Genomic DNA, 55,389 nt, shown 5'->3' with positions numbered 1-55,389 from the left:
ATTTCCGCGCCTAACTTCCGTTAAACCCTTCTTTTTTTCATGATCACCTCTTCCGAAGTAACCGTCCCTCCCTTGCGGAGTGGTGCAAAGATAGGGAGATTACTAACAAACTTCCAAGCCTTTTGTTCTTATTTATTTCTTTTTTAACCTAACTCGCTGTGAACTTGGCGGATTCTTTTTGTAAAACAGCATCCCGGGAGGCCAAGGGATGCAAAAATGGACGGTTATACGGGAAAATGCAGGGAAAGACCACAGAAAGGTCGCGAGAACGTGAACGAAGGAACGTGGATGGAGGAACCGGGGAATGCCGCACGGTAGTGGATACCCTGGGCGCAGACGTTATGGAAAAGGTGGACTCATGGGAAAAAAGTGTCCCGGAGCGAAAAGAGGGAGGCTAAACATAACAGCCGCATCCCCAAGACGCCCTACCACCACGCCGCAGCAGGGACAGAAAGCCGGTATGCCCACAGCAGCGAACTTCCCGCAAAGATAGACGACCACAAACAGAAAAAAAGCCGATGAGCCGCAGCAGGCAGACCGGATCACGGACAGGTATAAAAACCGCAGCCGAAAAAAAGCGCAGACCATCCAGAAAGACAACCCAAAAAGAAGGGGCACCAAAGTAAGGACAAATCTACTGTTTAGTTAGGTTTAGCTTAGGTTTAGTTTAGGTATTAGTTAGGTATTGTTTAGGTTTTAGCTAACGAATACCTAACTATACCCTAACCTAATCGTAGACTATTGCTACTTTAATACTGGACTTATCATTAAAAAATACCAGGATTGGTATCCCTAAAGCCAAAAGCATCCCCCTTCAGGGTTGTGTTCGCACCTTCCTACTATCTCCCTCAGCTTTTCTATACCATTTAACTATCGTTTGGATAGGAAAATTCAGAACATTGGCGAACAAGGCATGGCCAGAGCGCGATTCAGATACCACAGGTTGCCCAACAGCAGCAAAAGAACTTCAACCCTTTTCGGGAATGGGACAAAATACACTAAACACGCGGGCTCACTATTGGAATCGTTGTTTTTCGGAAAAGCAATAAAAAAAATACAAATTAAGCCGTACATTAGTAGAGGATACATGATCATTAACAGGAATATTTAACACCTGCATTAGTTTTGAACGAACTTTTCAAAATATATCAAGTCGATGCGAAAGAAGCACTACGCATCCAAGAGTCGAAAAATGAAATGCATCAACATGATTTCGAAGAATTGATTATTGGCGTCAAGGGACAAGTAGAGCATTTCATCGATTTTAAAACGCAAACATACAGTGCTCCCTTTGTCAGTTTTGTAACGCAAGGTAAAAATCATCGAGTGAAACCGCTTCTCCAAGACAATGACATCGATTTTTGGGTTATCCGATTTAAAAGCGAATTCATCCCCGAAACCACCTTCCAACTCTATGCGCATTTTCATGAAAATGCAACATTGACTTTTTTCCAACCAACCTGTTTTTCAAGATTAGTTATCCTGTGCCAAATGATCCAACAGGAAACACAACAGTCCTTAGTAGATTATGCGGTTATTAAGCAATTGTTAAGTACAATCTTTATTATGATCGAGTCGGAGCGAAAAAAACAATTTCCGGATACCCAACAACAATTAAAAAACCAAAGTACGACGTTCACCAGCTTTCTATCTATATTAGAAGAGAATTATCGACGACCTGAGGGGATTAACTATTACGCGGAAAAACTTTTTATGTCTGCACGCAATTTAAACCTGATCTGCCAAAGTATATTACAACAAAGTGTGTCGGAAATCATTGAAACAAGAAAACTGATAGAGGCTAAAAATCTATTGTTAACAACAAATAAGACGATTTCGGAAATAGGCTTCGAATTAGGCTATCAGGAAAAATCTTATTTCACCAACGTTTTTAAAAAGAAAGCCGGAATGACGCCATCTGAATTTAGAAATGAAATACAGAAGTTGATTTCCGAATAATACAACAGATTGACTAAAAAACAATACCCCCTCCCACCCGACTCTACTTAATTTTGTAATAACAATTAACGCTATTAGGAATATTCAAATGCGTAGAAAGGATTTTATAAAAATTATGGCAACATTACCCTTATCAGGCATAGCTAGTCCCGCAAGTTCATTACGTAAATTGTCGACTGAACTTACTGCGACAGATAAATTTCCAGCTCTTTTTTTAGGACATGGAAGCCCCATGAACGCCATTGAAGACAATGAGTTTGTTCAAGGATTCAGAAAAATAGGACAAACATTCGAAAAGCCGAAAGCAATCCTGGTTATCTCGGCGCATTGGGAGACACGTGGAACATTTGTTACCGCCATGGAGCATCCGGCTACCATTCATGACTTTGGAGGTTTCCCCCAAGCTCTGTTTGACGTACAATATCCTGCACCCGGAAGCCCATCTTTAGCCCAAGAAACACAGCGTATCGTCACGAAAACCGAAATTCATCTTGACGATAAATGGGGATTGGATCACGGCTCCTGGTCTGTTGTCAAACATTTATACCCCAATGCTGATGTACCCATTATTCAGATGAGTATTGACTACACCCAACCAGCTTCCTATCATTATGAAATTGCACAGCAGCTGGCTGAGCTACGAAAAAAAGGTGTATTGATTATCGGAAGCGGCAACATGGTCCACAATCTCCGAATGGTAGCCTGGGATAAACTCAACACAACCGGATACGCCTACGAATGGGCCTCCATTGCAAATGATAAAATGAAAAAGTTTATTCAAGATGGCAACCATCGGGCTTTAATTGATTTCAGGCAACAGGGAAAAGAGTTTGACCTGGCAATCCCAACACCGGAACACTATCTTCCTTTAATTTATACACTGGCTTTACAGGAAAAAAATGAAGACTTATTTTTGTTCAATGACAATTCGGTAGCAGGCTCACTCACCATGACTTCATTAAAGATCGGTTAGCTGAAAAAAACAATATAATGAAATAAGATTTCACCCCAGACTATTTAACGACTATTTGTCAACGGTCTGGGGTGGATTTCTTATGGACGTTTTGATGACAGCAGAGAGATAAGTACATTTGTTTTATAGAACGCATACTATCTTAGTTTAAATCATGGCATCAAAACCTGTTATCGAAATTGAATACTGTCCAAAATGCAATTGGATGTTGCGCGCAGCTTATATGTCTCAGGAGATATTGAGCTCATTCACGGAAGATATCCATGGCGTCCTCCTTATTCCAAGTGAAATTGCCGGCCGTTATACCATACGCATAGACAACAACGAAATCTTTGATCGAAAAAGAGCAGGCCGATTTCCCGAAATAAAGGAATTAAAGCAACTGATCCGGGATATTGTCGCCCCTGAAAAATCATTGGGACATTCGGATAAAACTTCTTAAAAATTCGTTCAATTTAGCATAAATCGGATTTTATAAACTTCTTCTTCTTAGCAACTTTGTATAAACTAAATGGACAATCATGACTATTCAACAAGAAGTAGATTTTCAACGTATCGCCAAGGCAATACATTTCTTACAAGAAAATTTCAGAACTCAACCCACACTGGGACAGATCGCTTCTCATGTCTACATGAGTGAAGCTCATTTCCAACGGATGTTTACCTCCTGGGCAGGCACAAGCCCGAAGAAGTTCTTGCAATATATCAGTTTAAATCACGCCAAATCATTATTGAAGGAAAACAATATTGCAGAAACCACTTTTCAGCTGGGCCTTTCGAGTAGCAGCAGATTACACGAACTGTTTATCAATATCGAAGGGATGACACCTGCTGAGTACAAGAATGAAGGTGCTAACCTACTCATTTCATACTATTATTATGAAACACTTTTTGGCCCCATCATCATAGCCTCTACTTCAAAAGGCATCTGTCATATTGCTTATGAGGAAGATAAAGAATCTGCGTTCGAAATCCTTCAAAAGCGCTTCCCAAACGCAAAATATACACTGCAGCAGGATGTAATGCATGAAAATGCACTAAAAGCATTAAATCCACAGAATAATGATATCAGTCAAGTGAAATTGCATCTCAAAGGAACAGAATTTCAGTTGAAGGTATGGGAAGCACTGTTAAAAATTCCCATGGGTAATTTAAGCACTTATGGTTCGATTGCTTCTCAAATCGGAAATCCCAAGGCTTCACGTGCTGTAGGCACAGCTATTGGCAGTAACCCTATTGCCTATCTAATTCCTTGTCACCGGGTCATCCAAAACAGTGGCATATTTGGTGGGTATCGTTGGGATCCGATAAGAAAGACAGCGATCATAGGCTGGGAGAGCCTCCACACGGCAATATAGGGCAACAAAACAGTAAGGATAACATGGAACTTTTCGACAATCTTTTTGATGGAAACAAAAATATACTTCCCTATGATGGGACAGTCAATTACTATGGCAAAATACTAGATCCGCAACAAGCGGATCACTATTTTAACCTGTTGATGAATTCCATCGAATGGGTAAACGATCGTGCGATTATTTTTGGAAACGAAATTATCACTAAACGCAAAGTTGCCTGGTATGGGGATCAGGCTTTTGAATATAGCTATTCCAATACCACCAAAAGAGCTCTCCCTTGGACAAAAGAGCTACTGGAACTAAAAACACTTGCTGAATTAAAAACACAGGAAACTTATAATTCTTGTTTATTGAATCTATATCACAATGGTGATGAAGGTATGGCCTGGCACAGTGACGGAGAAAAAGACCTAAAGAAAAATGGCGCCATTGCTTCTTTAAGTTTTGGAGCCGAAAGAAAGTTTGCATTCAAGCACAAAACGACAAAAGAAAAAGTAGATCTTATTTTGGGAAATGGTAGTCTTCTGGTTATGAAGGATCTTACACAGACGTATTGGTTGCACCGTCTTCCCCCTACAAAAAAGGCATTTATGCCTCGTGTGAATCTGACCTTCAGAACTATTGACAATTTTCAATAGCACAGACAATTGATTCGTAAAGCTGATTATTTTCAAATTACCCATCCATATGGGAAAGGATATTCAGCACTGATATCAGCAGCTGCAAAGACATCAACTTTAAGATGGGAGCCGACCTAAGCGCACAATAATTTCATTGTCAGACAATGTGAGGCTATAAATTTAATAGGAATTGTGTCAATCTCCTTTATAAGAAGGAGATTGACACAGATAACGTTGTTATCTTAAAGCTGCCCAATCATTGTCTTTGGCTGTATAGTCCATAAAGACACCCCCATCCAACGTAATTTTCTTCACTTTCTTTGAAGATGACCAGCTGACTGTTGCCTGTTTTTCATTCTGTTGCCAAATTATAGGTGTTTGATGTTTTGTTTCCAAAGTGCCGTCTGTATAGGTAATCAAGACATCAAATGGAACCGCAAATCCCCCTACGTTTGTGATCGACAAAGTGTTTTTGTTACCAGATTGCTTAAAGCTATCCACCTTTAAATCGATGTAATTATTGGTAAAATACCAGTTTTTCCAAAACCAATTTAAATTCTGACCAGCTCCGGCATTGATACTATAAAAGAAATCCCATGGCGTAGGGTGTTTACCATGCCAAAGATCCATATAATGATGTAGCGCTTTTTTGAAAACCGCATCACCTAAATAATCCCTTAACGCGATATACGATAAGGCAGCTTTGATATAGGCATTATTTCCGTAGCCCAAACCATTTAACTGTGAAGTCATGGTAATCAATGGTTGATCCTCTTCTGTAGACGGGTCAAAGATATATCGTTTCACGCGTGACTCTTTAAAAAGCTCCTTATTCTTTTCGGCTCCGATCTCCGCATTACCAATCCAAAATTCAAGTGCTGTAGCCCAGCCTTCATCCATATAACCATATCGGGTCTCATTGATCCCCATGTAAAAAGGGAAATAGGTATGTGCGATCTCATGATCTGCTGTTTGTCGGGCATCAACAAAATTGTCGGGCACACTTGAATCATTGATCATCATCGGGTATTCCATATCTGCAAATCCCTGTACTGCTGTCATTGTCGGATAAGGGTAGGTCACACCAGGCCAATTTTTGGAAAACCAGTCGATACAGTATTGCTGCCAGCCAATATACTGTTCAAAATCGGGAGTGCCAGCAACATAACTGGATTGTACACTGACGCGTTTGGTCCCCAGATCCACACTACCAGCATCCCATATATAATTGTCGCTCACACTGAAACAAAAGTCAGGAACATAAGTTGCTTTAAATTTCCACTTATTCCATTCTTGCTGTGCGGTTACCCTGCCCTCCTTCATTTCAGATACTGTAGCAACATGGATAGGCTCATCACTCTGTTTCGATTGCTCAAAGCGTTCTAAAATAGGCTTCTGCAATACTTCCGCCGCATTCTGAAGCTCTCCTGTGGCCCATACGACAAAATTCTTAGGAACAGCAATTTCAAACTGATAATCATTGAAACCATTATAGAACTCCTGTCTACCGTTATGCTCCAAAACATCCCAGCCATTATAATCATCATAGACAGATACACGTGGATAGGAATAAGCACAATAGAAAGTAGATGCATTGAGCATGCCATCGCGGTCGCTCTCAACCGATAATGGATATTCCCAGATAATCTCTAAGGTTGCCACTGTTCCGGGAAGAATTTTCTGCCCAAAATCACTGAGTTTGACTGTTCCCCAATCTCCACTATTGACCTCATAAACCTGTCCGTTGAGTTTAAAGAATTTTATCTTTAACCCCGATGTCAGATAGTCGTCCGAAGCATAATTAGCACGTGCAGCATTGGGTTTGTGTACATTGTTCACAAATCGAATCGCCAATTGCTTTAATGTATCGGGGCTATTATTGGTATATAAAATTGTTTCATTCCCATGGACGGTCTTCGCGGTAGGATCCAACTGTACCTTGACATCATATTTCCCAAAGTTTTGCCAGTAATTTTTACCAGGCACACCGGTTGTGGTCCGCGTACCTTTTTCAATGGCTTGTTTAATATTCCTGGGCATATAGAGTTCCTGTGCTTGCGCAAAACCCGTTAGCAACAGCAAGGCCAAGCTGCAGCGATATATATTTTGTCGTATCATATGTCTGAATTAAATAATCAAAACTAAGATAAATTTCCCCTTACTTCCAAGTTTAATTGTGTGATTCTGTCCCATTGCTGAAAATTGCTTACCACACACATTTTCGCGTTTTAGTACGCAACGATTCAAGCGGATAATTTGCGGCCCAACAAGAATTGGCTAGCCCCAATACCTGTTCAAAATAAAATTGTGTTCATTCCTTTAAAAAACATTTTAATATTTTTGACGTTTAGATCTAAGATAAACCCGAAGGTATGCAGCAATTTTTACGTCATCGTTATTTATTCACGCTCTGTTTTTTACTACCTTGTTTTCTGCTGACATCCAATAGGCTTGTGGCTCAATCTGAAACTGAAATAGATTCGGCTTCCTTCTATAAAAAACAGCGTGATTCTATTCTGGCGAGCCAATATGATATATCGGATTTGATCGGCCGGATTATCCATCCCAAACGTAAAAAGGAAAAATCCAGCAAACGTTCTCCGATTACCCTGATGCCAAACATTGCGTATAATCCGACAATTGGTGGACAGATCGGTGTCAAAGCTGTTGCTGGAAAAGTACTGGGTGATCCAAAAACAACAACCATGTCAATCGCCGCAACGTCAGCCTCCATTACGACCAAAAACATTATGGTTTTCTATATTAGCCACAATGTATTTACCCCAAACAATAAGCTGAATTTTCAGGGGGCTTTTGCGTTGGTTAAAATGGTTGCCCTAGACGCAGGTTTGGGTATGACCCCGCAGGGCAAATGGAACAATGAGGAGGAGGAAATACTTGCCAATCCCGAGCATAAAAAATATGGTGCCAAATATAATGCCTTTACTTTTAATGAAAAGGTGTATAAAAAGGTTGCTGATGACTTATTTTTAGGAGCCGGAGTGGCATTCGATCTACGACGGAAAATAACGAGCAGTGGACCAAATGGCAATATTACCCCCAATACAATATATACCGAAAAGCATGGTTTTGCTCCTGATAGCTACAACTCCAATGGCCTCCTATTGAATATACAATATACGACCCGGGATAATCCCAACAGACCTTATAAAGGAATCTATTCGGACATCGGCCTACGATGGAATACAAGCTTACTGGGCAGTAGCAAAAATGCCGTCCAGCTCACAACCGACTTTCGGAAATACTTTAGTTTATCGCAGTCAGATCCAGCACATGTGCTTGCTTTTTGGTATTGGGGCTCTTACAAACTTGGAGGCGTTCTCCCCTACTTCGACCTCCCTGGTACAGGAAGAGATGCTGCTGTGAGGACTGGTCGCGGTTATACAATTGGCTATTTCAAGGGACCTTCTTTTGCCTATGCGGAAACAGAATACCGTTTCCCAATTTTAAAAAATCGCTTTTTGAGTGGCGCTGCATTTTTCAACCTCCAAAGTGCAAGTGATGAATTGGGCACAAAACTTTTTGAAAGGTGGCAACCGGGCGGTGGTGCAGGGTTACGGGTACTGTTTAACAAAGCCACCCGAACAAACCTCTGCTTGGACTATGCCATAGGAAAATATGGATCCCGTGGATTCTTCCTCGGATTGAATGAAGCATTTTAATTTAATGGAAAGCGGCAAGACTTCTTTTCTATAAATTCATTAAATTAGCCGATATTGTGACTTCGTCCAGAATCCAAGGGATGAAGTCCCCTATTGAAGATAAATACGCATGAATTTACAGACAATTTTTCTATACCTTTTGCTTTTTGGATTTGCCTCCTGTCAGCAAACATCACAATCTAACCCTCAGGCTATTCCGGCAAAAGACAGTATGGTCAATAACCAAAGTCAGCAGGTGAATGAAAGTCCCCAAGCAGTGAAACCTTTGCTCGATACGTCCACCTATGCTAATCCGCGATTCAATAAGATAGCTAATCAGCAACGCAAACAGCTGGTCAAATTGGCTGATGAGGGGCTCTTTGAAAAATTACATCTAAAACTGCAAGCAGACCTTGCCGAAGAGCAAAAGAACTATTTCGAGACTCATGCAAATCTCAATATATTGGCGCGTACAAAAGGGGATATTTTTGAGAATAAGGGGAACGATCTGGCATATATTGTCTATGATAAAGAAAAATATCAAATTGAAATCCTTCTTTTCGATCAGAAAAACAAACGCTTTAAAACATTGTATCGGGACGTACAAGTATCCAATTTGCTGCGTCAATCCGATTGTTACTATGCCAATGGAACAGTAGATTATAATATTGGCGCAGAATTGATTTATCAAGAGGATTATATCCGTTCAAGTCAATCAAATTATTTGATTGATGAAAATACATTCTTGATTGACAATATTTCAACAAATAATATCTTTGATCTAAAACGGGGCTGCTTAAGCAGGGATTTCCCTACCAATGCTATGGCTAATACCCTGTGCATACCGACGAGCTCGGTATATGCCAATTATCAATGCTTGAAATACAATAAGACTAAAGCAGTTTTTGAAATTTACTTTAGCCAAGAATTTGCGGACTAGGCCAACCTAACCATTAAAAATGAAAAGAAATTACCTACTTGCCGCAATTTGTCTATGTGGTAAATTATATGCCCAAACGACTGACAGCATCAGCAATAGACTTGAACAGGTCGAAATTAAAGCTTATTTTAATAAACAACCCTTACTACGACTTACATCATCAGCGGCAGTATTAAGTCAGCAGCGTATTCAATCTCAGCAATCACTGGCGCTCGTCACTGTCATGAATACGGTACCTGGACTACGCATGGAAGAACGCTCTCCCGGAAGCTATCGTCTGGCATTAAGGGGCAGCATGCTCCGTTCTCCGTTCGGCGTCCGTAACGTAAAGATCTATCTGGATGATTTTCCACTCACAGATGCTGGAGGAAACACCTACCTAAATCTGATTGATCCTTACACAATAGACCAGATCAATATATTGAAAGGACCCGATGGCTCTATTTATGGTGCCAACTCTGGTGGTGTAATTTCACTCTATAGTAAGGGTTTTAATAACTTGACCAAACCCGAAGTCAACTTACAGTTAACGGGCGGTTCCTATGGCTTGTTTCAGCAGCAGCTCAATGCGGTGCTTCCAATCAATCAGACACAACAATTGGCGATCAATCAAAGCTGGACACGCAGTGACGGTTATCGACAACATTCATCCTTGAACAAGAAAACCATCCAGTTGAACTACAATTGGCAATATGCAAAACATTCTGAGCTCAAATTCACTGGATTCTATACCGATCTGGGGTATCAAACTCCCGGAGGTCTTACTGCTGCACAAATGGATAGCGATCGCCGGCAATCCCGTCCCAAAGGGGGGCCGAATCCAAGTGCTGCGGAACAAAAAGCGGCAATCTACGATAAAACTTTTTTTGGTGGTGTGAGTAACCAAACGAGTATCAGTTCTAAATTAACCCTCTTTGCCAATGTATTCGGTTCGTCTAACCAGATCAAAAACCCCTTTATCACCAATTATGAAAAAAGGGATGAAAAAAACTTGGGAACACGGCTCTATTTATCCTATGTTGATCAGCTTAGCAAAAACTTAAAGTATGAACTACAATTAGGTTTAGAGGCTCAAAAAGGTTGGTACGATATAGACAATTATGATAATAATCAAGGGCAGGCTGGCAATCCACAAGCCAAAGATAAGCTGGAAAATAGTCAACAGTCATTCTTTGCACGCACTCAGCTAGCTTGGTTGGAACGTCTTCAAGTCGAACTGTCCATTGGACTCAATGAAAATAAAATTGCTTACCAACAGCGTTATCCAGTTGCACAAGAGGACAAAGCACATATCAATTTTGGCAATACCTGGATGCCGCGAGCCGCTGTCTCCTATATGGCGACACCGACGCTAGCAATCCGGGCCTCTATTTCAAAAGGGTTTTCAGCTCCAACAATTGCGGAAGTGCGCTCATCTGACAATATGATCAATAAGGACCTAAGGCCTGAGACTGGTACCAACCATGAATTCGGTGTTCGATGGCACTTATGGAACCGTCGTGTTATATTAGATGCAGCAGCATATACGTATCAAATGGATGATGCCATTATTCGGCAAGTACGTGAAACCGGAGCAGAATATTTTCAGAACACCGGAAAAATAGATCAGAAAGGAATTGAAGCATCTATACTCGCCTATTTGATAACACCAAGGTCAGTCGGGCTTATCCGTAGCATACAGATCGGAAGCAATTTCTCGTTAAATAACTATTCTTTCAAAAACTATCAGGTTGGGGATAAAGTTTACAGTGGCAACAAATTAACCGCTGTCCCAAAAACAGTGTGGGTAAACACTTTAAATGTTCTTTTCCCCTATCAACTTCATTTGGATCTACTTTCCAATTTAACCGCTGCCATACCATTGGATGACGCTAATACCGTTTATGCAAAACGTTACCATCTTTTACAAGGCAAAATATCCTGGAGCAAAGCTGTAGGTAATGGACATAAAGTCAGTATTTTTGCTGGTGCCGACAATCTGTTGAACCAAAAATATAGCCTTGGCAATGACATCAATGCTTTCGGTGGTCGGTATTTCAATCCAGCCCCATTGCGAAATTATTATGGCGGCATGAATTTTAATTTTTAATATAACTTCGTATGGATTTCCATCAACATACATTGACAACAATAGATTTCGGTACAGTAAGCCGTTACTCCTATTTTCCCTGGATGGATACCACCTTGGCAAATATCCAAATCAATGTCCTAGAGATGGAATTCAATCAAGCTACCTTTCAGGTGGTCGAAAGCTATACGAATTTCCAGGTGATGGTTATTTACAAATCACCAGTAACTTCGCTTTTCTGCAATTGTGCTCAAACAGGCTTTTGTACTCACCAAAAGGCGGCCTTAACTAAACTATTTGGCCAAGAAAACTGGTTATCTTTTTTCGACCTCAACCGTTATCGAAATCTACTAAAAAAGGCCGCTATTCAGTATGGTTTAGAAAATGAGCCAGCGCTGGAAACCTATTTTTCGGCACAGGTTAAAGATGCTGATCTACAATTCGTCTTAAAAGACAAACACCTGACCTCCATAGATGATTTTGATCTACTGGAACCTCATACAAGTTCCCCCAAACCTTCAAGCGAACAGCAGCATAGTTTTATCGTACTAACGCGCAATCGCTATTATAAGCAATTACAGGTATTATTATGCCAAGCGCCACAGTCGAAATCGGGGGCACCGAAAAATCCCATCTCGGTTATGGAAAGTCAAACACGTATCTGGCAAACTGATTCCATCGAAGAAACCCAGTTTTTTGCAGCGATCAACCAGCTTGCCCAACCTTTACAACAAGCGGATGTCGCTGTTGAACGCGGTTTGCGTGCTATCGCAAAAAATCCGCTGACCCTGGATTTCTACCTCCACGATCACGAAAAAGCAGAAAATATAACGGCTACTTCGTTATCTCCAATTCAGATCAGTTTGAACAAGGGAGAGATTAAATTGTTAGTCGAGCAAGATGACGCATTCTATAATATAAAAGGGGAATTATCCATTCACGGGATCGCTTACGATCTACAGGATCTGCGTATTCTTTTTGACCACTTTATCCTGATAAAAAAGCACCTCTACCTTGTCGAAAATAAACTTCATCTCAAGCTGATTCGCCTTTTTGGAAACAAAGGCAATCAACTGCGCATACACCGCAACAAATTTAAAGAGTTTAATGAGCTATTTCTAGAACCACTTGCCAATTCAGTCGCGTTAAATTTCAAGGATATCCCCAAAGCGAGCAAACCACAATTGAAGGAAAATCTCTACTATCAGGATATGCAAGCACTCCTTTTCCTAGAAGAATCGGAAGACTTTGTCAACATCATACCTGTCATGCGTTATGGCGATGTTGAAGTTCCTATTTTGAGTAAAAGGAACATTTTTGGAACTGACGCAAAAGGAGCCCAATTTTTGGTGGAACGAAAAAAAGAGGTAGAAACCAAAGTGATCTCACTGCTACTCAAGCAGCATCCCTATTTTCAGGAACAATTGGATGATGATAGTTTTCAGCATCTCTATTTGCACCGCAAGTATTTCCTAGATAAAGATTGGTTTTTGAATGCCTTCGATGAGTGGCATAATCAGGGTATACAGATTATTGGGTTCAATACTTTGAGAGGAAATAAGCTGAGCCGTTTTAAAGGCAAAATACAAATTGAGGTATTAAGTGGACAAAATTGGTTTAATGCCAATATGCAAGTCAAATTTGGTCCTAAAAGTGTTTCGCTGAAGAAGCTTGAAAAAGCTGTTCGTAATCGTTCTCAATTTATCAATCTGGATGATGGCACGCTTGGTATTTTACCTGAGGAGTGGCTGGAAAAATTTGAGTCTTATTTTAATGCCGCTGAAATCATCGAGGATGAACTTATTCAGATTCCCAAATATAAGTTTAGCGAAATCGACCTTCTATTTGACAAAAAAGAGCTGGATCAGGAAGTATCAGCTGAGGTTAGCTATTTAAAAAATCAGCTTTCCTCATTAGCAACATGCCCACCAGTAGAATTACCCGATATTTTTGTTGGAGATTTACGTATCTATCAGCAGCAGGGGCTGCAATGGCTTAACTTTTTGGACCAGTTAAATTTCGGAGCCTGCCTAGCTGATGATATGGGGTTGGGGAAAACTGTCCAAATCCTTGCCTTTCTGGCGACTCAAAAAGCAAAGGGTATATCCGCTCCGACACTGTTGGTTCTTCCGACCACACTGATTTTTAATTGGAAGCATGAAATTCAGCAATTCCTCCCATCTTTTAACATATTGATCCTCGAAGGACCGAACCGAAGCGATATAACCGAGCAGTTTGAAGAGCTGGATATCGTGCTTATTTCTTACCATAATCTACTGACGGACATCAATAGATTAAAAAAGTTGACATTCAACTATGTCATACTCGATGAATCTCATCATATAAAAAATCCCGATTCGCAACGGTACAAAGCTGTAAATCTATTGCGATCGAGAAACCGTATTATTCTTACAGGAACACCTATTGAGAATAACACAATGGATTTATTTGCACAGCTCTCTTTCACTGTTCCGGGCTTATTGGGGAATAAAAAATATTTTAAAGACGTCTATACAACCCCAATTGATGCTTTTCACGATCGCAAAAGAAAAAAGATACTGAAGGAAAAAATCAAGCCATTTATCCTGCGGAGAACAAAACAGGATGTATTGGATGATCTTCCTGTAAAAAATGAATTGGTACTCTATTGTGAAATGAAAACTGCGCAGCGTCGGATTTACGATCTCTATGAAAAGGAGTTCCGTGAATTTATCTCCGCTAAAGATGGGGACGAAATCAAAAAAAGTCCCATGCATGTCCTTAAAGGTCTGACCAAATTGCGTCAGATCTGCAATTCCAGTAAATTGCTCCAAAGTGAAGACCTGACATCTGCAGAAGATTCGGCCAAGATCGAAATGCTGGTGGAACAAATCCAACATAAAAAAGATCAACATAAAATCATCGTCTTCTCGCAATTTGTCAGCATGTTGCGGCTGATTAAAGAAGCATTGGATAAGAATGGAATACCCTCGCTTACATTGACTGGTCAGTCCAGAAACCGAGGACAGCTGGTCAGCGATTTCCAATCAGATCAAAATATCCGTGTTTTTCTCATTAGCCTTAAAGCTGGCGGGACGGGTCTTAATCTCACAGCAGCAGACGTGGTCTATCTGGTCGATCCATGGTGGAATCCAGCCGTTGAACAACAGGCGATCGACCGTATCTATCGTATTGGCCAACGAAAGAATGTCACTGCCGTTCGTCTGATCAGTCCAAATACGGTTGAGGATAAAATTCAGACGCTACAACAGCATAAAAAAGAAATCAGCAGCACCATTCTTGAAGATGGTGGAAGTTTAAACGCTTTCTATCTCGATAAGGAATATCTATTTAAAATATTACGGTAGAAATTATTTATTATACATAAAAAGGGGCATCGATGGATGCCCCTTTTTATGTATAATAAACTATTAAATACTATTTTTTATCAGAAATATAAGTTTTATTACCATTTCCATTGATGTAATATTTACCTCCTTTTGGACCTAGATAAACCGTATGACCGTTATATTTTTCGCTGGTTGCCTTATCGGCTGTTGCTACTGCGTCTTTTTTAACTGCAGACACCTGTTTTTGAGCTTTAGTAACGTCCTTCTTTACAGCTTTCTCTTTGGTTTCTACTTGAGCAGTTTTTATCTCAGCAGCTTTAGTAGCTTCCTTCTTTACGGCTTTCTCTTTGGTTTCTACCTGAGCAGCTTTGGTTTCAGTAGTTTTTTTTGCTTGTGTAGATTTCTCTTTGGCTACTGCATCTTTCTTTTCCAACGCTTTCGCGGGGGCAGCTTTCGTTTCGGTCCCGGAGGCCTTAGTCTTTACCTCTTTTACTTTTTGTTCTGTTTTTTTGGCTTCTTTCTCCATTTTCTTAGGAGCAGTTTGCGCATAGGATTGTCCCAATCCAAATGTTGCAATCAAAGCTAATGCAGCTGTGATTTTTTTGAAACGATTTATTGATTTCATAACCCAATTGTTATTTAAATAATTATAGGTAAAAGTACAATACAAATACCAAAATTTCTTTACAAATATTTTTTTAACAAAGTTTTAACTTCACCACACAATCATTTGATGATCTGCTTTCTGTATTTCGAATCAATTATATATTTTACCCCTTTTGCATCTACAAAAACTTGCTTTCCATCATAGCGCTCATCAAGCTGCTTATCCAATGCAACGCGATATAATGTACTTGAACGGGAAGAAGAGTATTTTATATCCCCTTTATTGCGCTTGTTGCTATTCTCCACAACGGGGGTTGAAACCTCATCTGTCTGAGCATATACCCTTTCAATAGTGTGTTTCTTCGCTACTGAATTTTTAGTTTTGTCATTGACATCCAAGTCTAATGCAACCACATTAGCCTGTATATTTAAAGGAAAAAAAGGATCTATCCATCGATTCGCAAAATGAAAATTTCTCTCCCAATTACTGAAGGAAGTAAGCTGTTGACCATTTACCCTACCTGCCAACACTAAAATTGGCACTAGAAATAAACACCGCCTAAAGAATATTAATTCAACTCCAAACATATCTTTTTAACTTATCCCTCAATCACATCCAAATAAAATGCCATGTCCCTATTTCAACTAGATCTTTAACATTTTTTTAACTATCACAGCAATATACATTTGCTATTTAACTTTGTATCATAAAAAGGATTTACCACATCTCCTAAAATATTGATAGATAATATCATGGTACCAATGGCACGCTGTCCGACCAACCCAACTCCTTCAACGGGAAAGAAAAAATGCAACAAAAGCGCACTAGCGTGGCTTAGCTGATATAGATTTCAGTAATATATCTAAACACGATACGTTGAGAAATTGCGTACTTTTCAAACAATAAGCGGAGGTCATCATATAAGTTTTTATTTTCATCCCCTTCTTTAGGAAAATAAGAAGATGATCTCACTCTTCCCAGAAACGATTTTAGGTCGAACACCTGTTGATTAGGCAAAGATACTTTCGTCATTGGTCTATCAGTAAAAAAACGTCGAAGGTCGTCATCGGTTATATTTTTATGACTGACAGATTGGTAATTAGGGATATGATTACGTAAAAACTGTTCATATTCCTGTTGGAAAGCATCCGCTGGATCACGTTGATTCCAGACCAAGACGATATGACCCGTTTTTGTAAGAATGCGATTGAATTCGTTGTAACTAGCTGTCCGATCGAACCAATGAAAAGACTGTCCGGCAAAAATTAAATCCACACACCCCGATTCTATGGATGTATCTTCAGCGGTGGCATTTAATGCAATTAAATTCCGGTAGGTTTTAAAATGGTGCACCAAAGATTCCCGCATCTCCCTGTTGGGCTCAACAGCAAAGACATCATTCCCATTTTCTAAAAACAGCTGTGTCGATAAACCTGTGCCACTACCGATATCCGCAACCAGCCATTTCTTATTCAAACCTATCTTCTCTTTAAGAATCTGAATAATTTCCTTCGGATAATTGGGTCTAAATTTTTCATAATCCACAACCCTGTCTGTAAATCGCTCAATACTATTTTTGCTCATGTTAGATTGTCCTATAGCTAATCTATTATATCTTCATCTCTGAAGCTATAATATCCATTGTCTGTAAAGATCAGGTGATCATTTACCCTAATATCCATAATTTTTGATGCTTCGACAATTTTTTGCGTCAGAATTCTGTCAGCATTACTGGGCTGCAAAGTCCCAGAGGGATGATTGTGAATCAATACGATCGAATGTGCTTTTATTGCGAGGGCATTTCTTAGGATGATTCGAACATCTACCGGTGTAAAATCATTCCCACCACGACCAATGAGCTGTTGATCCAATAATTTGCATCCAGTATTCAGATATAATGTCCAAAACTCCTCATGTGGTAAATCCTGTAGAATGGGTTTCATAAAATCATACACGCGCTTGCTGCTATTTAAGATCTTCTTCTCTTCTATAGGGGACTCCTTCTTACGTCTCCCCAGCTCCAACGCTGCAATAATCGAGATTGCTTTGGCCTCACCAATACCTTTATATTGACTCAATTCATAGACTTCCATCTTCGAGACTGCGTCCAAGCTATTGTTCGCATCGGCCAATATACGTCGGCATAATTCCACTGCACTTTCGTCCATTGAGCCAGACCCGATCAATATTGCCAATAACTCTGCATCGGAAAGGGCCCTCCGTCCTAAATTTAATAATTTTTCGCGGGGTCGATCCGCCTCAGACCATTCCCTGATAACTAATTTGTGCAGATTTGACATTTTTTAAACTTTAATTGGCTAGCTCACATAAATATATAAAATATTTCGCATTATTTTTCAGGTCATTGATCCGTAGATAGATCAATTAAAAAAAATTGGAGATTACGAATTACTTCACATTTCACTCTGAAACATTATCTTTGTATTTCATAAAAATTTTTGAACATGAGTAAAGCGATTATTAAAACAGAAAAAGGCGACATGACTGTGGATTTCTACACAGCTGATGCTCCAAATACAGTAGCAAATTTTATTAAACTTGCTAAATCAGGTTATTATGATGGTTTGGCTTTTCACCGTGTTATCCCTGATTTTGTTATTCAAGGTGGTTGTCCAAATTCACGTGAAGGCGCTGCAGGCATCCCTGGAACAGGTGGTCCTGGTTATAAAATCGATTGTGAATTAACTGGAGAGAATCAATATCATGACAGAGGCGTATTGTCAATGGCGCATGCTGGTCGCAATACAGGTGGTTCTCAATTTTTCATTTGCCACAGCCGCAATAATACAGCTCACTTAGACCGTAATCATACTTGTTTCGGAAAAGTAATTGAGAATGTTGATTTGGTAGATGATATTAGACAAGGAGACCGTATTTTATCAATTGAAGTAATCGAAGATTAATTCTTGGAGATTTAAAAAAAATTAAAATGAATTTAAGAGCATTAGTATCTGTAACTGGTAAACCAGGATTGTTCAAGTTGGTTGGACAAAATAAAGGTGGTTTTATTTTAGAAACCCTTGATCAAGCGAAAATTAAGTCGATAGTAAGTTTATCTTCGACAAAAATGGCTACATTGGAAGATATCACCATTTATGGTGAAGAAGAAGAAATCCGTCTTTTAGATATCTTCGAAACCATTAAAGAAAAAGGTCTTACATTACCGGACGCAAAATCGGATGGTGCGATATTGAGAGATTTCTTCCGTGAGGTCGCTCCTGGCCATGATGAATCTCGCGTATATACATCAGACATCAAGAAGGTTATTACTTGGTACAATATTATCAAGGAATTCCCTTTATTTGAAGAAGAAGCACCAGCTCCTTTGGTATAACGGGATAGCGAATAAATAGAAAAGGAGTTGATATGATCAACTCCTTTTCTATTTATTCATGCTTTGTTGTTATGCCTCGTTTCATAAAAAAGCCCCAGATTTTTCTCCGAGGCTCTAATTATCAAAAATTATCTTTTACGGGCTATTTATTCCCAAATTAAGACTAGTGACCTTTCGGCTCCACATCTACACGTTTGATATCTGCTCCTAGTTTACGTAAACGCTCCTCGATATCTTGATATCCACGTTCGATCTGTTCGATATTATGGATCACAGATTTTCCTTTCGCCGATAATGCTGCGATCAATAAGGATACTCCTGCACGAATATCTGGGGATGTCATTTCGATACCTTTCAAAGAATGCGATTTATTCATACCAATTACTGTAGCACGATGTGGATCACACAAAATGATCTGTGCTCCCATATCGATCAATTTATCGACAAAGAACAATCTGCTTTCAAACATCTTTTGGTGAATCAATACATTGCCTTTCGCTTGTGTTGCTACCACGAGAATGATACTCAATAGATCCGGTGTAAACCCTGGCCATGGTGCATCCGAGATTGTCAAGATAGAACCATCTATAAAAGTATCAATTTCGTAAGAATCCTGCGCTGGAATAAAGATATCATCCCCGCGCAATTCAAACTGAATACCCAAACGGGAGAATACCGATGGAATTACCCCCAATTCTTGGAAACAAACATCTTTAATGGTAATTTCTGATCCGGTCATTGCTGCTAAGCCTATAAAAGAGCCGATTTCGATCATATCAGGCAACATGCGATGTGATGTTCCGCCAAGACGTTCTACGCCCTCAATGGTCAATAAATTGGATCCTATACCTGATATCTTAGCGCCCATGCGATTCAACATCTTACAAAGCTGTTGCAAATAAGGCTCACATGCAGCGTTGTAGATAGTTGTTACTCCTTTGGCCAATACAGCGGCCATAACGATATTTGCCGTACCAGTCACAGAAGCTTCATCCAATAAGATATAATTACCTTTTAACTCTGTTGCATCCACATTAAAGAAATGTGTGGCAGCATCGTAAACGAATTTAGCACCTAGTTTTTCGAAACCTAGAAAGTGAGTGTCCAAACGTCTACGGCCAATTTTATCACCTCCTGGTTTAGGGATGGCAGCCTTTCCGAATCGAGCCAGTAACGGCCCTACAATCATAATGGAACCACGTAAGCCACCACCTTTTTCTTTAAATTCAGGTGATTGGAAATAATCTATATTAATATCTTTCGCTTCAAAAACGTACGTATCTTTATCTATTCGATCAATTTTAACACCCAATGCGGCCAACAAATCAATTAACTTATTGACATCCTTAATATCGGGAATATTACTGATGGTCATGGGTTCCTCAGTCAGTAAAACTGCTGACAGAATTTGTAAAGCTTCATTTTTTGCTCCCTGAGGAATAATCTCTCCCTTTAACGGTTTTCCACCGATTATTTCAAATGCATTCATTTATATAACTGATATCTTCTTTTTACAACAAAACCCGACTCATAATTTAGCTTATGTCACTAAATGACATTCCGGGATTCTTAAAATCGACAAATTGTATTGAAAAAAATTTTATAGAACTGTCTAATCAACAATCCTGAGTGGTCCAAGATCCTATTGATCGATCAACTAAACCAGGGCTGACAGACAAATCCATACTATAAATAAAGAAGGCAATTGTAAAGAAATCTATGAATCACTTCGCAATTGCCTGCTTCTTAAATCAAAAACTTAAAGAACTAGCCTCTTTTATTATTGTAATTATTTTGAGGTTTTCTATTTCTATTGTTGTTATTATTGTTATTGCTATTGCTACCAAAGTTGTTACGCTTCATATTGTTATTGTTATTTGACATACGAGGCTTACCACTACCACCGCCGCCTTTCGACTGATAACCTGAAGAGCTATTATTGTTGCTATTGCTATTATTGTTTCCACCAGAGTTGCTCGTTGTAGGACCTTTGATACGGTTTCCTGGAGGCGGGGTTTTGAAATCAAGTTTAGTCAATACCGTACCTTCAGGTAAGGTTAATTGATATCCTGACAATTCTTTCAAATCCTGAATAATCAATTCATCAGATACTGAATCCTTGTTCCAAGTGACGTATGCCATTTTCATAAAATTAGCGATACCGATAACCATCTGCTCGCGCTTAGGTTCATCAGTTACCTTCAACGCCTTATCGATCATTTTCTCCACTGTAAATCCATAGTGTTTGAATTTAATCGAATGTTGCGGATAGCCTAAGTGTTCAACTTCGTGTTTAACACTTTTTGCTGTGGCAATAGGATATGGCGAGTCGATATCAAGCTTAAAATCAGAGATAATCTGTAAGTGATCCCAAAGTTTATGCTTAAAATCTGAAACGTCTCTTAAATGTGGATTCAACACTCCCATCATGTCGATCACGATCTGGGCATGTTTATTTCTTTCTTCCTTTGTGGGTAAACTACAGATGTAATCTACCATATTTTGCACATTGCGGCCATATTCTGCAAGGATCAATTTTGGCCTAGTGCTGTTGTAGTCAAAGTTCATATAGCTAATATAAGTACCTAATTAAACGGTTAAGATCTCGTTTTGGTATTTTATTATTGAATTATTCTAAGTTTTGCAAATTTAAGCAACAATTGTTTCTGTCCCAACTCTTTAAAGAAAATAGTTGCTTTTATATCTCCTTTGTTTCCTTCGAGATTGACAACTTTACCAAATCCAAAGCGTTCATGTTCAACTTCCATGCCGACCTGAAGATTTGATGTGTCAGAAGGAGCAAAACCCGCAGTAGGTTTGTGGGCTTTTGGCAGTATAGACGTTGTTTTAACCATTGCTTTTGGCTTAGGTTTAGAAAACGTATCATCACTATCCTTTTGTTGCCATGCAATTCGTTCGCCTTGAAAACTGCCGGCTGAGGCGGAAGTTTGTCGTGGTTTAAAATCCAATGCAAGACAAGCAGGATTCAATTCATCCAAAAAACGACTGGGTTCGCAATTATTCAACGTTCCCCAACGATATCGCGAAGTAGCATACGAAAGTAGTAATTTTTTTTCAGCTCTCGTAACAGCAACGTAAAAAAGTCTTCGTTCTTCCTCTAATTCTGTCCTGGAATTCAATGACAACTGAGACGGAAACAAGTTTTCTTCTAGGCCTACAATAAAAACAATGGGAAATTCAAGCCCTTTAGAAGAGTGTATTGTCATCAAAGAAACTGTATCCGCATTTGGGTCTTTATCGTTGTCGTCATTAGTCAATAAAGCGATATCCTGCATATAGATGTCAAGACCACGGTCTTCAATATCTTCCCTTTCAGAAAACTCTTTAATACCATTGAGTAGCTCCTGAATATTTTCATAACGCGCCAACCCTTCTACCGATTTATCCTCGTAAAGTTCTTTCAAGATACCACAGTGCTGTGCAATATGCATGGCCGTATCAAATGCGTTGCTATTTTTAGCCAAAGCCTGAAAACTCTGTACCATCTGCGCAAAACCACCCACTGAGGTCGCACTACGACCATCCAGGAAATGAGCCGCATTAGCAACAACGTCCCAAATACGATATTGATTTTGATCGGCAGCAATCATAATCTTTTCTATGGTTGTATCTCCGATTCCCCGACGTGGGTAATTGATGACGCGTTTCAATGCTTCCTCATCATTGGGATTGAAGGTAAGACGGAAATAAGCGATCAGATCTTTAATTTCCTTCCGTTGATAAAAGGATGTGCCACCATAAATCTTATAAGGTATATTGATCTTACGTAGCGCCTCCTCCATCGCACGTGATTGCGCATTGGTACGATAAAGAATAGCAAAATCTTTGTAATTGAGCCCCTTTAATGACTTTTCCTCAATGATCTGGTCTGCAACGATCTTTCCTTCTTCGTTATCGGAAAAAGCACGTGAAACCTTAATTTTCTCACCTTCTTCATTATCCGAAAAAACATTCTTTTCCAGCTGGTTTTGGTTATTGGCGATCACCGAATTTGCCGCATTGACAATCATTTTGGTAGATCTATAATTCTGCTCCAGTTTAAAGATCTTGACATCCGGATAATCTTTCTGGAAATTCAAAATATTCTGAATATTGGCACCCCGGAAGGCATATATTGACTGCGCATCATCACCAACAACACAGATGTTTTCATTGACGGCGGCTAATCGTTTGACGATTAGGTACTGCGAAAAGTTGGTATCCTGGTACTCATCGACCATCAAATAACGAAATTGATGCTGGTATTTGTGCAATACCTCCGGATGTTTATTCAATAAAACATTAGTTTTGAACAGGAGATCATCGAAATCCATGGCACCTGCGCGATAACAGCGTTGTGCATAGGTCATGTAAATCTGTCCCAATTGCCCGCGTCCATTCGAAATATCTTCGGCTAATATAGCTTCATTTTTATTGTATTCCTGCGGCGATATCAAGTTATTCTTGGCTTGTGATATGCGGCCATAAACATGATTGACATTGTATAATTTATCATCCAGATTCATCTCCTTTAGGATGGCACGCAACAGACTTTTGGTATCGTCCGTATCGTAGATGGTAAAATTTCTAGGGTACCCTATTAGTTCAGCTTCTACGCGAAGTATCTTTGCGAACACCGAGTGGAATGTTCCCATCCAAATATTTTTCGCTTCGCTCCCTACGACTGAAACAATACGCGCGCGCATCTCCTTTGCCGCTTTATTCGTAAATGTCAACACCAAGATATTGAATGGATCAACGCCTTTTTGAATCAAATGCGCGACACGATAAGTAATCACCCGTGTTTTTCCTGAACCAGCTCCTGCAACAATCATGACAGGGCCTTCTGTTTGCTCTACGGCTCCTCGTTGTGAAGGGTTTAAACCCGCTAAATAATCCAAATTAACTCCTTAAATTTTAAAACCTGAGAATAGGGTATAAAAGTACAAATTTCCTATTGATCACTAAGGCAATCATACCAATATTTTTGCACAAAAAAATCCGACAATTTAAAATCGTCGGATTTTTATAGTATCACTTGTGTTTAACCTCTGCTATTATAGTTTGGTGACTCTTTGGTAATAGAGATGTTATGTGGATGAGACTCTCTCAATCCGGCACCTGTAATACGAACGAATTGTGCCTCTTGCAGTTTTTCGATCGTTGCAGCACCACAATAACCCATTGAAGCACGTAATCCACCGATATATTGATATACAACTTCAGCCAATGTACCTTTATAAGGGACACGTCCGACAATACCTTCAGGAACTAGCTTTTTGATATCATCTTCCACATCTTGGAAATAACGATCTTTAGAACCTTTTTCCATTGCTTCGATAGATCCCATACCACGGTATGATTTAAATTTACGTCCTTCGTACATGATAGTCTCTCCGGGAGCTTCCTCTACTCCGGCAAATAAAGACCCAGCCATGATTGTGCTTGCTCCAGCTGCGATAGCTTTTGCGATATCACCTGTTTGTTTGATACCACCATCAGCAATCAAAGGCACGCCTGTTCCTTTAAGTGCTTTAGCTACTTCATACACCGCATACAGCTGAGGAACACCCACACCTGCAATAATACGGGTTGTACAGATCGAGCCAGGTCCGATACCTACTTTTACGGCATCTGCACCGGCTTCAGCCAATGCTGTTGCGGCTGCTCCTGTTGCAATATTCCCTACGATCACCTGTAGTTCTGGAAACTTGGATTTCACCAATTTCAACTTGTCAATAACACCTTTAGAATGCCCATGTGCAGTATCTATGGTTACCACATCCACACCAGCTTTTACCAAAGCCTCAACCCTATCCAATGTATCTGGAGTAACGCCTACTGCAGCGCCTACTAATAAACGGCCGTGGCTATCTTTAGCTGCATTCGGATAATGTTTATATTTTTGGATATCCTTAAAGGTGATTAAACCTTTCAAAATACCTTCGTTGTTGACAACTGGAAGTTTCTCAATTTTTTCGTTCTGAAGAATTTCCTCTGCTTTCACCAAATCCGTTCCTTCGGGAGCAACAACAAGATTATCCTTCGTCATTAGCTCATTGATCGGACGAGTCATATCTTTTTGAAAACGAAGGTCACGATTGGTTACGATACCCACTAATTGGCCTTTTTCATTAACCACTGGAATTCCCCCAATCTTATGTTCCTTCATAATATTAAAGGCATCACCAACAGTGGCATCAGCTAATAGCGTTACTGGATCTTGGATCATACCACTTTCAGAACGCTTTACTTTACGTACTTCAGCAGCTTGCTCTGCAATAGTCATGTTCTTATGTAACATACCAATACCGCCCGCTTGTGCTATAGCAATTGCTAAATCAGCACCAGTTACCGTATCCATTGCCGCAGAAACCAATGGAATATTTAATTTGATTTTTTTTGTCAGTGAGGTACTCGTATCGACGTCACGTGGTAAAATTTCAGAATAAGCTGGAATTAATAAGACGTCATCGTAAGTGAGACCTTCTGCTACGAATTTTTGTGGATCTAATTGCATGGCAAATATGTATTGGGTTTTCTATTTGCCAGGCAAATCTAAGAAAAATAAGCAATATAAAAAAATAAAATAAACAAATTACAATCGCTAGACAAATTAGAACGGTTATGAATTGGCACAAAAGATTATCCCGATTGATTGCATCCTTTTTTTGGCAAGCTATTTGCTTTTGGTTACACGAAAAGTAATTTTAATTAATGAAAATATAAAGTAAAGATAATTATGAAAAAGACCTTACTCTCATTAGCTGCTGTTGCAGCATTGGCATTTGGTGCACAAGAAGCGAAAGCTCAATCTCCACAACGTGCCGCTATTGGTGTTGTTTTCGACGGAACTGGTGGTGACCTTTGGGGTGTCCAATACAAGCAATCTTTTGGTGGAACAAACAATGGTCAAGCGCAAGTGATGTTTGATGACAACGTTGTTGCTGTAGGTGCGGATTATCAATACGCAAGACCATTCCGCGGTGTAAACGGACTAGGATGGTATGCGGGTGTTGGTGCTCAATTAACATTTGTTGACGCTGGAAGCGACAATATGACTCTTGTTGGTTTGAGACCACAATTAGGTTTGGAATTTAAAATCCCTGCTGCCCCTATCGGATTTCACGCAGATTGGAAACCAGACTGGAGATTAAATCATGGCAATGATTTCGATGCCTCAACTTTCACTTTCGGTATTAAATATACATTGAGATAGTGTTAAAGACTTATAAAAAAAGGCCCTGCTCAGGTTTGAGCAGGGCCTTTTTTTATAAAATAAATCCATTAAATATTTCTTTTTTTCAGCATTTCTTCTAATTTTATGCCTTTGACCTAAATGGCATAAATAAAGCTTTTCATTCTACAAAAATTTTATACCTTTGCCATTCTTGGTAAAGTGTGATTAAACAAGAACTAATTATCAATTACATAAACAGGATTTAACATTAAAATTAATACAATTAATAACAGACGATGCAAGGTAAAGGGCTGATTAAACTTTTAGTGATAGTGGTGTCATTAGCGTGTCTATACTCCCTATCATTTACTTGGGTGACCCGCAAGGTGGAGCAAGATGCTGAGAATTTTGCCAAAGGAGATTTGGCAAAAGAAAAGAGCTATCTAGACTCTATGGCAGGTGAAGTAGTGTACAATTTAGGTTTTGCGAAATACACCTATAGGGAAGCAAAAGCAAATGAACTGGCTTTAGGATTGGATTTGAAAGGTGGTATGAACGTTACCATGGAGATCTCATTGGATGAGTTGATCCGTAATCTGGCCAACAATCCAAAAGATGAGAAATTCAACAAAGCGTTGGAACAAGCGGTAGCAAAAAGCAAAACCAGTCAAAAAACGGTTGTCGCTTTATTTATGGAAGAATATAAATCCATAGGAGCTTCTACCCCACTTTCGACATTCTTTTCTACAAAAGACAACGCTTCTTTAATTAAACCAGGTGATTCTGATTCAAAAGTTGAATCGTTCCTTCAAAAAGAAGCTGACAACGCCATTCAAAATTCGTACAAAGTACTCCGTACACGTATTGATAAGTTCGGTGTTGCTTCACCAAACATCCAGATTCAACAAGGTACAAACCGTATCTTAGTGGAATTACCAGGTGTAAAAGACGAAAGCCGTGTTCGTAACCTACTTCAAGGTTCAGCGAAATTAGAGTTTTATGAGACCTACACCAATCAAGAAGTTTACCCTTTATTAGAAAATATTGACAGAACATTAGCTACTACTTTAAAAGCTGCGCCGACTGCGACAAATAATGCCGCCGCTGACACAACGAAAAAGTCAGACGATTTATTGTCCAACTTAACCGGTGGTCAAAAAGACAGCAAAGCTAAAAAGGATAGTGCGGCGCTTAATCTAGGTCAGAAAAACCCATTATTTGAAGTATTACGCCCAGCGGTTTACATGGGCGAAAACCAACAAATGTCACTTATGCCTGGCGCTATGGTCGGTATTGCTTCATTGAAAGATACCGCTAAAGTAAACGCTTATTTGCAACGCCCAGAAGTAAAATCAATTCTTCCAGGCAACTTAAAGCTTTTATGGGCTGTAAAACCAGAGCAGAAAACACCAGAGCAACTTTCCCTATATGCCATCAAAGCAGTAGGAGCAGAAAATGGTGCTGTATTGACTGGTGACGTCATCACTGATGCAAATGCTAATTTTGATGAGAAAAACCAACCTGTTGTTGGTATGCAAATGAATAATGAAGGTGCACGTGAGTGGAAGAAAATCACAGCAAAAGCGGCTCAAAATAGAGATGCTATCGCTATCGTCTTAGATAATGTAGTTTATTCCGCTCCTTCTGTTAATGGTGAAATTCCAAATGGTAGTTCATCAATTTCAGGTTCGTTTACTGTAGAGGATACAAAAGATTTAGCAAACGTATTGAAAGCTGGTCGTCTTCCGACTACAGCTAAAATCGTTGAAGAAGCAGTTGTTGGTCCTACTTTGGGACAAGCTGCTATTGATGCAGGTATCAATTCAGCGGTAATCGGTATTATCGTTGTCATGATCTTCATGATTGCATACTACAACACTGCAGGTATTGTGGCTAACATTGCTGTATTGTTGAACGTATTCATTATCATGGGTGTATTAGCATCGCTCAATGCTGTACTGACTTTACCTGGTATTGCCGGTATCGTATTGACAATGGGTACTGCTGTCGATGCTAACGTACTGATCTATGAACGTATCCGTGAGGAATTGGGCTTAGGAAAATCAATTCGTCAAGCAGTTGCTGATGGATATAAACATGCTTTACCATCTATCTTAGATTCACAGATTACGACATTCTTAATCGGTATCATCTTATTCTTATTTGGTAGTGGTCCAATTTTAGGTTTCGCAACAACATTGATGGTTGGTATTATCACATCATTGTTTACTGCAATACTTGTAACACGTGTTATTTTTGAATGGATGTTGGAAAAAGATATTAAAATTAAAGTATCTTTCCCTTGGTCTGCAAACACCTTGCATAATGCAAACTTCAAATTCGTTCAAAAACGTAAAGTATTCTATGCAATCTCTGTTGTAGCGGTTTTAATTTCTGCAGCTTCAATTTTCACAAAAGGTTTCAGTTTAGGTGTAGATTTCCAAGGTGGACGTACCTATACGGTTCGTTACGATAAATCAGTTGATCCGGAAGCTGTTCGTACCAGTTTGGACGATATTTTCCAAAAAACAACTGAAGTAAAAGTATTTGGTGCATCAAACCAACTTCGTGTGACAACAACGTATCATATTGAAGAAACTTCTGATGCTGCCGATAAAGAAGTACTGGATAAATTAAACCAAGGACTATCCAAGGTAGATGCTTCCAACAAGCATGAGATTCTGTCCTCACAAAAAGTAGGACCTAGTATTGCATCAGACATCAAGTCAAGAGCAACTAGCTCGGCAATATTCTCCATTATTATCGTGGCGGCTTATATCCTAATCCGTTTCCGCAAATGGGAGTACTCTGTGGGTGCAGCGATTGCAACTATCCACGATGCAATTATTCTATTAGGTTTATTCTCCATATTAGATGGTATTGTACCATTCTCATTGGATATTGACCAACATTTTGTGGCAGCCATCTTAACGGTAATCGCATACTCGGTGAATGATACCGTGGTTGTATTTGACCGCTTGAGAGAGTTCGTATCAAAACCTAATGCACATAACGAAGATCTTGGCGAGGTTGTAAATCATGCGATCAACTCGACATTGAGTAGAACAATCATTACTTCATTGACGATCATTTTCGTTCTTGCCGTCTTGTTCATCTTTGGTGGTGAGGTTATCCGTGGATTCTCTTTCGCGATCTTAATCGGTGTTATTGTAGGTACTTATTCTTCCATTATCCTGGCAGCGCCTTCTGTATACGACCTACGTAAAGGAAAGCACTTAGCTGAAGGTAATACAGCAAAAAAGGCTGAAGTAGTAAGACCATAATAAGATTTAAAATATCATAAGAGGGCGTTCAAAATTTGAACGCCCTTTTTTATTGCATTCAAATTACTTGTTGTACTAAATAATTTTAGATATATTTGTTGTACTAAATATTTGTATGCTAAACGAAAAATTCGACCGTTATTCTTTCATCTTGGATCAAACGGCCAAGAAGGTGAAACAATTTGCGCAATCGTCCTTTACGGAAAAGGGATTTGACATTACAGTGGATCAATGGGCTGTCTTAAAAGCACTATATGAAACTGACCAGCTATCGCAGAAAGAATTAGCCAAACGATGTGGCAAGGACCAACCTACATTGACCCGTATCGTGGATATTTTATTGAAGAAAGGTTTGGCCGAGCGCGTTATCGACGAGACAGACCGACGGAGTCTTTATCTACATTTGACGGAAGAAGGGAAACTTAAGGTGGCATCCCTATCACCTATCGTTGCAGAGATCCGTATGAAAGCCTGGGAGAAATTAACGGAAAAAGATTTCGAGGATTTTACAAGAATATTAAATACAATTTACAACAATTTAAATGTATAATAGCTATGATAAATACTGATATTTGTATCATCGGTGCTGGACCAGTAGGATTGTTTGCTGTTTTTGAAGCTGGACTTCTAAAAATGAGATGCCATTTGATTGATGTTTTACCTCAAGTTGGCGGACAATTATCCGAAATATATCCGCACAAACCAATCTATGATATACCGGGCTACCCAAGCATCACAGCTCAGGAGCTTATCGATAATCAACTTGAGCAGATAAAACCTTTTGCGCCCACTTTTACACTTGGGGAACGTGTAGAACAGATCGAAAAACAGGATGATGGTTCTTTTATCATCGCAACAAGTGATGAAACAAAAGTTCATGCACAGGTTATCGTTATTGCCGGTGGACTCGGCTGCTTCGAACCCCGAAAACCTGAGATTCAAAATCTGCATCTCTTTGAAGGTAAAGGGGTGGATTATATGGTAAAAGATCCTGCCAAATATGCGGACAAACGGATTGTGATTGCTGGCGGGGGGGACTCCGCGCTGGATTGGACTTACCATTTAGCTGATATTGCCCAGCAGGTCACACTCATTCATCGCAGTGATTCTTTTCGGGGTGCCCCCGATTCGGCGGAAAAAGTCTTTAAATTGGCCCAGCAGGGCAAAATCAATTTACTTTTGTCCCATAATCTGAGTAATATACACGGAAATGGTACGCTTACATCAGTTGAAACGATAAATAAAGATAAAGAAACGATTGCGGTCGAAGCGGATTATTTTATTCCCTTATATGGCTTGACCCCTAAGCTGGGTCCAATCGCTGGCTGGGGATTAAATATTGATAAAAATGCAATTGAAGTCAATACCTTCGATTATTCGACCAATGTCGAACGTATTTATGCCATTGGCGATATTAATACCTATCCCGGCAAACTAAAGCTGATCCTCTGTGGCTATCATGAAGCTGCTCTGATGTGTCAAAGTGCATTCAAATTTGTTTACCCGGATCAAAAGTTAACATTTAAATATACAACCGTGAACGGTATCAATACTTTTTAACCATGGAAGACAATTTGATACAAGTAACTGTCGTCGATCGCGATGGTTCGGAAAATACAATCGAGATACCTACGGATATCAATCTTTCGCTGATGGAAATTTTAAAAGCCTCAGCATACGATATATTGGCTACATGCGGAGGTATGGCACTATGCGCTACATGCCATGTTGAAGTCCTTGAAGGACTGGATAATCTTCCAGAAGCTAGCGATCAGGAGCTCGATATGCTAGACACCTTGCCTGACGCAGATAGACAAAGTCGACTCGCCTGTCAACTTCACCTTCATAATAATAACAATGGTATGAAAATCAAGCTGAAAGGTTCTTTGCAGTAACAGAGTCATTGTGTACAAAATACACAATTGCTCTGTTATCTATGCAAGTTTTTTTTTAGCAGCTTTCTGAAGCATAAAATACTTAAAACCAAAACACTACAAAATATTTTATTAAAAGAATTGACCTTGTAACGATAAATTTCACAACGTATTGCCATAATAAATAAATATTTTTTAGTTTTTTGGTTCAAAATTTAAGATATTTGCAGCTTAATTCGATTGTACGAATTTTTACAACAAACTATTAAAAATATGCCAAGCAATAGTTCAAATAGAAAATTCCCAAGAGTAATCATTATTGGTGCTGGATTTGGAGGAATTGAAGTTGCTAAAAAGCTTAAAAATAAGGAAGTTGAAGTTCTCTTATTAGATAGAAACAACTTTCATACCTTTCAACCATTAATGTACCAAGTTGCTACTGGTACACTTTCGGCGGACTCAATTTCCTTCCCTGTCCGTAAAATGTTCAAAAATCAGGAGAACTTCCATTTTAGACTTGCCGACGTAAAAAGCATCGATAACGAGGCTAAAATTGTTAAAACCGATATTGGAGATTTTGACTACGATTATTTGGTTGTTGCCACCGGTGCAACGACAAATTTTTTCGGCAATCAGCAGATTACAAAATATGCCTTGCCAATGAAAAACATCCAGGAGGCACTTAATATACGTAGTTATGTTCTTCAAAATCTTGAAGAAGCAGTAATGATCCCTAATCCTGAAGATCGTAAGCCCAATTTGAACTTTGTGATCGTTGGTGGTGGCCCTACTGGGGTAGAGCTTTCTGGAGCTATTGCAGAAATCAAGAATAATGTACTGGAAAAAGACTATCCTGAATTAAAGAAATCAGAGATGTCTGTTTACCTGGTGGAAGGCCTACCAAAAGTGTTGGCTAATCTATCGGAGAAAGCATCAAAAAATTCCGAGAAATATTTAAAGGATTTAGGTGTTGAAGTACTATTGAATGTACAGGTAACCGGATACGATGGTAACTCCATTACCTTCGCAGATGGCAGAAGCATCGAAACAAAAACAGTCATCTGGGGTGCGGGTGTTGCGGGTCAATATCCGGATGGATTCAAAAAAGAAGTTATCCAACGTGGTAACCGTATACAGACAGACGATCAATGTCGTGTCATTGACATGCCGGGTGTTTATGCCATTGGTGACGTGTCTGCATTTATTACAGACGAGCTACCTCGTGGTTTACCGGGTGTAGCTCCCGTAGCACAACAACAGGGTGGATATGTAGCTAAACACATCCTTCAGACGATGTCTAATCAACCTACCGAAAAATTCAGCTATTTTGACAAGGGTTCAATGGCTACAGTAGGGCGTAACAAAGCTGTTGTTGATATGGGCAAAATTCACTTCAGTGGTTTCTTCGGATGGATGACATGGATGTTTGTCCACTTAATGTCCATTTATGGTTTTAGAAATAAGTTGATCACATTTGTAAACTGGACCGTGAAGTTTTTCACGAAAAACAGTGGTGTCCGCTTAATCTTCCATAAGTATGATGAACCTACGCCAGAAGAACAAGCGAAAACGATACAATAAAAGTCGATAAGTAAAGAATTGTAAAAGACAGGGTAACACTGTTTTTTCTGCAAAAAAAAGAATGCTATTATTTAATGAAAATAATAGCATTCTTTTTTTTTCCACGGCAACTAAAAACGATCGAAAGCTGACAAAAAAAATATCTGATATTAAAATTTGGCAGGCACTCCCAATATAGTTGTCAAAGCTACTATCCTGAGAATTTCAGTGATCATACGCATAGCAAAGAATTCAAAAACACATTTTAATTCCTGCTTACTATTGCTTCCAATAAAAAATAAGTTATTGTTAGACGTAACAATTGTAGATTATATTCGTTAAATTTAAAGACAGTTTTTTCCAGATAGAATTTACTTGCAGAATATAGTTTTTTTTGATGTAGAACCTCAAAAAGATTAATTTTTTTTGTGTAGGTTTGCATATTATTTTAATATAGCTTAAGGATTAGCAAATGGGCTTATTTAATTGGTTTACGCAAGAAGTTGCGATTGACTTGGGTACTGCGAACACCCTGATAATTCATAATGACAAAGTAGTAGTGGATGAGCCTTCTATTGTTGCATTTGACCGCACCACAAACAAAGTGATTGCCATCGGTCGACAGGCCATGCAAATGGAAGGTAAAACACACGACAATATAAAAACGGTACGACCTTTACGTGATGGAGTAATTGCTGATTTTACAGCCGCTGAACATCTGATCAGAGGGATGGTGAAATTGGTCAACAATGGTAAGAGTTGGTTTTTTCCATCCTTGCGAATGGTAGTCTGTATTCCATCAGGTATCACCGAAGTAGAGAAGAGAGCTGTACGCGATTCTGCAGAAATTGCAGGTGCCAAAGAAGTTTATCTGATCCACGAGCCGATGGCAGCTGCCGTAGGTATCGGTATCGATGTAGAAGAACCAATGGGTAACATGATTATAGATATTGGTGGTGGTACAACAGAAATTGCCGTCATCGCATTATCTGGTATCGTATGTGATCAGTCTATCCGTGTAGCGGGTGACAACTTTGATTCAGATATTGTTCAATACATCCGTAGACAACATAATATCATGATCGGTGAGCGTACTGCGGAAAAGATTAAAATTGAAGTTGGTGCGGCACTTCCTGAATTACAGGAACCGCCTGCAGATTTTGCAGTTCAAGGTCGTGACCTCATGACTGGTGTCCCTAAACAGATTACCGTTTCTTACACAGAAATTGCCCATTGTTTAGATAAATCAATTTCAAAAATCGAAGAGGCCATTTTAAAAGCGCTTGAAATTACTCCACCCGAGTTGTCTGCCGATATCTATCAAACTGGTATCTATCTGACTGGTGGTGGTGCATTATTACGCGGTTTAGACCGTCGTATTCAAGCGAAAACAAAACTTCCTGTACACATTGCCGAAGATCCTCTTCGTGCTGTTGTGAGAGGTACCGGTATTGCGCTTAAAAATATTGGTCGATTCAAATTCTTGATGCAATAATTAGCGTTCGATAATTAACAAGATTTTATTAAAGAGCGATATAATATGCAAAATTATTATATCGCTTGCTTATTAAATACCCACGATAAAAAATGAGAAACCTTTGGTTATTCCTGAGACGATATAATGCATTCTTTTGGTTTATCCTATTTTTTGGATTCTCATTATTTTTGATTATTACCAACAATTCGTTTCAACGCAACTCGGTGTTAAATTCGTCCAACAGTGTAATTGGCAACCTTTATGCAAAGGTAAACTCGTGGAAAAGCTACTTACATCTAGGTGAGACAAATGATGCTTTAGCTAAAGAAAACGCCCAGTTACGGAAAGACCTTCAAGCCTATAAATCAACGGATAGTATTAAAATCGGACCAGTACCGGTCATGGATAGCAGTGAATTTGGGCGTTACCAATTTATTATTGCAAATGTAATCAACAACAGTATCCATCAAAAAGCGAATACAATCACGTTGGATAGAGGTAGTAAAGATGGTATTGAAAAAGGGATGGGTGTCATTGCTCCAAACGGAGTCGTTGGTATTGTGTTAAATGTTTCGCCTAATTTTTCCACTGTACAATCATTATTACACCCTGATACCCGTATATCGGTTACCTTGGGCCGTAGTGAGATCTTTGGTTCCTTAGTATGGGGTAACAATATCGATTATCGCGCAGCGACGGTTAAGGAGATTCCAAATCATATCAAAGTAAACAAAGGCGACAAAGTCTATACTTCAGGGTATTCGGGGCATTTTCCAAAAGGTATTTTTGTGGGAACAGTTATTCAAACCGGTATTTCGTCTGGAGATGCATTCCTGGATCTTCGCATTCTTTTAAGCACCAATTTCTCTAATTTACAACATGTATATGTAGTAAAGGATTTATTAAATAATGAATTAAAAACATTGGAGGAATCGACTAAAGACAATGGCTAGGATTTTAATATTTAATTTTATTCGATTTATAGTCTTGATTGGAATGCAGGTATTTTTGTTCCAAAATATTGGCTATTATAACTTGGTTGCAGCGTTTCCTTATATTTTATTTATCTTTTTGCTGCCGACCGGAACACCCAATTTTCTGGTTTACCTGATTGCTTTTCTAACAGGCTTGACAGTTGATTCCTTTTACGATACATTGGGGGTCAACACCGCCGCATGTGTGGCTTTGGCTGCATTCCGAATTTTCTTTATGAAGATCACTCTTGAAGTAGAGGAACGGGACTCATTTCTTACACCAATGTTGGGGTTGATGAATGTGAGATGGTTTTTCTCCTATATCTTTTTTGGTACATTGATTCATCATACATTCCTGTATCTACTGGAATCTTTCTCTTTCCAACATATTCAATACACACTGCTCAGTATTGTTTTAAGTTGTATCTTTACAGTAATTATCATGCTGTTATTTAGCATATTATTCTACAAAAAGAAAGATCGATTGTAGTAGATCGGTGAATAGAAATTTATTTCTATGAATAGTTTTTTTGCTCGCAAGTACGTCGTTTCCGGAATCTTTGTTGCCATCGCGCTGACTTTGGTTGCCCGCCTATTTTATTTACAGATCATCGACGATTCCTATATACATTCAGCCAATAGCAATGTCATGCGAAAGGTCATCGTTTACCCTGCAAGGGGTATTATTTTAGATCGCAAAGGAAAAGTATTGGTACAAAATGAACCTGTGTACGACCTGATGGTTACGCCTCGCGAGGTCAAGGAGATTGACACTGCTTTATTTTGTAAATTAATTGATATTGACAAAGAAGGCTTTATTAAACGGATGGATAAGGCTCGTGCCCATTCCCCATACAGGGCATCAATTTTTGAAAAACAACTATCCGTCCGGACTTGGGCACAATATCAAGAATATCAATATCAGTTTCGTGGATTTTATGTTCAAAAGAGAACCATCAGAAGTTATCCCGATAGTATTGCTGCTCAATTTTTGGGCTATGTCAGTGAGGTAAACGATAAAGATATTGAACGATCCAACGGGTTTTACCGAAGTGGTGACTATATTGGAAGAAGTGGTGTTGAACGCTCCTACGAAGATCTGATTCGCGGTAAAAGAGGAGTCAACAATTTGATGGTGGATGCGCTGAATCGTCCCAAGGGAATATTTATGGAGGGGAAATACGATACCTTGGCCGTTGCCGGTGAAGGATTAGTTTCTTCCTTAGATAAGGATCTTCAAATATTAGGTGAAAGCTTAATGAAAAATAAGCTCGGCTCTATTGTTGCCATTGAACCTGCAACGGGGGAAATCTTGGCCTATGTAAGTAGCCCGAGTTATAACCCCAATCTGATGGTAGGTCGTCAAGTTGGCAATAATTACATGAAATTATTGAATGACGAAACCAAGCCCCTTTTTAATCGTCCTATTCAAGCCTCGTATCCTCCGGGATCCGTTTTTAAGGTTGTTTCAGCCCTGACAGCACAGCAAGCTGGAGTAATCGACCGCAATACGGTATTTTTCTGTCCGCACGGTTATAGCTATGGTGGTGGACGTGGCTGGATGGGCTGTACCCACTATCATGGATCAACGACCTTACAACGTTCTGTCGCAGTTTCCTGTAACACATACTATGGGTTTACTTATGCAAAGATGATCGATGGCCGTGGTCTTTCCGGCCCGAAAGCTTACGACCTCTGGCGAAATGCAGTCACGCAGTTTGGAATCGGACACAAATTGGGAATAGATCTACCAGGAGAAAAACCGGGATTATTGCCCACATCTGAGTTTTATACAAAACGATATGGCAATGACAAATGGCGTTCAAGTTTCAATATCTCCCTCTCAATTGGTCAGGGAGAGATGGGTATAACACCGTTACAAATGGCCAATATCATGGCTATTGTAGCCAATAAAGGTTTTTACTATAGACCGCATCTCATCAAGGGTATAGGCGCGCAAAAAATCGCTAAAAAGGAATTTACAGAAAAGATCAGTGCTGGGGTAGATGAAAAATATTATCCAGTAGTCATCCAGGGGATGAGCGACGCAGTAAACACACCTGAAGGTACAGCCTGGTCGAATCGTATCCCGGGTATTGAAATGTGTGGAAAAACAGGGACGGCACAAAATCCACATGGAGAAAATCACGCGGTATTTTTTGCATTTGCACCACGTGAAAATCCGAAAATTGCCATTGCAGTATTTGTCGAAAATGCTGGCTATGGCGGAACTTGGGCTGGCCCGATAGCCAGTATGATGGTTGAAAAATACCTGAAGGATACCATTACGGCACCAAAATATATTCAGGATCGAATCTATAAAGCAAATTTTCTTCCTGCACCAAAGAAGGTAATAGATCCCAAAAGTAAAGATGCCAAGAAAGCGGATTCGATCAAATCAAAAACAGATACTGTTAAATCAAAACGACAATTAGCTGCATTGGTAAAACCAAAAGAAACAATTGTTCACCATAGTGAGGTAAAAAGAAGATATGAATAATCAAAAAAATAGTTTCTTTGGAAAAATAGATTGGTTAACAATCATACTCTGGCTTTCACTCTGTCTGATCGGTCTATTTAATATTCGTGCGGCTGTATTTAATCCGGAAATGCCTGGTTTTTTCACTTTAGGAACCAACTATGGAAAGCAGTCACTCTATCTGATATCAGCGATTATCCTCGGCATATCCATCTTGATTATCGATGCCAAATTTTTCAGTTCGGCCTCACCCATATTTTATGGTATAACAGCCATACTCCTTGTCATTGTTTTGGTTGTGGGCCGAAATGTCGGCGGGAATCAGGCCTGGATTGATTTGGGATTCTTCCGGCTGCAACCGTCCGAGTTTGCCAAACTCTCCACTTGTTTGTTGCTGGCCAATTTTTTAAGTGCCCAGAGCAATAAAGCCCCCACTATGCAAACACTGGCTATGGGTGCAGGTATTGTACTATTTCCGGTATTCTTGGTTATGCTACAGCCCGACACCGGTTCTGCATTGGCTTTCTTCTCCTTAATTTTCGTTTTTTACCGCGAGGGTTATGTGAACAATGAATTACTGATCTTTGGTGGCCTGTGCATCTTGCTTTTTGTTTTAGCACTGCTATTCAATCCATGGATTCTTATTTTAGTCCTGGCGGCTATTATTGGATTTTTTATGTGGAGTTTTCGAAAAAAGAGGAAATATATTATTAATCTCAGTATCCTTTTTGCAGCCTGCACTGCATTTATATTATGTGTCGATCTGGTTTACGACCATGTATTACAACCGCATCAGCGTGACCGAATCGATATCATTTTGGGCAAAACAGAAGACCTCAAAGGAAAGGGTTATAATTTGAACCAGTCCAAAATTGCCATTGGATCAGGCCAATTTTGGGGAAAAGGCTATTTACAGGGAACGCAGACCAAATATAACTTTGTTCCCGAACAAAGCACTGACTTTATCTTCTGTACCGTAGGGGAAGAATGGGGCTTTGTAGGTTCGGTAACATTAATTGCTATCTATCTCACACTGCTCTTGCGCATCATCCATATTGCAGAACGACAGCGTTCGGCTTTTGCCCGAATATATGCCTACGGCGTGGCCTCTATCCTATTTTTTCACTTGTTTATCAATATCGGAATGACCATAGGAATCATCCCTGTCATTGGGATTCCATTGCCTTTTGTCAGCTATGGGGGCTCTTCACTCTGGAGCTTCACGATACTGCTCTTTATCATGCTCAAATTTGACTCCAATAGAAAAGGAGTCGTATAAGTTGCATTTGGTACTGGGAGAGATTTTTCTAAATCCTTTCCAGTACCAGTTGAATAGCCTTTTCCACTACCGCTTCAGGATTTGCGGAAAATTCTCCCGCTACCCTACTTGCTAAAATGGCATTAATGGATAAAGCCTGATGACCGAACATGTTCGCCAGCGCATAGATACCAGCAGTTTCCATTTCCAGATTGGTCAAACGGAAATCGTTATGCCGAAATGAATTTACCAAAGAAATCAGATCCGGGATCGCATTATCTGACCGCAGACAACGCCCTTGTGGTGCATAGAATCCTGGTGCTGTCAATGTCATCCCTTTTGGTAGATCAAAAGCAATTCGATCCAATAAACGCTCTCCGGCCCTTGCTACATAAGGCTTTAAACTCAATTGTGGAAAATATCGAATTAAAGCCTGCTGGATATTCAGTTCAATCTCATCGTAAGGCTTTTGGTAGAATTGCATCAACGCATCAAAACCAACCCCATATTGCGAAGCCAGTATACTTCCCATTTCAACATCCGTCTGTACAGCACCAGAAGTACCGATACGAACGATATCCAAAGAGGTCAGCTCGCTTTTCACAACCTTATGCTGAAAATCAATATTCACCAACGCATCCAATTCATTCAATACAATATCAATATTGTCTGTACCTATCCCTGTAGAGATCACGCTCAGCCGTTTAGTCCCAATATATCCTGTATGGGTGATAAACTCACGCTTTCCCTTTTTGAGTTCGATACGGTCAAAATATTTCGACACCTTGGTCACACGGTCTGGATCTCCAACTGTAATGATCGTATGGGATAAATCTTCTGGCATTAAATTCAAATGGTAAATACTTCCATCTGAATTTAAAATGAGTTCTGAATTGTTTATCATATCGTTCTTAAATAATTCAATTGACAACCTTCAATTTTCGAAAAACGCTCCACGACACGGTTTACCTGCATTTTGCGTACCTCAAATTCCAGATAGCAATTATTGTCAAATTCCTGCTTTTCGATTTCCAGTCCTTCTTCCTTAATAATACGCATAACATCATTCATATTTAGATAATCAAAGGTTAGCCCATAACTATCATTAACTGTTAGTTCGATTATCTGAGCTTGATCCAAGGCATCCTGCGTAGCCGATTTATAAGCATTAATCAAGCCTGGTACGCCCAACAATGTTCCACCGAAATAACGGACGACAACGACGATTATATTTGTAATATCTGCTGAGAGCAAAGCATTTAAAATAGGACGCCCCGCGGTGCCAGAGGGTTCACCATCATCGTTTATGCGAAATACATTACGATCCGGAGTCAGCCGATAAGCCCAACAGTGGTGTCTTGCTTTCGGATGTAGGGATTTCACCTCCTGTAAAACATCTTTCAATTTCTCCTCAGATTTAAAAGGGAATGCGTAGGCAATAAATTTGCTTCCTTTATCTCTAAAAATTCCCTCATAGTTTGCATCGATCGTTCGATAAGTATCTTCAAATAAACTCACTAATATGCGATAATTAAAACTGAAACAATGGAAAGAACTATCCCCAGGTAATTCAACCATGAGAGTCTTTCTTTAAAAAATAATACACCCACCAAAGCACCCAGCGAGATAACGCCAATATTCATTCCAGTAAATACGATGGAAGGATTCTCCGGTAATGCCCGATGAGCTTTCATATAAAATAATATATTACAAAAATTGAAAGCGCCTAAAATCAGGCCATAGACGACCGCTCTAGGTGAAAAGGTCTGCTTTTCCACAAAAATAAAATAGCCTAACAAACCAAAGGCAATCAGAATGGCCATAACAAAGATAATAAACATCGAACTGACATAAGGTATCGTCACATGCAATGCCACCTGCTTAAAAAGAATATCAATAATCCCCATACCAATAAAAACAAGCAATGGGTAAAGACTATTTTTATACCCTGTATTTGACTGCGTTATTGTGGGAAGAGATTTTCGCCAACCGATGGAACATATTATCGCCAATAAACCTACCCCTATTCCTAACAGTTTATTTCCCTGTAGCTTTTCGTGGAATAAAAAAAACGCTGCCAGTAACGGAATAAATAAAGACAGTCGCTGGGCCACCTCCGTTTTTACCAAACCACTATAACGGATAGATAACGCAATAAATACAAACATCCCCGGTAATAGTACAGCCAGTGCTGTGTACAGCGGGAAGGGTAAGGCCGTCCAGCTAATTTCCTTTATTTCGGGCCGTAATATAAAGTAGGTCAAAGCAACCGCCATAGGATAATTCCAGACGATCACTTGTTTTGTTTCTACGCCATACTGTTTTGCCAATTTTAATAATACGGCTACAGTTACGCTGCAAATAACACTTATGAGGACAAAAATCATTATTCTGTTACTAAATTATTTCCAAAACCCACAAATTACTTCCAAAGCCCACGCTTAGCCTGACGTGCCTGTCGTTCTAATTTCACAAAAAAATCAGCATACTGAACATTCGGTGTCAGGGTGTAAGTCACAGCATATCCTTGTTCGACCAACTCCGCATTTACAAATTTCTCCCTAAGATACACATAAGCGAGAAGTCTTCCATAACGATCCTTTTTACCGACATCAAATACCAGCTTTACATTTTTTCCAGTCAACATAGCTTGAAGATGCTCTTTTGCCTCCACGCCATAGTAGCCAATCTCTTTTCGCGCTGTTCTCCTTGTTTCGGGAGCATCAATCCCAATCAACCGTACCCGCTCGCCTTTTTTACTACCATTTTCAATTACAAATGTATCTCCGTCGATTACTCGCCGTACTTTTACATACCGTTCCTCCCCTTTATAAGAAAAACCTAAAAACAAGAAACAGATGATAATGGTACTCACCAAAAAATTAAATCGCTTTAGCATAAAAATCAAATTTGCGCAAAGTTAATAAAATACTTTCTCAGCAAACAGCGTATAAAACACAACATATTTCAACAAAAAAAACACTATTTTTAATAAAAAAACACCTTAAAAAATAGCTATTTTTAATATGTTTTTTATGTTAAAAAATCATTAAAAAAATAGACATAAAAAAGACAACAAAAACAATAAATCACTATATAAAAGGAAATTACAAAAACAAAACACTTCAATAAATCTAAAAAAAACGTTTATTTTTAATAAAAAAAAAGCAGTAAAAAACAACCAAAAACACACCCATAAATGATATATTTTATATGAAAAAAATTATTTTTTCTTTGATATTTCAAAAACATTCGTACATTTGAAATGTCAAACAACACAAGGATGAACAGATCATATACATATTTCTATTTTAACTTCTTTTATTTTAAAAATAAGGGCCGGGATTAGATTGTGTATACATTAGAATATAACAAGAAAGAGTCCCGGTTTAGATCATCGGGACTCTTTCTTGTTTAAGGGCAAAATAGCAACAAAAAAAATGAGTTTAAAAATTGCGATACAAGGAGCAAAAGCTTCATTTCACGAGGAAGCAGCATTTAAATATTTTGGACGCGAGGTCGAGATTGTTGAATGCGATTCATTCAAAAAAACCTGTGAATTGCTTAAGCAAAGAAAAGTAGATTACATTGTTATGGCGATTGAAAATTCAATTGCGGGTAGCCTGCTACCAAACTACAATCTGCTTCGGGATTATAAATTTCATATCACTGGTGAAGTCTATCTCAACATTCAACAGAATCTGATGGTATTGCCCGGTGTTAAATTGAAAGACATCAAACACATCGAATCACATCCGATCGCAATCCGTCAATGCGAAGAATTTCTTTCAGAGCTGGAAGGTGTACGTATTACCGAAGGATCCGATACGGCAGCTACTGCAAAAATGATCGCTGAACGGAAATTAACCGATACAGCTGCTATTGCAGGTACCTTAGCCGCTGAAATTTATGGGCTTGAGATTTTAGAGAAAAGAATCGAAACCAATAAAAAGAACGCAACACGTTTTCTGGTTCTTTCGAATGAGGTGGTTGAACACAAAAATGCCAATAAAGCATCTTTATCGTTCCAAACAGGGAATACGGTTGGTTCCTTAGCGACAATCTTACAGTGTTTTGCTGAGCAAAATATCAACCTGAGCAAGATTCAGTCTATGCCTGTTATCGGAAAACGCAACGAATATGACTTTTTCGTTGATGTTGAATGGAAAAAACAATCAGACTATGAAGCTGCGATCCGAAAAGTACTCAAACATAGTATCAATTTCAATATTATGGGCGAATACATCAAAAACGAGAAACTATAATCAACAATTTAATAATTATAAAACAATCAACTTACCCTGAATCTGTTGGAGCTATAAAGACTTACAAAACAAGCATAACAGCTTAACAGACTCAAATACCTTTAAAAATTTATTCCGATGAAAAATACATTAGAAATCACTCCTTTGAAATCATGGTTGGATACTGGAGACAAACCTTTAATTATCGCAGGCCCTTGTAGTGCAGAGACAGAAGAGCAATTGGTATCTACAGCGCATCTATTGGCGAACACTGGAAAAGTAAATATCTTACGTGCAGGAATCTGGAAACCACGTACTCGTCCAGGTGAATTTGAAGGTATCGGTTCCATTGGTTTGGAGTGGTTGAAGAGAGCGAAAGAAGAGACTGGTTTATTAACAGCTACAGAAGTTGCGACAGCAAAACACGTTGAAGAAGCTTTAGCAGCTGGTGTTGATGTACTTTGGGTAGGTGCACGTTCAACTGCAAACCCATTCACGGTACAAGAAATTGCTGATGCACTACAGGGGGTAGATGTACCAGTTTTCGTAAAAAACCCTGTTAACCCGGATTTATCGTTATGGATCGGTGCTTTGGAGCGTATCAACCGTGCGGGCATCAAAAAATTAGGTGCTATTCACCGCGGATTCTCTTCTTACGAGAAAACAGCATTCCGCAATGAGCCGATGTGGGATTTAGCCATCCAGTTAAAAACTGCTTGTCCTAATTTGCCGATCATCAACGACCCTAGCCACATTTGTGGTAACCGCGAATTGTTACCGTACATCGCACAAAAAGCAATGGATATGGATATGCAAGGTTTGATCATCGAATCACATATTGATCCTTCTGTTGCATGGACTGATGCCAAACAACAAGTTACGCCAGCAGCCCTAGCAGAGTTGATTAATCATTTAACATTACGTAAAGCTGATTCTGACAACCCTTCATTCGAGGATAAATTAGCCGAATTACGTAGTAACATTGATAAATTGGATGATTTAATTATCCAAAAAATCGGCGAGCGTATGAAAATTGCAGAGAAAATCGGTGAATACAAACGTGATAACAATGTGACGATCTTACAGGTAAACCGTTGGGATGAGATTGTCCAAAAACGTACAAAACTTGCTGAAGCACTTTCTTTGGGCAGTGAGTTTGCAACAAAATTCCTAGAATTAATTCACAACGAATCTATCCGTAAGCAAAACGCGGTAATGAATTCACAGGAACAACCTACAGCAGAAGCATAATGAATCAACAAGTCATCAAGCTGACGCACCCATCAAAAAAAATAAAAGGCACGGTTCAATTGACAGGATCAAAATCCGAGAGCAACCGTGCTCTTATTATTCACTCGTTGAGCAAGGGGCAGGTTGATATAGCGAATCTTTCCGAGGCTGCCGATACGGTTACGCTAAACCGTGTATTGCAGATCGCATCAGACCCTCAACCTGGATACAACACGATTGACATCGGTCCGGCTGGTACAGCAATGCGCTTTTTAACGGCCTACCTAAACCTTGTTCAAGGAAACTTTATCCTTACAGGGACCGAACGCATGCAACAACGGCCAATAGGTATATTGGTTGACGCCATGAAGACAATCGGCGCTGACATTCATTATGAAAAAAAAGCCGGCTATCCGCCCCTAAAAATAGAAGGCGGCTTATTTCAAGGAAAGAACCGTGTTCGGATAAAAGGCAACATCAGTAGCCAATACATCTCTGCGCTACTATTAATTGCTCCCGCATTGAAAAAGGGACTTACATTGGAAATCGAGGGCGAACTGACTTCCAGACCCTATGTATCCATGACCCTCGATATGCTAAAAAGCGTAGGCATACAGCATGAGTGGACAGCGAATGAAATACATATTGCCCCACAGACTTTTTCAAAAAGCACGATTTATGTGGAGCCAGATTGGAGCGCAGCTTCTTACTGGTACGCTATTGTAGCGCTGGCAGAAGACGAAGCATCTATTGTCTTACCAGGGCTTAAAAAAGACAGTTTGCAAGGAGATATTGCAATTGTCGATATCATGACCCATTTTGGCGTGCAATCCAGTTTTGAAGCCGATGGCTTGCACCTTCATAAAACGGGAATAGATTCGGAAAAAATAGTATTTGATTTCAAAGAATGCCCCGATCTCGCGCAGACTGTTGTCGTTGTCGCTGCAGCTTTAGGTCGTGATGTTTCATTTACAGGTCTTGAGACATTAAAGATCAAAGAAACGGACCGAATCGCAGCTCTCCAGACTGAAATAGCAAAATTTGGCGCTGAATTGATAGCAGACAATGAAACCTATCATCTTAAAACAGCACTGGTATTCCAGCCAAAAGAGGTGACCTTTGACACTTATGAGGACCACCGTATGGCAATGGCGTTTGCGCCCCTTGCATTGGTATTTGACCAGATCAAGATTGCGGAGCCAATGGTTGTAGAAAAATCGTATCCTGATTTCTGGAAACATCTGCAGGCTCAATCTTTTATCATTGACTAATATTTAAAAATCCGGGAGATATATGCTCCCGGATTTTACAACCTATATACACGCTATTAATAGCTTTAATGGCAACGAAAGAAATACGACCCACAGACAGACGCAGTCATGATTGAAAATAATCAAAATTGATAAAGTCAGGTTTTGCAGTAGTGTTTTCATTGCATTTAAAGGCAAATTTATCTAAGTTTATTGAAATTTAATTCTTATGGCAGGAAACTCATTTGGCGATTTATTCAGAATCAGCACTTTTGGCGAATCACACGGAAAAGCGATCGGTGTAATTATTGATGGTTGCCCCTCAAATATAACGATAGACGAAGAGTTTATACAGTCTGAACTAGATAAACGGAAACCGGGACAGTCCAGAATTACCACACAACGAAAAGAAAGTGATACCGCTCAGATATTATCGGGCGTATTCGAAGGGAAGTCGACCGGAACTCCGATTGCCATTGTAATACCAAATGAAGATCAACGTTCTAAGGACTATACCCACATTAAAGATATCTTCAGACCTTCCCACGCGGACTTCACCTATCAGATGAAATATGGTATCCGAGACTACCGTGGCGGTGGCCGTTCTTCGGCCCGTGAAACAGCCGCCCGTGTTGCTGCAGGTGCTGTTGCAAAGAGCTTTTTACAACAATTTGGCATCGAAATCTTCGCGCATGTTTCGGGTGTGGGGACGATCGAAGCGCCCAATTTGGATACCAAAGATCTTAAGGCCCTTCTTGAGCTTCGGGAATCTAATATTGCACGCTGTGCTGATCCGGCCACAGCCAATGAAATGGTCGAATTTATAGATTCAGTAAGAAAAGCAGGTGATACAGTAGGTGGACGCATTTCGGCGGTGGTAAGACATGTTCCCGTTGGACTTGGAGAACCCGTATTTGACAAACTCCATGCTGACCTCGCAAAAGCGATGATGAGCATCAATGCCGTACACGGATTTGAATATGGATCAGGTTTTGCAGGTTCAGAGTTGCGAGGTTCCGAACATAATGATATATTTGTAGCAGATGACCATGATTTAAATCAAGTGCATACACATACCAATTTCTCTGGAGGAATACAGGGCGGCATATCAAACGGTATGGATATTACTTTTAAAGTAGCATTTAAGCCTGTTGCCACCATCATGAGAGATCAAGAAACAGTCGACATCCATGGCAACCCGGCCATCGCAAGTGGTAAGGGAAGACATGATCCTTGTGTTGTTTCGAGAGCGGTAATTATTGTAGAAGCCATGGCGGCACTTGTGATTGCGGATCATCTACTTAAAAATCAAAGTTACAAACATGCTGCAAGATAATTATGTCGTAGGTGTTGACATTGGAGGCACTCATATTTCTGCCTGTATCATTGACACCAAACAATGGAATATACATTTAGAGAACGTGGTCAGAAACCACGTTTTTTCTCAAGGAGATGCTAAAACGATTTTACACACCTGGGCTTCCACAATACAGGATAGTATTGCTACCTCACCCACTGCTATTCAATTCCTTGGCATAGCAATGCCGGGTCCTTTTGACTATGAAAATGGTATCTCTAAAATGTTAGGACAAAGCAAGTACGACAACTTGTACGATCAAGACATTAAAAGCCTTTTATCTGCAGAGTTGGGTTTACCTTCTACTGCTATTCACTTTATCAATGATGCAGCGGCTTTCCTACAGGGGGAGATATTTGTACAAAACCTTCAGACCAATCCGAGAATACTCGGGATTACTTTGGGGACAGGTTTAGGTTCTGCGGTATGGAATAAGGGTGAGAAGGCCTTCGATGCAGACCTGTGGAATACACCTTATCAGGAAAGTATCTTTGAAGAATATCTTGTAACAAGATGGTTTGTCAAACGGTTCAAAGAGCTCACTGGGAAAGATGTCACTGGTTTAAAAGAAATTTTAGACAATCATAGAGAAACTGCTGCATTCGCAACAATCAAAGATGAATACGCAACACATCTATTTGATTTTATGCAGTTTTTTGAAGAAAAATATCAGACTAATCTCTTTATTATTGGTGGTAATATTGCGAGAGCGCTTCCTATCTTTATTGCAGATCGGGAAGAATTCAATAAATTCACCATTCATACAGCTATATTGGGTGAGAAGGCAGCCATGATCGGCGCCGCAAGTATTTTCAGTTAGTCCAAGGACTTAAAACACAAAATAGCATTTCCCCTAAAAATGAATGCTATTCAAAGAGTTTCTTACAAGAAGCTCTTTGAATAGCATAATTAAAATAGTAACAGATCCAAAGAAATATCCATTTATTCAAACATAGATGGATATTTTTCTGGATTAGCCTCATGCATGATCGCATACACAGTTTCCACAACATCATCCGAAGATGGTTTCGAGAAATAGTCACCATCCGAACCATAGGGAGGTCGGTGCGCTTTTGCTGTCAGTGTTCGAGGCTGGCTATCAAGCAAATAATAACCATTTTGATTTTCAAGTATTTCTTGTAGTATAAATGCGGCAGCACCTCCGGGTACATCCTCATCCACAACCAATAACTTATTTGTTTTTTTCAGAGACTCCGCACATAATTGTCCTTTGTCAAACGGCAACAAGGTCTGGGCATCGATAATCTCGATAAATATCCCCAAACGTTCCAATTCTACAGCAGCTTCTTCGACAACGCGTAACGTTGAGCCATAGGAGACTACCGTAATATCTTGTCCTTCTTTAATGCGCTCAGCATAACCTATTGGCACTGTAAATTCACCAACATTTTCTGGCAAACGTTCTTTGAGGCGATATCCATTCAAACATTCAACAACAATAGCCGGTTCATCAGAGCGGAAAAGCGTATTATACATTCCAGCAGCTTGTGTCATATTACGAGGTACACAGACATGCAATCCTCTTAAGGAGCCCAATATCACAGACATCGGTGATCCCGAATGCCATACACCCTCCAGACGGTGTCCGCGGGTACGGATAATGACCGGTGCTTTTTGTCCTCCGAAAGTACGGTAACTTAAGCTGGCTAAATCATCACTGGCAACCGTGATTCCGTAGATCAGATAATCTAAGTATTGAATTTCAGCAATTGGTTTTAACCCACGGATTGCCAATCCGATCCCTTTTCCGATAATTGAATTTTCACGGATTCCGGTATCAAATACACGATGTGTGCCAAGTTTATCCTGTAGACCTGCAAATCCTTGGTTGACATCCCCTATTTTCCCCACATCTTCCCCGAATGCCAATAAACGTTCATCACGTTGAAAATTTTCTTCAAAACAAAGATTCAACACTTCCCTACCATCCACGATTTTAGAATCTTCATTATAAATCGCTGCTACTGCAGGGACATTGAAGGGAGAATCGACACCATCAGTAAATAATTTCGAATTGTACCGTTTCTCGTTAATCTCCTGCTTAACTTTATACCAATTCAACAATTCCTGACGACCTTCTGTCTGTTTTCCCTTTAGCTCATGCAAGATCTTCCGGACCTGTCCATACACCTCTTTCAACGAAGGTTCTACCATCGATTGCAGTTTTTTTGCTGCGAAGTCCGCTTTTTCATTTGGAATTCGTGACAATAAATCAATGGCTTCTTTTGCTTCAAGCGTCAACGTTCTGATATAATCAGTCCAAGCCCTTTTTTGTTCCTGTCGGACAAAATCCTTGGCATCACGATCCAACTGGTCCAGCTCTTCATCTGTAGCGATACCCGAGCTTTGTATCCACTCCTTCATTTTCGCGATACAGTCGAAATCCGTTTCCCACTGCAAGCGTTCCTGAGATTTATAACGTTCGTGGGATCCCGAAGACGAATGCCCTTGTGGTTGTGTCAATTCGGTCACATGGATCAGACATGGGATATGCTTTTCTCTTGCTATATTTGCGGCCTGTTCGTATGTTTCACACAAGCCTGCATAATCCCAACCTCTGACTTTAAAAATTTCAATTCCGTTTGTCAACTCCTCTTTTTGGAAACCCTTGAGTATTTCAGAAATATCACCTTTTGTAGTCTGGGTCTCATTCGACACCGAAATTCCATAACCATCATCCCAAATAGAAATAACCGCAGGAACCTGATGTACTCCGACAGCATTGATAACTTCAAAAAACACACCTTCTGAAGTTGCGGCGTTCCCGATTGTGCAGAAGGTAACCTCATTTCCCTTATTCGAGAAATAGGACAAATAATCCAAATTTCTATTTTGTTTATATAATTTAGATGCTAATCCTAAACCCAAAATTCTTGCCATCTGCCCACCTGTAGTAGATATATCCGAAAAGGAATTCTTCTGTACCGTTTGATCAAGCCAATTACCCTGATCATCCAGCACCCGTGTAGAAAAATGACAGTTCATTTGCCGGCCGGCAGAAGAAGGATCAGCCTCGACATCTGGATGTGCATATAATTGGGAGAAAAAACGATAGATATCACTGATGCCGGAAGCAAATATAAACGTCTGGTCACGGTAATATCCCGATCGCCAATCGCCATTTCTGAAGACCTTAGCCATCGCAATTTGTGCCAGCTCTTTTCCATCGCCAAAAATACCAAACTTCGCCTTACCTGTAAGCACTTCCTTACGTCCCAATAAACTTACGTAACGACTTTCCAAGGCGGTTCGATAATCATTCACAATAATCTTTTTGAACTCGTCAAAGCTCAAAGTGGAAATAGATTCATTGTTTTGGTCAAATGCAGTATCAAACATATTCTTTTTTGTTTCAACAAATTTAACAAAAATATTATTCTATATAATTGGTGTTTGTCAAATAATTTAACAATCAATAGTTCGTATTTAAGATAGAATATTCTAATTTCTCAAATTAGTACTTTTTGAGAAAAATTCCTAATTTTTGCAGATTTTTAATTATTATAGATAGGGATTAAACGCTAGCGGAGGGGATCAGAAATCCATAGCTCTCTGATCTCCTAAGACACGATGCTCAGGATTGAGATAGATCTTCTTTTTAATTTTAACTTTTTTACTGTGAATTTTTCGACACTACAACTCAATAAGCTCCTTTTTTCCAATATTGAAAAACAAAAGCTTTCGGTACTGACAGCCGTCCAGGAACAGGCTATCCCTGCTATACTAGCTGGCAAAGATTGTCTGGCGATTGCCCCTACCGGAACAGGAAAAACCGAAGCTTTCACCATCCCGATTGTGCAACATTTATTAGAAATGGAGGAAAGAGAACATCCCTCCGTACTTATTCTGCTTCCAACACGCGAACTCTGTATCCAAACGAAAGATAGAATCGCTAAATTGGTTGAGGGTACGGGTCTCGATGTTGCCTGCTTTTATGGTGGCGGAACTTACGAAAGCCAGCTCGCGGCCTACCCTAGCGCTCAGCTGATCCTGGCTACGCCAGGCAGATTACTCGACTTCTTAGAGCAACAGGTCATCGATCTGAAAGTGATAAACATCTTAGTCATTGATGAATTTGATCAATTGCTCGATCTCGGTTTTGCACAAGAAATCAATAAAATTATGCAGGCGCTTCCAACCGAAAGACAGTCTATTTTCGTATCGGCTACACGCACCGCAGAAATGAATAGGATCATTCAAAAGAGGCTCAAAAATCCAATAGTAGTCGCAGTAGAAGATCATCTAAAAAAAGGAAAAATAAGCGAGTATGTGTTGTATGTGGATAAAAACGACAAGAAAAATCTAGTCCGCTACCTTCTTGAAAACAAAATTAAATCGCAAGCCCTTATTTTCACACGGACAGTACATGCTGTTGAACGGATTGAAGCAGATCTTCATCGAAATGGCATTTCGGCACTAGCACTATACGGTGATAAGACGCAACAGCAACGCGAGGACATTGTATCCAAATTTAGAAATAAAGAAAACAGGGTATTGATTGCGACGGATTTGTTGGCAAGAGGAATAGATTTCCCCGATTTGGAAGCTATCATAAACTATGAAGTACCGGACTCCCCCGAGGTATATACACATCGCATCGGAAGAACAGGCCGCTCTCAGGCTGACGGTACAGCCATTACACTCTGCGACGCCGAAGACAACCAGAAGTGGATCAAATTACAGTTATCATTAAATAAACAGATCCAGATTGACGATCAACATCCATTTTTACTGAGTTGGGAGAAAATGCTATCCAGTAGCCAAAACAATAGCCGAAAAGGACAATCAAAATCAAGAAAACGTCGTTAAATTATAATTATTCTTTTACTTTTACCTGCAATTAACAAAATCACAGTCCAAGATGAGTACAATACATTTATTTGACGATAGTAACAATGCGAACGACAATCGCTTAGGGGATCTGGAAAAAACCATCATCATTAATAATCTGATGGAGGTTCCTTTTGCGGAGCGGGATGAATTATGGCGTGATACCTTCTTAAATAACATCGCAGAGTGTACATTGAAACTCGCCGAAACCGAAGTAGTTATCGGTCCGGATGGATTTCCTTATTTCCAGTTGGAAAGTGTCCCCAAAGATCAGAATTTTCAGGCCTTTGTCATCAAAAACCGTTTAAAGGATTTTGTACTACCAAAAGGCTTTGGTATTGCCATTAATACACAAAATGAGAATCCTGACTGGATTTTTACCTATGGCGATTTGGTAAATTATTTCCTGAATGAGGAGTTTTATACAGACCAGAGTATTTTTTCGCAAAAAAATGAGCAAACCACGATCGGTAAAGATGAAGAAATCTTAGTTGGCCAACCGTCCGAAACGATCCTACCGCATCATGTACGCACACAGCTTCGTGAGTTTTTAGATTATTATGGCGTCAAGAATGCCAAAATTATGCTTATCGCGCGTAATTATAAAGACGAAGAAAAAGCCTCTCAAGATCTAGTATTTAATATCGTGGCCAATCAGTTTAGAACAGAGAAAGAATTTACGAATATCATGGAAGCAATAGGCTGGTTTTTGCCAAGGCATTATTCCTATATCGGGTTGGATGAGTTTGCGGTTGAAAATGGTTTCATGCCATTATAGAAGAAAAAATTTGATTATATAAATATAGAATAAAATAATGTTTCCATTTAACGTAAGAGTATACGGGATATTGATCAACGAGAAAGAGGAAGTGCTGATCAGTGATGAAAGAACGGAAAATGTTTCATTTACCAAGTTCCCTGGTGGAGGGCTAGAGTACGGCGAAGGTCTATTGGAGGCTTTAATTAGAGAATATCAAGAAGAATGTGCATTTGACATCGCTGTTGTTAAGCACATCTATACCACTGATTTTTATGAAAAATCAAGCTTTAATGACAGTCAGATCATATCAATTTACTATCAGGTCAAAAATACATCAGCCATCCAGATCAGAACGACTACTAAAGCATTTGATTTTGATCTGGATCAGAAAGTTGAAGATAATAAGCGTCAATCTTTCCGATGGGTCCCGTTACATACACTTTCCATAGAAGATCTGACATTTAAAACCGATCAGATCGCCTGGTTGGAATTTTTGAAAACAATTAAGTGATAATAAATTTTTAATTTTCGTCGATTTTATTTGTATTTAAAAAATAAACATATATCTTTACGTAAACCAATGGAAATACTTTGTTTTTTTAAAGTATTGACCTTAATAACTACATTTTATTATTTTTTTGATATCTCGCTAAAACGAGATGAGTGAAGGGGGAAGTGATATCAAACAGACATTGGTTTATTGAATTTGTAAATTCCTAGTCCTATAGGTTTTTTAATAGTTAGTGTGATTTTATGGCGATACTCCCCGTATCGCCTTATTTTTTATCATTTTATTGACAATTTCCACATTCACCATTTATCCTTACATCCTGTCTGATTTATAATGTTATTATCAAGCAAGAATACTATTTGAATGCTACGAAAGAAGCAAAACATAAATTCTTGTGTAGTACATCTATATCTTTAAATCCGACCTTAGCCAATAGCTCAAGCTGATAGACCAACGATCGCGGTGTATCCTCATGTTCCACATAGGCAAAAACATGGTCACGATACCCTTCGTTTTGCAAGTTAGTCAAATACGCACCATATTTTTGACGATAGATCAACTGTTGAAGAGGGGCATTATTTTGTTCAATTAAATCGAAAATCCATACGCTTCCACCACTTTTGAGAAGCTTAAAAAGTTTTCGAAATGCGGTCTCCCAATCTTGATCGTCTCTCAAATGGTGCAAAACTGCAGTCGCAATAATAACATCAAATTTCTCCTCGGACAGATCGGCTTGTCGAAAATCACCTTTAATCAAATGAACTGATCCATTTGTAAGTATGCCAACACGTTCTTTGGCTCGCTCCAACATGGGCAAGCTCAGATCGACTAAGGTAACATCGGGATTGGACCTGACTTTCTGCAGCAGCTTCACATCATAATTACCTGCACCGCAGCCAATATCCAACACCTGCTCAAGATTCGGATAGAGCGATGAGATTGCATCTGTTATCAGTTCCATATTCCACACCGCATCCAATGTGGTCGCCTGACCTGTTTCTAAATTAGAGAAGCGTTCGACGTCCTTGTCAAACCGCGCTTCAATTTCTTGTAATGTTGCCTTATTCATAGCTAAATAATCATTATGAGCGCAAATGCTCGTTTTGTCATTCCATGGACATATGGAATATCCAAGTTGTTTTCATAGACGCTTTACGCATTCTGTGCATTGATATCGCCTATAAATTTTAATTATTTAAAGGTAGGGTTAACTCAAATTCATTAAAAATATTTATTTTGTCATCAATTCATACCAAAAAAGTATTAATGGAAATCCGACATCTTATTTATTTCAAAACAGTAGCCGAGGAACTCCACTTCGGAAGGGCTGCTGAGCGGTTATTTATGTCCCAACCTCCTCTAAGCAGACAAATCAAAGATCTTGAAGATGAGCTGGGCGTTATACTCTTTTTCAGAACGAACAAAAGGGTGGAACTGACCGAAGCCGGTAAATACTTTTTGGAAGAGGTTGTTGAAATACTTCAAAATTTAGAGCATAGCAAAACGATCACAAAACAGATCCATAACAATATTTCAGGTGAATTTAAGTTGGGTTATATCAGTTCCACACCAAAACAGATGTTGGCAACGGTATTGAAACGGATTCAACAAAAATTCCCCTATCTAAGGGTCAGTTTGTTTGAGACATCAACACAAAAACAAAAAGCTGCGTTGGAAAATGGAAAACTGGATCTCGGCATTATGCGTGCACCTATTTACGCGAGCGAACTCCTTATCACTACCTTATTCGAAGACCCGATGGTTATTGCTGGTTCCACGGAAGTAGACTTCAAGAACATCAATTTTTTCAATGAAAATTTTATCTCTTTCAATCAAAAATATGCTTCTGAATATCATCGCCTAACAATCAATACCTGTAATCGCATGGGGTTTGAACCCAAGATTGTACACCAAAGCAACTCCATGTCTTCTATCCTCGAACTTGTTTCTCAGGGATTAGGTTTGGCTGTTGTCCCGGCATCCACGATAAAACAGTATCCACATCTAAAATTGAAAATCCTCAAACTTGATGACACAGATAGTAAAACAGAGGTAATTTTGGTTTCGAATATAAAAAGTAAGAATAGTGCTCTCGCTGAATTTATTCAATGTATTCAAAAAGAATATCTTAAATTCAATAAAGGCTAATAACCAACCCTGATTATTTTGTTCACGTACACACCATGAAAAAGACTATCATTACCCTCTTTCACTTAGCGCTGTTACTCC

48 protein-coding genes (1 of these 48 cut by a window edge) are annotated in these 55,389 nt (G+C 39.4%); 33 read left to right on the top strand and 15 right to left on the bottom strand.

The genetic code is table 11. The features are described from left to right. Window positions 1-158: 158 nt before the first annotated feature. From LC454_RS25380 to LC454_RS25355, 6 genes are all read left to right on the top strand, one after another. Window positions 159-398, top strand: a complete 240-nt coding sequence (locus LC454_RS25380) for a hypothetical protein (RefSeq protein ID WP_223585230.1) — start codon at window positions 159-161, stop codon at window positions 396-398. Window positions 399-1,125: 727 nt separating this feature from the next. Continuing rightward, window positions 1,126-1,959, top strand: a complete 834-nt coding sequence (locus LC454_RS25375) for a helix-turn-helix transcriptional regulator (protein ID WP_223585229.1) — start codon at window positions 1,126-1,128, stop codon at window positions 1,957-1,959. Window positions 1,960-2,074: 115 nt separating this feature from the next. Next, window positions 2,075-2,932, top strand: a complete 858-nt coding sequence (gene ygiD, locus LC454_RS25370) for a 4,5-DOPA dioxygenase extradiol (protein WP_223585228.1) — start codon at window positions 2,075-2,077, stop codon at window positions 2,930-2,932. 154 nt (window positions 2,933-3,086) lie between these two features. Further along, window positions 3,087-3,374, top strand: coding sequence for a SelT/SelW/SelH family protein (locus LC454_RS25365; protein WP_223585227.1), 288 nt, complete (start codon window positions 3,087-3,089; stop codon window positions 3,372-3,374). A 79-nt stretch (window positions 3,375-3,453) separates the two neighbouring features. Continuing rightward, window positions 3,454-4,290, top strand: coding sequence for a methylated-DNA--[protein]-cysteine S-methyltransferase (locus tag LC454_RS25360; protein WP_223585226.1), 837 nt, complete (start codon window positions 3,454-3,456; stop codon window positions 4,288-4,290). A 23-nt stretch (window positions 4,291-4,313) separates the two neighbouring features. Then, entirely contained in the window at window positions 4,314-4,928 is a 615-nt protein-coding gene (locus LC454_RS25355) for an alpha-ketoglutarate-dependent dioxygenase AlkB family protein (protein ID WP_223585225.1), read from the top strand. Window positions 4,929-5,147: 219 nt separating this feature from the next. Here the strand turns inward: LC454_RS25355 and LC454_RS25350 are convergent, their stop codons facing one another. Then, window positions 5,148-7,028: a M1 family metallopeptidase gene (locus tag LC454_RS25350; protein WP_223585224.1), complete on the bottom strand. Its 1,881-nt coding sequence runs from the start codon at window positions 7,026-7,028 to the stop codon at window positions 5,148-5,150. Between the two features lie 254 nt (window positions 7,029-7,282). On the opposite strand from LC454_RS25350, the gene LC454_RS25345 reads away from it, so the two are divergent. The 4 genes from LC454_RS25345 (at window position 7,283) to LC454_RS25330 (ending at window position 14,927) form a co-directional block, all read left to right on the top strand. Next, entirely contained in the window at window positions 7,283-8,593 is a 1,311-nt protein-coding gene (locus tag LC454_RS25345) for a BamA/TamA family outer membrane protein (protein WP_223585223.1), read from the top strand. 109 nt (window positions 8,594-8,702) lie between these two features. After that, the gene (locus tag LC454_RS25340; protein ID WP_223585222.1) at window positions 8,703-9,512 is read left to right on the top strand and encodes a hypothetical protein; all 810 of its coding nucleotides are present in this window, start codon (window positions 8,703-8,705) and stop codon (window positions 9,510-9,512) included. Between the two features lie 19 nt (window positions 9,513-9,531). Further along, window positions 9,532-11,601, top strand: coding sequence for a TonB-dependent receptor (locus LC454_RS25335; protein WP_223585221.1), 2,070 nt, complete (start codon window positions 9,532-9,534; stop codon window positions 11,599-11,601). Between the two features lie 11 nt (window positions 11,602-11,612). After that, window positions 11,613-14,927: a DEAD/DEAH box helicase gene (locus LC454_RS25330; protein WP_223585220.1), complete on the top strand. Its 3,315-nt coding sequence runs from the start codon at window positions 11,613-11,615 to the stop codon at window positions 14,925-14,927. Between the two features lie 70 nt (window positions 14,928-14,997). Here LC454_RS25330 and LC454_RS25325 read toward each other — a convergent pair whose 3' ends face one another. From LC454_RS25325 to radC, 4 genes are all read right to left on the bottom strand, one after another. Continuing rightward, complete coding sequence (locus LC454_RS25325; protein WP_223585219.1) at window positions 14,998-15,534, bottom strand: hypothetical protein; 537 nt, start codon at window positions 15,532-15,534, stop codon at window positions 14,998-15,000. A 101-nt stretch (window positions 15,535-15,635) separates the two neighbouring features. Then, window positions 15,636-15,929, bottom strand: coding sequence for a hypothetical protein (locus LC454_RS25320; RefSeq protein WP_223585218.1), 294 nt, complete (start codon window positions 15,927-15,929; stop codon window positions 15,636-15,638). Window positions 15,930-16,350: 421 nt separating this feature from the next. Continuing rightward, window positions 16,351-17,100, bottom strand: a complete 750-nt coding sequence (locus tag LC454_RS25315) for a class I SAM-dependent methyltransferase (RefSeq protein WP_223585217.1) — start codon at window positions 17,098-17,100, stop codon at window positions 16,351-16,353. Between the two features lie 17 nt (window positions 17,101-17,117). Further along, window positions 17,118-17,816, bottom strand: coding sequence for a RadC family protein (radC, locus tag LC454_RS25310; RefSeq protein ID WP_223585216.1), 699 nt, complete (start codon window positions 17,814-17,816; stop codon window positions 17,118-17,120). Between the two features lie 165 nt (window positions 17,817-17,981). Between radC and LC454_RS25305 the strand changes: the two genes are divergently transcribed. Together LC454_RS25305 and LC454_RS25300 are read left to right on the top strand one after the other, a co-directional pair. Continuing rightward, window positions 17,982-18,440 (top strand): peptidylprolyl isomerase, encoded by a 459-nt coding sequence (locus LC454_RS25305; protein ID WP_120261942.1) that lies wholly within the window; start codon window positions 17,982-17,984, stop codon window positions 18,438-18,440. Window positions 18,441-18,466: 26 nt separating this feature from the next. Continuing rightward, window positions 18,467-18,871, top strand: a complete 405-nt coding sequence (locus tag LC454_RS25300) for a DUF5606 domain-containing protein (RefSeq protein ID WP_223585215.1) — start codon at window positions 18,467-18,469, stop codon at window positions 18,869-18,871. A 163-nt stretch (window positions 18,872-19,034) separates the two neighbouring features. Here the strand turns inward: LC454_RS25300 and murA are convergent, their stop codons facing one another. The 4 genes from murA to guaB form a co-directional block, all read right to left on the bottom strand. Further along, a complete protein-coding gene (murA, locus tag LC454_RS25295) occupies window positions 19,035-20,360 on the bottom strand; it encodes a UDP-N-acetylglucosamine 1-carboxyvinyltransferase (RefSeq protein ID WP_223585214.1) in 1,326 nt (441 codons plus the stop codon). Between the two features lie 278 nt (window positions 20,361-20,638). Further along, complete coding sequence (locus LC454_RS25290; RefSeq protein WP_223585213.1) at window positions 20,639-21,439, bottom strand: DUF4290 domain-containing protein; 801 nt, start codon at window positions 21,437-21,439, stop codon at window positions 20,639-20,641. A gap of 53 nt (window positions 21,440-21,492) precedes the next feature. Further along, window positions 21,493-23,772 (bottom strand): ATP-dependent helicase, encoded by a 2,280-nt coding sequence (locus LC454_RS25285; RefSeq protein ID WP_223585212.1) that lies wholly within the window; start codon window positions 23,770-23,772, stop codon window positions 21,493-21,495. A 143-nt stretch (window positions 23,773-23,915) separates the two neighbouring features. Then, window positions 23,916-25,391, bottom strand: coding sequence for an IMP dehydrogenase (gene guaB / locus LC454_RS25280; RefSeq protein WP_223585211.1), 1,476 nt, complete (start codon window positions 25,389-25,391; stop codon window positions 23,916-23,918). A 222-nt stretch (window positions 25,392-25,613) separates the two neighbouring features. Here guaB and LC454_RS25275 point away from each other — a divergent pair, with 222 nt between their 5' ends. The 11 genes from LC454_RS25275 to rodA all read left to right on the top strand — a co-directional run bounded on the left by LC454_RS25275 (window position 25,614) and on the right by rodA (window position 38,978). Further along, complete coding sequence (locus LC454_RS25275; protein ID WP_223585210.1) at window positions 25,614-26,090, top strand: hypothetical protein; 477 nt, start codon at window positions 25,614-25,616, stop codon at window positions 26,088-26,090. 257 nt (window positions 26,091-26,347) lie between these two features. Then, window positions 26,348-29,335: a protein translocase subunit SecDF gene (gene secDF / locus LC454_RS25270; RefSeq protein ID WP_223585209.1), complete on the top strand. Its 2,988-nt coding sequence runs from the start codon at window positions 26,348-26,350 to the stop codon at window positions 29,333-29,335. Between the two features lie 115 nt (window positions 29,336-29,450). Beyond that, window positions 29,451-29,885: a MarR family winged helix-turn-helix transcriptional regulator gene (locus LC454_RS25265; protein WP_223585208.1), complete on the top strand. Its 435-nt coding sequence runs from the start codon at window positions 29,451-29,453 to the stop codon at window positions 29,883-29,885. A gap of 5 nt (window positions 29,886-29,890) precedes the next feature. Then, window positions 29,891-30,895: an NAD(P)/FAD-dependent oxidoreductase gene (locus tag LC454_RS25260; protein WP_223585207.1), complete on the top strand. Its 1,005-nt coding sequence runs from the start codon at window positions 29,891-29,893 to the stop codon at window positions 30,893-30,895. Window positions 30,896-30,897: 2 nt separating this feature from the next. Beyond that, window positions 30,898-31,230 carry a 2Fe-2S iron-sulfur cluster-binding protein gene (locus LC454_RS25255; RefSeq protein ID WP_223585206.1) on the top strand — a complete coding sequence of 111 codons (333 nt, stop codon included), beginning with the start codon at window positions 30,898-30,900 and terminating at the stop codon, window positions 31,228-31,230. 252 nt (window positions 31,231-31,482) lie between these two features. Then, window positions 31,483-32,790, top strand: a complete 1,308-nt coding sequence (locus LC454_RS25250) for an NAD(P)/FAD-dependent oxidoreductase (protein ID WP_223585205.1) — start codon at window positions 31,483-31,485, stop codon at window positions 32,788-32,790. Between the two features lie 451 nt (window positions 32,791-33,241). Then, window positions 33,242-34,264: a rod shape-determining protein gene (locus LC454_RS25245; RefSeq protein ID WP_028071379.1), complete on the top strand. Its 1,023-nt coding sequence runs from the start codon at window positions 33,242-33,244 to the stop codon at window positions 34,262-34,264. A gap of 92 nt (window positions 34,265-34,356) precedes the next feature. After that, entirely contained in the window at window positions 34,357-35,199 is an 843-nt protein-coding gene (gene mreC, locus LC454_RS25240) for a rod shape-determining protein MreC (protein WP_223585204.1), read from the top strand. A gap of 43 nt (window positions 35,200-35,242) precedes the next feature. Continuing rightward, the gene (locus tag LC454_RS25235) at window positions 35,243-35,710 is read left to right on the top strand and encodes a rod shape-determining protein MreD (protein WP_223585203.1); all 468 of its coding nucleotides are present in this window, start codon (window positions 35,243-35,245) and stop codon (window positions 35,708-35,710) included. Between the two features lie 27 nt (window positions 35,711-35,737). After that, window positions 35,738-37,720: a penicillin-binding protein 2 gene (gene mrdA, locus LC454_RS25230; protein WP_223585202.1), complete on the top strand. Its 1,983-nt coding sequence runs from the start codon at window positions 35,738-35,740 to the stop codon at window positions 37,718-37,720. Beyond that, window positions 37,713-38,978, top strand: a complete 1,266-nt coding sequence (gene rodA, locus LC454_RS25225) for a rod shape-determining protein RodA (protein ID WP_223585201.1) — start codon at window positions 37,713-37,715, stop codon at window positions 38,976-38,978. The genes mrdA and rodA overlap by 8 nt, the downstream gene beginning before the upstream one ends. 28 nt (window positions 38,979-39,006) lie before the next feature. Here the strand turns inward: rodA and LC454_RS25220 are convergent, their stop codons facing one another. From LC454_RS25220 to LC454_RS25205, 4 genes are all read right to left on the bottom strand, one after another. Further along, window positions 39,007-39,861 (bottom strand): nucleoside phosphorylase, encoded by an 855-nt coding sequence (locus tag LC454_RS25220; RefSeq protein ID WP_223585200.1) that lies wholly within the window; start codon window positions 39,859-39,861, stop codon window positions 39,007-39,009. Beyond that, window positions 39,858-40,475: an IMPACT family protein gene (locus tag LC454_RS25215; protein WP_223585199.1), complete on the bottom strand. Its 618-nt coding sequence runs from the start codon at window positions 40,473-40,475 to the stop codon at window positions 39,858-39,860. Before LC454_RS25215 ends, LC454_RS25220 begins: the two co-directional genes overlap by 4 nt. Beyond that, entirely contained in the window at window positions 40,475-41,287 is an 813-nt protein-coding gene (locus LC454_RS25210) for an EamA/RhaT family transporter (RefSeq protein ID WP_410528672.1), read from the bottom strand. The genes LC454_RS25215 and LC454_RS25210 overlap by 1 nt, the downstream gene beginning before the upstream one ends. 92 nt (window positions 41,288-41,379) lie before the next feature. Continuing rightward, window positions 41,380-41,856 (bottom strand): thermonuclease family protein, encoded by a 477-nt coding sequence (locus tag LC454_RS25205; RefSeq protein WP_223585197.1) that lies wholly within the window; start codon window positions 41,854-41,856, stop codon window positions 41,380-41,382. Window positions 41,857-42,397: 541 nt separating this feature from the next. On the opposite strand from LC454_RS25205, the gene LC454_RS25200 reads away from it, so the two are divergent. The 5 genes from LC454_RS25200 to LC454_RS25180 all read left to right on the top strand — a co-directional run bounded on the left by LC454_RS25200 (window position 42,398) and on the right by LC454_RS25180 (window position 47,858). Then, window positions 42,398-43,222 (top strand): prephenate dehydratase, encoded by an 825-nt coding sequence (locus tag LC454_RS25200; RefSeq protein WP_077437425.1) that lies wholly within the window; start codon window positions 42,398-42,400, stop codon window positions 43,220-43,222. Between the two features lie 117 nt (window positions 43,223-43,339). Further along, window positions 43,340-44,452 (top strand): chorismate mutase, encoded by a 1,113-nt coding sequence (locus tag LC454_RS25195; protein ID WP_108636939.1) that lies wholly within the window; start codon window positions 43,340-43,342, stop codon window positions 44,450-44,452. Next, window positions 44,452-45,702: a 3-phosphoshikimate 1-carboxyvinyltransferase gene (gene aroA, locus LC454_RS25190; protein WP_223585196.1), complete on the top strand. Its 1,251-nt coding sequence runs from the start codon at window positions 44,452-44,454 to the stop codon at window positions 45,700-45,702. The genes LC454_RS25195 and aroA overlap by 1 nt, the downstream gene beginning before the upstream one ends. 208 nt (window positions 45,703-45,910) lie before the next feature. Further along, window positions 45,911-47,017 carry a chorismate synthase gene (gene aroC, locus LC454_RS25185; protein ID WP_223585195.1) on the top strand — a complete coding sequence of 369 codons (1,107 nt, stop codon included), beginning with the start codon at window positions 45,911-45,913 and terminating at the stop codon, window positions 47,015-47,017. Further along, a complete protein-coding gene (locus LC454_RS25180; protein WP_223585194.1) occupies window positions 47,004-47,858 on the top strand; it encodes an ROK family protein in 855 nt (284 codons plus the stop codon). The genes aroC and LC454_RS25180 overlap by 14 nt, the downstream gene beginning before the upstream one ends. Before the next feature lie 122 nt (window positions 47,859-47,980). On the opposite strand, the gene LC454_RS25175 is transcribed toward LC454_RS25180, so the two are convergent. Further along, window positions 47,981-50,398: a thiamine pyrophosphate-dependent enzyme gene (locus tag LC454_RS25175; protein ID WP_223585193.1), complete on the bottom strand. Its 2,418-nt coding sequence runs from the start codon at window positions 50,396-50,398 to the stop codon at window positions 47,981-47,983. A gap of 279 nt (window positions 50,399-50,677) precedes the next feature. Between LC454_RS25175 and LC454_RS25170 the strand changes: the two genes are divergently transcribed. The 3 genes from LC454_RS25170 to LC454_RS25160 are packed head-to-tail and all read left to right on the top strand — an operon-like array spanning window position 50,678 to window position 53,160. Continuing rightward, complete coding sequence (locus LC454_RS25170; RefSeq protein WP_223585192.1) at window positions 50,678-51,868, top strand: DEAD/DEAH box helicase; 1,191 nt, start codon at window positions 50,678-50,680, stop codon at window positions 51,866-51,868. A gap of 52 nt (window positions 51,869-51,920) precedes the next feature. Continuing rightward, window positions 51,921-52,667, top strand: a complete 747-nt coding sequence (locus LC454_RS25165; protein ID WP_223585191.1) for a hypothetical protein — start codon at window positions 51,921-51,923, stop codon at window positions 52,665-52,667. A gap of 37 nt (window positions 52,668-52,704) precedes the next feature. Beyond that, window positions 52,705-53,160 (top strand): NUDIX domain-containing protein, encoded by a 456-nt coding sequence (locus LC454_RS25160; RefSeq protein ID WP_223585190.1) that lies wholly within the window; start codon window positions 52,705-52,707, stop codon window positions 53,158-53,160. A 355-nt stretch (window positions 53,161-53,515) separates the two neighbouring features. Here LC454_RS25160 and LC454_RS25155 read toward each other — a convergent pair whose 3' ends face one another. Then, window positions 53,516-54,229, bottom strand: a complete 714-nt coding sequence (locus tag LC454_RS25155; protein WP_223585189.1) for a class I SAM-dependent methyltransferase — start codon at window positions 54,227-54,229, stop codon at window positions 53,516-53,518. Window positions 54,230-54,426: 197 nt separating this feature from the next. Here LC454_RS25155 and LC454_RS25150 point away from each other — a divergent pair, with 197 nt between their 5' ends. Both LC454_RS25150 and LC454_RS25145 read left to right on the top strand, forming a co-directional pair. Further along, on the top strand, window positions 54,427-55,308 hold the full coding sequence (locus LC454_RS25150) for a LysR family transcriptional regulator (protein WP_223585188.1): 882 nt from the start codon (window positions 54,427-54,429) through the stop codon (window positions 55,306-55,308). A 35-nt stretch (window positions 55,309-55,343) separates the two neighbouring features. After that, a protein-coding gene (locus tag LC454_RS25145) for a serine hydrolase domain-containing protein (protein ID WP_223585187.1) crosses the window boundary here: on the top strand, window positions 55,344-55,389 show its start. 1,091 nt of this gene lie beyond the right edge of the window; the window shows 46 of its 1,137 coding nt (coding positions 1-46); the start codon lies at window positions 55,344-55,346; its stop codon lies off the right edge, out of view.

It is taken from the genome of Sphingobacterium sp. GVS05A, from assembly GCF_019969845.1.
GTDB lineage: Bacteria > Bacteroidota > Bacteroidia > Sphingobacteriales > Sphingobacteriaceae > Sphingobacterium.
Note: the sequence above shows the minus strand (reverse complement) of the source record. Positions and strands in the feature narration are given on the sequence as shown.

Excerpts from the sequence above, each read along its gene's own strand:
- LC454_RS25360 (WP_223585226.1), top strand. The coding sequence starts at position 3,454 with ATGACTATTCAACAAGAAGTAGATTTTCAACGTATCGCCAAGGCAATA.
- LC454_RS25220 (WP_223585200.1), bottom strand. The coding sequence starts at position 39,861 with ATGATAAACAATTCAGAACTCATTTTAAATTCAGATGGAAGTATTTAC.
- guaB (WP_223585211.1), bottom strand. The coding sequence starts at position 25,391 with ATGCAATTAGATCCACAAAAATTCGTAGCAGAAGGTCTCACTTACGAT.
- LC454_RS25335 (WP_223585221.1), top strand. The coding sequence starts at position 9,532 with ATGAAAAGAAATTACCTACTTGCCGCAATTTGTCTATGTGGTAAATTA.
- LC454_RS25165 (WP_223585191.1), top strand. The coding sequence starts at position 51,921 with ATGAGTACAATACATTTATTTGACGATAGTAACAATGCGAACGACAAT.
- LC454_RS25355 (WP_223585225.1), top strand. The coding sequence starts at position 4,314 with ATGGAACTTTTCGACAATCTTTTTGATGGAAACAAAAATATACTTCCC.
- LC454_RS25175 (WP_223585193.1), bottom strand. The coding sequence starts at position 50,398 with ATGTTTGATACTGCATTTGACCAAAACAATGAATCTATTTCCACTTTG.
- secDF (WP_223585209.1), top strand. The coding sequence starts at position 26,348 with ATGCAAGGTAAAGGGCTGATTAAACTTTTAGTGATAGTGGTGTCATTA.
- mrdA (WP_223585202.1), top strand. The coding sequence starts at position 35,738 with ATGAATAGTTTTTTTGCTCGCAAGTACGTCGTTTCCGGAATCTTTGTT.
- LC454_RS25255 (WP_223585206.1), top strand. The coding sequence starts at position 30,898 with ATGGAAGACAATTTGATACAAGTAACTGTCGTCGATCGCGATGGTTCG.
- LC454_RS25160 (WP_223585190.1), top strand. The coding sequence starts at position 52,705 with ATGTTTCCATTTAACGTAAGAGTATACGGGATATTGATCAACGAGAAA.
- LC454_RS25330 (WP_223585220.1), top strand. The coding sequence starts at position 11,613 with ATGGATTTCCATCAACATACATTGACAACAATAGATTTCGGTACAGTA.
- murA (WP_223585214.1), bottom strand. The coding sequence starts at position 20,360 with ATGAATGCATTTGAAATAATCGGTGGAAAACCGTTAAAGGGAGAGATT.
- LC454_RS25180 (WP_223585194.1), top strand. The coding sequence starts at position 47,004 with ATGCTGCAAGATAATTATGTCGTAGGTGTTGACATTGGAGGCACTCAT.
- LC454_RS25205 (WP_223585197.1), bottom strand. The coding sequence starts at position 41,856 with ATGCTAAAGCGATTTAATTTTTTGGTGAGTACCATTATCATCTGTTTC.
- aroC (WP_223585195.1), top strand. The coding sequence starts at position 45,911 with ATGGCAGGAAACTCATTTGGCGATTTATTCAGAATCAGCACTTTTGGC.
- LC454_RS25365 (WP_223585227.1), top strand. The coding sequence starts at position 3,087 with ATGGCATCAAAACCTGTTATCGAAATTGAATACTGTCCAAAATGCAAT.
- LC454_RS25250 (WP_223585205.1), top strand. The coding sequence starts at position 31,483 with ATGCCAAGCAATAGTTCAAATAGAAAATTCCCAAGAGTAATCATTATT.
- LC454_RS25340 (WP_223585222.1), top strand. The coding sequence starts at position 8,703 with ATGAATTTACAGACAATTTTTCTATACCTTTTGCTTTTTGGATTTGCC.
- LC454_RS25195 (WP_108636939.1), top strand. The coding sequence starts at position 43,340 with ATGAAAAATACATTAGAAATCACTCCTTTGAAATCATGGTTGGATACT.
- ygiD (WP_223585228.1), top strand. The coding sequence starts at position 2,075 with ATGGCAACATTACCCTTATCAGGCATAGCTAGTCCCGCAAGTTCATTA.
- LC454_RS25235 (WP_223585203.1), top strand. The coding sequence starts at position 35,243 with ATGCAGGTATTTTTGTTCCAAAATATTGGCTATTATAACTTGGTTGCA.
- LC454_RS25265 (WP_223585208.1), top strand. The coding sequence starts at position 29,451 with ATGCTAAACGAAAAATTCGACCGTTATTCTTTCATCTTGGATCAAACG.
- aroA (WP_223585196.1), top strand. The coding sequence starts at position 44,452 with ATGAATCAACAAGTCATCAAGCTGACGCACCCATCAAAAAAAATAAAA.
- rodA (WP_223585201.1), top strand. The coding sequence starts at position 37,713 with ATGAATAATCAAAAAAATAGTTTCTTTGGAAAAATAGATTGGTTAACA.
- LC454_RS25305 (WP_120261942.1), top strand. The coding sequence starts at position 17,982 with ATGAGTAAAGCGATTATTAAAACAGAAAAAGGCGACATGACTGTGGAT.
- radC (WP_223585216.1), bottom strand. The coding sequence starts at position 17,816 with ATGTCAAATCTGCACAAATTAGTTATCAGGGAATGGTCTGAGGCGGAT.
- LC454_RS25245 (WP_028071379.1), top strand. The coding sequence starts at position 33,242 with ATGGGCTTATTTAATTGGTTTACGCAAGAAGTTGCGATTGACTTGGGT.
- LC454_RS25350 (WP_223585224.1), bottom strand. The coding sequence starts at position 7,028 with ATGATACGACAAAATATATATCGCTGCAGCTTGGCCTTGCTGTTGCTA.
- LC454_RS25155 (WP_223585189.1), bottom strand. The coding sequence starts at position 54,229 with ATGAATAAGGCAACATTACAAGAAATTGAAGCGCGGTTTGACAAGGAC.
- LC454_RS25260 (WP_223585207.1), top strand. The coding sequence starts at position 29,891 with ATGATAAATACTGATATTTGTATCATCGGTGCTGGACCAGTAGGATTG.
- mreC (WP_223585204.1), top strand. The coding sequence starts at position 34,357 with ATGAGAAACCTTTGGTTATTCCTGAGACGATATAATGCATTCTTTTGG.
- LC454_RS25275 (WP_223585210.1), top strand. The coding sequence starts at position 25,614 with ATGAAAAAGACCTTACTCTCATTAGCTGCTGTTGCAGCATTGGCATTT.
- LC454_RS25315 (WP_223585217.1), bottom strand. The coding sequence starts at position 17,100 with ATGAGCAAAAATAGTATTGAGCGATTTACAGACAGGGTTGTGGATTAT.
- LC454_RS25345 (WP_223585223.1), top strand. The coding sequence starts at position 7,283 with ATGCAGCAATTTTTACGTCATCGTTATTTATTCACGCTCTGTTTTTTA.
- LC454_RS25150 (WP_223585188.1), top strand. The coding sequence starts at position 54,427 with ATGGAAATCCGACATCTTATTTATTTCAAAACAGTAGCCGAGGAACTC.
- LC454_RS25325 (WP_223585219.1), bottom strand. The coding sequence starts at position 15,534 with ATGAAATCAATAAATCGTTTCAAAAAAATCACAGCTGCATTAGCTTTG.
- LC454_RS25300 (WP_223585215.1), top strand. The coding sequence starts at position 18,467 with ATGAATTTAAGAGCATTAGTATCTGTAACTGGTAAACCAGGATTGTTC.
- LC454_RS25200 (WP_077437425.1), top strand. The coding sequence starts at position 42,398 with ATGAGTTTAAAAATTGCGATACAAGGAGCAAAAGCTTCATTTCACGAG.
- LC454_RS25290 (WP_223585213.1), bottom strand. The coding sequence starts at position 21,439 with ATGAACTTTGACTACAACAGCACTAGGCCAAAATTGATCCTTGCAGAA.